This is a genomic window from Kitasatospora sp. NPDC059577 (assembly GCF_042735475.1).
Classification (GTDB): domain Bacteria; phylum Actinomycetota; class Actinomycetes; order Streptomycetales; family Streptomycetaceae; genus Kitasatospora.
Genome location: NZ_JBHWBZ010000008.1, coordinates 87,930 through 145,600, shown reverse-complemented (window position 1 = coordinate 145,600; position 57,671 = coordinate 87,930). Strand labels below are relative to the sequence as shown.

Sequence of the window (57,671 nt, the reverse complement as noted above, 5' to 3'; positions counted from 1 at the left end):
TAGGGCTTGTCTGACGAGCCCTGGGGACCGCCGCCCGCGGGCGGGAGGTCCGGCGACGGACCCCGGCTCCGCGCGCCGGTGGTGCAGAATCGTCCTTGCGGTCCGCCCGCGAGGACGGTTCTGACGTGCGTGACGTGTGTGACGTCCCTGACGTCCGTGCCGTCGACGCGCACCGAACCGTCCGCCCGACCTGTCTGCCCCCGCCCGTACGGAGCCACGCCTTGAACGACGCCGCGCACGACCTGCACGCCCCGCACTTCATCGGCATCGGCGGCGCCGGGATGTCCGGCCTGGCGAAGATCCTCGCAGTGCGCGGTGCCAGCGTCTCCGGCAGCGACTCCAAGGAGTCCGAGACCGTCCTCGCGCTGCGCGCCCTCGGCGCCACCGTGCACGTCGGCCACGCCGCCGAGCACGTGCCGGACGGCACCAGCAGCGTGGTCGTCTCCAGCGCGATCCGCGCCGACAACCCGGAGCTGGCCACCGCCCGCGAGCGCGGCATCCCGGTGGTGCACCGCTCCGACGCGCTGGCCGCGCTGATGGGCGGCCGCCGCGCGCTCGCGGTCGCCGGCACCCACGGCAAGACCACCACCACCAGCATGCTCGCCGTCGCCCTCGGCGAGCTGGGCCTGGACCCGTCCTACGCGATCGGCGGCGACCTCGACGCCCCCGGCTCCAACGCCCACCACGGCACCGGCGAGGTCTTCGTCGCCGAGGCCGACGAGAGCGACCGCAGCTTCCACAAGTACGCGCCCGAGGTGGCGATCGTGCTCAACGTGGAGCTGGACCACCACGCCAACTACGCCTCGATCGACGAGATCTACGAGTCCTTCGAGACCTTCGTCGGCCGGATCGTCCCCGGCGGCACCCTGGTGGTCTCGGCCGACCACGACGGCGCCCGTGAGCTGACCTCCCGGGTGGTCGGCCGCGAGGGCCTGAACGTGGTCACCGTCGGCTCCGCCGAGGACGCCGACGTGCGGGTGCTCTCGGTGGTCGCCCGCGGCATGACCAGCGAGGTCACCGTCGTCCTGGACGGCACCGAGCTGACCTTCACCGTCTCGGTGCCCGGCCGCCACTACGCCCACAACGCGGTCGCCGCGCTGGCCGCCGGCGTCGCGCTGGACGTCCCGGCCGCCGACCTGGCCAAGGCGCTCGGCGCCTACACCGGCGTGCGCCGCCGCCTGCAGCTCAAGGGCGAGGCCGCCGGCGTCCAGGTGATCGACTCCTACGCCCACCACCCGACCGAGATGACCGCCGACCTGGAGGCGATCCGCGAGGGCCTGGAGGGCGAGGGCCGGGTGCTGGTGGTCTTCCAGCCGCACCTGTTCAGCCGCACCCAGCAGCTCGCCGAGGAGATGGGCCGGGCCCTGGCGCTGGCCGACGCCTCGGTGGTGCTGGACATCTACCCGGCCCGGGAGGACCCGATCCCGGGCGTCACCAGCGAGCTGATCATCGACGCCGCCCGCCGGGCCGGCGCCGAGGTCACCGCCGAGCACTCCTTCGCCGCCGCCCCCGCCCTGCTGGCAGGCCTCGCCCGCCCGGGCGACCTGCTGCTCACCATGGGCGCGGGCGACGTCACCAACCTCGGGCCCGAAATTCTCGAACACCTCGCGAACGTTGCCTCCAACGTCTGACGTACGTCCACCGCGACCGGGAGCCGTGATGAGCTACGAGATCGAGAAGTCCGACGCCGAGTGGCGCGCCCAGCTCAGCCCCGAGGAGTACCACGTGCTCCGCGAGGCGGGCACCGAGCGCCCGTTCACCGGCGAGTACACCGACACCAAGACGGTCGGCGTCTACGGCTGCCGGGCCTGCGGCGCGGAGCTGTTCAGCTCCGAGACCAAGTTCGACAGCCACTGCGGCTGGCCGTCGTACTTCGCGCCGCTGGCCGAGGACCGGGTCCAGTACATCGAGGACACCTCGCTCGGCATGCGCCGGGTGGAGGTGCGCTGCGCGCGCTGCGGCGGGCACCTGGGGCACGTCTTCGAGGGCGAGGGCTACGGCACGCCGACCGACCAGCGCTACTGCATCAACAGCATCTCGCTGACGCTCAAGCCGGCCGAGTAGCGGCGGCCGCACCGAGGGCCCGGACACCACCCGCGGTGTCCGGGCCCTCGGGCCGTCCGGGCGCTACCCGGCGACCGGCTCGAAGCGGACCGGGAGGTGCACCAGGGCGCGGTGGAACGGGCCCGGGCGCCAGAGCAGTTCCTCGGCCGGGGCGGCCAGTTCGAGGTCGCTGAGCCGACTGCCGAGCTGCTCGATCGCGGTGATCGAGATCAGCAGGGCCGGGTCCCGGGCCGGGCAGGCGTGCGGGCCGGCCGCCCAGGCCAGGTGGGCGCTCTCGCCGCTGCGCAGCGCGCCGGCGTCGTCGGTGGGCGGCGCCGCCTGGGAGTTGGCGGCCGCGTAGGAGACCAGCAGGAGGGTCCCGGCCTTGATCTCGCGGCCGTGGAAGACGATGTCGTAGCGCGAGTAGTGGGCGGAGAGGTTCGCCAGCGGCGGCTCGTGCCAGAGCACCTCGTCGATCGCCTGGTGGGCGGTCATCGCGCCACCGAACAGCGAACCGGCGTAGCGGGCGTCGGTGAGCAGGCGCAGCAGGGCGTTGCCGATCAGGTTGGTGGTCGGCTCGTGCCCGGCGATCATGGTCAGGGTGATCTGGCGGATCGCCTCGTCGTCGTCCAGTCCGAGCGGGTGGGTGACGAACCAGGAGGCGAGGTCGTGCCGGGGGCGCGCGCGGCGCTCGGCGACCATGGCGGTGACGACCGCGAGCAGCTTCCCGTACGCGGCGCCGGCCTGCGCGGTGGACTCGATCAGCCCGGTGATCGCGGCGACCACCTCGGCGTGCTGCGCCTCGGGCACCCCGAACCAGGTGGTGAGCACGGAGGCGGGCAGCTGGCGGGCGTACTCGGCGATCAGGTCGGCGCGGCCGACCGCGGCGAAGCGGTCGATCAGCCGGTGGGCGGTCTCGGCGACCTGGCGCTGCAGCCGGTGCGGTTCGAACAGCGCGAGGGCGTCGGTGATCACCGCGCGGTAGCGCGCGTGCGTCTCGCCGTCGCTGAACAGGGCCGTCGGACGGTAGCCGAGGACCGGCAGCAGCGGGGAGTCCGGCGGCACGGTCCGCTGCCAGGCGCGGGAGTCCTTGGAGAAGGTGTCGCTGTCGCGCAGCAGGTCCAGGGCGGCCTGGTAGTCGGTGACCAGCAGGGCCTCGACGCCGGGCGCGACCTCCACCGGGGCGACCGGGCCGTGCCGGCGCAGCCGCTCGTAGACCAGTTGGGGGTCGGCGGCGAAGACCGGGCCGTGGATCGGGGTCGGGCGGGTCTCGACGGTCACGGGCGCTCCTGGGTGGCGGTGGAGGCGGCGGCGGGCAGGGCGTCGAGGACGTGCTCGGCCAGGGCGATCAGCGCGTCCAGGCTGGCCTCGCGCTCGCGGGCGTCGCAGAGCAGCAACGGGGTGGCGGGGTGCAGGTCCAGGTGCGCGCGGAGCACCTCGACCGAGTGGACCGGCGCGTCCGGGAAGCAGTTGACGGCGACGGCGTACGGCAGGCCCTGCTCCTCGACCATGTCCATGATCTCGAAGGAGTCGGCCAGCCGGCGGGTGTCGGCGAGCACCAGGGCGCCCAGGGCGCCCCGGGCGATGTCCTGCCAGAGCGGGAAGAACCGGCGCTGGCCGGGGGTGCCGAACATGTAGAGCACGACGTTGCCGGGCAGGGTGAGGCGGCCGAAGTCCACCGCGACGGTGGTGGTGGTCTTCTCGGGCAGGCCGGCGAGGTCGTCCACCGGCCGGCCGGTCTCCGTCATCGCCTCCTCGGTGTGCAGGGTCGCGATCTCGGAGAGGGTGCGGATGAGCGTGGTCTTGCCGACGCCGAACGGGCCGGCCACCACCAGCTTCATCAGGGTCTGGTCCCGGTCGGGCAGGTAGCCCACCCGGTCCGGCTGGTCGGCCGAGCGGTCGGCGGGCCGTCCGACGGGCTGGTCGACCGGGTCGCCGGCCCGGTCACCGGAGCGCACGGAGTCCAACGAGGAGCCTCTCGACGAGGGAACGGTCGGTCTGCTGGGCGGGCGGGATCGGCGCGCGGGCGTGCAGGCAGCCCGCCTCGACCAGATCGGCCGCGAGGAAGACGGTGGCGCTGACCGGCAGGCGCAGGTGCGCGGCGGCCTCCACCACGGTCAGCGCGCCGGGGCGCAGCAGTTCCCAGAGCCGGCGGTGTTCGGGTTCGAGCCCGGTCGGCGGTTCGGCGCGGTCGGCGAACAGGACGGTCAGCCGCTCGAAGCCCTCGGTGCCGGGGCGGCTGCGGCCGCCGGTGGCCAGGTAGGCGGGCACCATCCGCCTGCGGGGGACGGCGGTCATGACCGGGCTGTGTCGTCCTGTCGCCGGGACGGGCTCGCGAGCGCGCGGCCCAGCGCGGCGACCTGCACCTGCATCTGGTAGGACACGTTGCCGAGTTGGGCGTCCGGGGTGGTGAACACGGCGAGCGAGGTGTTCTCCCCGGCCGGGACCACGATGGCGTAGCCGAGGTCGGACTCCACCACGGTCTGGGCCAGCCGGGGCCGCTCGGAGTCGGTGAACGCGGTGGTGAACGCGCGGGCGGAGGCGTGCACGGTGGCGGTCATCGCGGCGACCCGCTCGGCGGAGGCCCGGCCCAGGCCCGCCGAGGCGCCCTCGACCAGGCCGTCCCCGGTGGCGATGACCGCGTGCAGCACCCCCGGCAGCTCCAGCAGCGGGGTCAGCACCCACGAGATCTCGTCGGTGGCGGTCGGGCTGGGCGAGCTGCTCACTGCTCGGCTCCTTCTAAGGTCGTCGGGCCGGTGGCGTGGTCACCGGTGGGGAGGTCGGCGGTGGTGTCGCCGGGGATGGTGGGCGTGCTGGTTCCGGTTCCGGTGCTGCGGGCGGGGCTCGTGCCGGCCCCGGTCGCGGCGCTCCCGCGGGCGGCCTCGGCGACGGCGGCGCGGCCGGAGTCGGTGCCCCGCTGCAGCGCCTGCCAGTGGGCGGCGGCCCGCTCGGGGGTGCGGCCGGGTACCGGGGTGGTGGCGGAGGCGGAGGCGGAGGCGGCGGCGGTGGGCGCACCGGTCTCCTCGGCGGCCAGCGGGCGGCGGCGCCGCCGGGTGGGCAGGCCGGTGCCGTCGTCCGCCGGGGAGTCCGGGAAGTCCGGGGTACCCGAGGCGTCGGGGCCGCCCGAGGAGGCCGGACGGCCCGGGAGGGGCGGGAAGCCCGGTGAGCCCGGTGAGCCCGGTGAGCCCGGGACGCCTGCCGGGCCGGCGGCGTTCGCGGCGTCCGCACCGCCCGCGCCCGGGTCGGGCACCACGTGGATGGCGGGTGCCGGGTGCGGTCCGGGCTGGTTGTGGCGGTCGGCGAGCTGCGGGCCGTCCTGCTCGTCGGTGTCGCGCATCGGCGGTACCGCGGCGACGGCGGGCGCGAGGACGGGCCCGGAACCCGCCCGCAGCGGCAGCGGGGTGAGCACCGACAGCGGCTGCTCGTCGTCGACGACGGTCACCAGCCCGGCCGGGATGCGCAGGATGGTCCGCATGCCGCCGTACGGCGAGGGCTCGATGTGGCAGGCGAAGCCGTACTGGCGGGCGAGCTTGCCGATCACCGCGAAGCCGGTCTTGGGCGGGTTGCCGAGCTCGGTGAGCAGGAGGTCCGGCGGGCCGGCGAGCAGTCGGCGGGCCCGGCGCAGCTGGTCCTCGTCCATGCCGATGCCGCTGTCGTCGACGATCACCAGCGCGCCGCGGCCGCCCTGCTGGACGGTCACCGGGACGTCGGTCTCCGGGTGGGAGTAGGCCGTGGCGTTGGCGAGCAGTTCGGCGATGGTGACGGCGATCGGCTCCGCGGCCCGGGCGACCACGGCGAGCCGCTGCTCGCGCAGGTGGTTGGCGACCTTGATCCGGGCGTAGCCGGGCACCCGGGACAGCGCGCCGACGACGACCTCGGCGAGCGGCGAGTCGGTGCGGGCCAGGCCCGGCCAGGCCTCGCAGAGCACCGCGACGGTCTGGATCCGGCGCAGCGCGACCTCGTTGCGGAAGTCGACCTCCAGCAGCCGGGGGTCGTCGTTGTCGTGCTGGAGCTGCTGGACCAGGCTCTGGATCTGGTAGAGCAGGGTCTGGATCCGGGAGGTGGCGCCGCGCATGGCGGCGCGGGCGGCGGCGTCGACCCGTTCGCGCTCGTCGGCGAGGGCGGCGGCGGTGGCGTCGAGGACGGACTGCAGCGCCCGGACGGCCTCCGGACCGACGGTCTGCGGGGCCAGCGGGCCGACCAGCGGGGCGTTGGTGTGGGTGAGCCGTACGGCGGTGGCGGCGACCCGTTCCTGGGCGAGGTGGCCGATCTCGGCGAGCAGCGCGGCGGCGCGCGCCTCGGCGGCGGTGAGGCGGTGGTCGGCCTCCTCGGCGCGGGCGGCCGCGGCGGCGCCCTGCCGGCCGGCGTCCCGGACGGCGTCCTGCGCCTCCAGGGCCGCCTCCTGGGCTTCGCGGACGGCGTCCTCGGCGGCGCGGGTGCGGCCCTCGGCCCGCCGGGCCTCGTCGGTGGAGCGCCGCGCGGTCTCCTGCGCCTCGCGCAGCTGCTGCTCGGCGCGGGCGAGGCGGCCCTCGGCGACCCGGGCGCGCTCCTCGCCCCGGGTGAGCGCGGTCTCGGCGGCCGCGGCCCGGGCGATGGCCCCGGCCCGGCCGCGGGCGAGCAGGACCGTGGCCACGGCGGCGACCAGCGCCAGGGCGGTCAGCGCGATCTGCGTCATCGGAGTCCTCGGGGTGCGGGCGGGTCGGGCCGGGCAGGGGTGGTTCCGGGCCGGGGCCCGGGCCGGTTCCGGGGTCGATTCCGGCGGCCGGTTCCGGGCCCGGGGTCAGTTCCGGGCGGTGCGCGGGCGCGGGATCCGGGCGGCGGCGTCCTCGGCCAGCTCCCGGGCGACCAGGGCGACCTGTCCCATGGCGTCCAGCACGCCCGGCGTCGCCGAGCCGTCCAGGTGCCGGTACTCGGCCGCGACGGTGAGCACCAGCCGCTCGGGCAGGCCGAGTTCGGGGTGGCGCTGCTCGGCGATCACCCGCCGGGCGGCGTCCAGGGCGGGTATCCCGGCGGCGTGCAGGGAGTGGGCGCGGTCGCGGACGTACGTCAGGTAGCCGATGTGCTCGCGGACGCCCGCGCGGTCGAGCACCGGGCCGTGGCCGGGGACGAAGATCTCCGCGCCGGTGGCCAGGGCCTGCTCGCAGGCGCCGATGACGTTCTCCAGCGGGCCGGCCCAGTGCGAGGGGTGGTCGCCGGGCTGCTCGGGCGTCGAGGAGAAGATCACGTCGCCGGTGAACACCGCGCGCTGGTGCGGGAGGTGGACCATCAGGTCGCCGCCGGTGTGGGCGGCGGGCAGGCTGGTGATCTGCACGGGGTAGCGGCCGATCCGCAGCTCCAGCTCGCCGGTGAAGACGGTGTCCGGGTGGACCGGGTCGGTGGCGGACCAGTCGAAGCGCCCGAAGTGCTCCTTGAGGTAGCCGCCGAGCGGGGAGTCGGGGTCGCTGTCGGCGACCAGCGCGTGCTGCTGCTGCGGGGTGGGCTCCCAGTGAATGTGCTCCAGCGCCTCGCGGGTGGCGATCACCTCGGCGTCCGGCACCACCCCGGCGCCCCACAGGTGGTCGCCGTTGGCGTGGGTGACGACCACCCGGTCGACCTCGACCCCGGCGGGCATCAGCCGGCGGCTCGCGGCGAGGAACTCCCCGGCCATCGAGGGGTCGTAGGGGGTGTCGATCCAGAGCGCGGTCGTCTCGGAGACCAGCAGGCCGCAGTTGGCCAGGCCCCAGCCCCGCTTCGGGGGGAGCCACACGTACAGGTCCTCGGCAATCGCGCTCACGTTCGCGCGGTTGATCGTCATGTGCGCGATTATGCCCATGATGTGTCAAGAGCGGGGCAAAACCTGTACGACCGACAGGAGTTCGTGACCCGGTCTCTCCCGTGCTGTCCTGATTCGCACCACGTGGTCGAGACCAATTGTCTCACTGCTCGGGACGACTGGCGGACACCTCGCCCCGGAAGCCCGACGGGACGTCGGCCCGGGGCGCGGGCAGGGCGCGGCAGACCTCGACCGTGACGTCCACGGTGTCCAGCCCGATCACCCGGCCCTCGACCGCGACGAATCCTTTCTCCCCCGAGCGGAAGAGCGCCGCCAGCGGCGAGTTCCGGTTCGCCGTGGTCAGCGCCTCCACCGCCATCGCGGAGCCGAAGGCGAACACCCCGCAGAGCACGACACAGGGCGCGTGCCGCGGGGTGCGGGTCACGAAGACGAAGCCGTGGTCGCGGATCAGCTCCCCGGCCGGGTTGAACAGCGCCTCGAAGGTCATTCCGCCCCAGCGGGCGCGGGCCTCCTCCGGGTACTCGATCGCGAAGTCCGGGAAGACCGCGTCCAGCACGCCGGCGGAGTACGCGTTGACGCTCGGGCCGCCGATCGAGAAGGTCGGCATCCGCGGGTCCTGCGCGCCCGCCACCACCAGCTCGATCGTCGCCTTCCGGTTGACCTTGCGCAGCAGGTCGGTGAGTTCGGCTATCGCCCTGGCCTCGGCCATCGGCATGAACAGCACGTTCTTCGGCCCGCGGCTGGTCAGCTGGCAACCGTCCGAGGTGAAGGCGAACTCCGCGACCTCGATGCTCGGCGTGATGATCTGCACCCGGCCGTACGGCGCCAGCAGCGCCCGGAGGAAGCCGTAGCGCAGGAGCAGCCTGGTCCGGGCGAGGGAGCGGGCCGCGAGGAAGCCGATCACGGCCGGAACCGATGCGATCAGCACCTGGAGCAGGATGTCCATATCATCCCCCCGGAGGAAGACTCGACCACGAACGGTACGCCCTGGTTAAGTCCCCTCCCGTGGCCGGAAATACCCCCCTCGCGGCGATTCTGCACGTCAGAATCACCGTCCCGAGGGTCACTTCGGGCGCTTGCTCCCCTTGCGCTCCCCCGCACAGCGCTCGTACCCCAGCCACGCGTCGATCGCGATCGACGGATCGTCAAAGAGGTCATCGATCCCGACGCCGGACGGGTCCTGGCCGCAGCCGTTCCAGCCCCCTCGCCGCCTCCGAATTCCGCCTCGGCGGGGCGTTCTTCCGGCGGGGACGTCCGCCGCCCGGGGCCGGGGTCCCGCAGCACCGTGACGGCAAGCTCAAATAATGCTCTGAGAAGACCGGTTGAGGCTTGGCAGCCACCCCGCCCGGGGACATCCTCAGCAACACGGCCGCGTGGTCCTGGCGACGACGCCCGCACCACCCGACGGCCCTTCCCACCCCAGCCCTCCGAAGGGGGCGAACCGATGACTTCCCCTGCCCTGGACCTGCCCGCACGGGCCGCCTCCGGCGACACCGCCCCCACCCGCCTGGGCGTCGGCCTCGGCTGGCGCCCCGAGATCGACACCGTCGTCGAACGCCAGCCCGGCCTGGACTGGGTCGAGGTGGTCGCCGAGAACGTCTGCGCCGGCCACCTGCCCGACTCACTGGCGGTGCTGCGCGAACGCGGCGTCACCGTCGTCCCGCACGGCGTCGGCCTCGGCCTCGGCGGCGCCGACCTGCCCGACCCCGGCCGTCTCGCCCGGCTCGCCGACACCGCGCTGGCGCTCGGCTCCCCGCTGGTCACCGAGCACCTGGCCTTCGTCCGGGCCGGCGGCCTGGAGGCCGGCCACCTGCTGCCCGTCCCCCGGACCCGGGACTCGCTGCGGGTGATCGCCGAGAACGTCCGGATCGCCCAGGACCAGCTCCCGGTGCCGCTCGCCCTGGAGAACGTCGCCGCCCAGCTCGCCTGGCCGGACGACGAGTTCACCGAGGGGGAGTTCCTCGCCGAGCTGGTCGGGCGCACCGGTGTCCGGCTGCTGATCGACGTCGCCAACCTGCACACCAACCGGGTCAACCTCGGCGTCGACCCGGCCGCCGAACTCGACCGCCTGCCGCTGGAGGCGCTCGCCTACGTCCACGTCGCGGGCGGCACCCTGGTCGACGGGACCTGGCACGACACGCACGCCCACCCCGTCACCGAACCGGTGCTGGAGGTGCTGGCCGAGCTCTGCGCCCGGGTGGCGCCCCCCGGCGTCCTGCTGGAACGGGACGCGAACTTCCCGCCGCCCAGCGAGCTGGCCGGTGAACTGGACGCCATCCGCCGGGTGCTGGAGGGGAGCACCCGGCGATGAGCGACCCCACCACGGACCGGGAGCACCCCGGCGACCGGGACACCGCCGCCGCCCGGGAACGCCTGGCCCGCCGCCAGGCGGAGCTGCTGGCCGCCCTGGTCGCCGGCGGGCCCGTCCCGCCCGGCTTCGACCCGGCCCGGGTCCGCGCCCAGTCCACCGGCCTCGCCGCCAAGCGGCGGGACACCACCGCCAAGGTCGCCCCGGACCTGCCCCGCCTCCTCGGCGAGCGGTACGGTCCGCTCTTCCTCGGCTACGCCCGCACCCACCCGCAGACCGGCGGCTACCGCGCCGACGCCCGGGCCTTCGCCCAGTGGGTGCTCACCGACGGCGGCCCGCTCGCCGCCGACCACCGCCGGGCCCTGGAGCAGTGGCTCCACCCGGCACCCGTACGGCCGACCGGCCCGCTGGCGCGTCTGCGCCGGGCCCTGCGCGGCTAGCGACCCATCGTCACCCCGGGGGAACCGCCCATGTGGCACAACAGCTACTTCATCGTCCCGGCCGTCCTGCTGGCGGCCGCCACCCTGTACGCCGTCCGGGCCCGGCAGCGCATCGGCCACGTCCCGCACGCCAAGGGCCTGCCCGGCCGCGGTCTGCCGCTGCTCGACGCCGCGTTCCTGGCCGGCGGACCGGGCCGGGTGTTCGACACCGCGCTGGTCCGGATGCACATGAGCGAGCAGGTCGTGATCAGCCGCTCCGGCCTCGTCACGCTCGTCGGTGCCAAGCCGTACGACGCCGTCGACCAGGCGATCCAGGAGGCCGCCGGGCCCACCGGCAGCCGCGAGATCGCCCCGCTGCGCCGGATGGTGATGCGCTCCGCCGCCGTCCAGCGGGTCGGCGACCGGCTCGCCGACCGCGGCCTGCTGCGCCGCCCCGAGCGGATGCGGCGGGCCCGGACCGCCCGCCGGCTGCTCTGGCAGGCGATGCTCGTCGTCGTGGCCTTCGCCGTGGCCTCCGAACTGCTCGACGACGGTGCCCCCGGCCACGACCGCCCCAACCTGTGGATCCCCGGCTTCCTGCTGTTCGCCGGCGCCGTCGCGCTGCTCGCCACGCCGCTGGTCAAGGGCCGGATCACGCCGGCCGGGGCGCGTCAGCTGACCCTGATGGACGGCTCGCCGTGGACGCCGCACTCCGGCGTGTCGCCCAGGCTGGCGGGCGGCGCGCTGCTGGGCGCGCTCGCCCTCGGCGGACTGGCCGCCGCCGGGCTGGACGACCAGGAGCTGGAAGCCGCGATGCTGGCAGCCACGGCCGAGGAGGAGGCGATGCGGCAGGCCGCCGCGAACTCGTCCTCGTTCATGTCCTCCTCGTCGTCGTCCTCGTCCTCGTCGTCCTCCTCCTGCGCGTCGAGTTCCTGCGGCGGCTCCGCCTCCTGGTGCGGCTCCTCCGACTCCGGGTCCTCCGGCAGCAGCTGCGGCTCGTCGAGCTGCGGGTCCTCGTCCAGCAGCTGCGGATCCTCGTCCTCCAGCTGCGGCTCGTCCTCTTCCAGCTGCAGCTCGTCCTCCTCCAGCTGCGGGTCCTCGTCCAGCTGCAGCTCGTCCTCCAGCTGCGGGTCGAGCTGCGGCGGCGGCGGTTGCGGCTCCTGACAGCCGCCCCGCACGGGTGCTGGGCGGCCCCCGCGGCCGCGGCCCGTCCCCGGGCCGACGTCACAGTTCGGTATCGCGGACCGGGAAGTCGTTCCCCGCACCGGCGGGCCAGGCATACAACAAGGCCATGTGGTTGCTGTTCCTCATACCGGCCTGTGTCGCGGCGGTGCTCTCCTGCCTCCGGCTGGTCCGGATGACCGCCACCGCCGACGCCCTCGCCGAACAGGACGGGCTGCGCCCGCCGGAAGCCGTCGGCATCGGCCTGTACGAGACCGCCTACCTGGCCGGCGGCCCGGACCGGGTGGTCGAACTGGCCCTCGTCCTGATGGCCGGCCGGGGCCGGCTGCACCTGGCGCACACCGGCTGGACCACCGTCGTCGACCCCCGGGGCCGCAGCCGGCTGGAACGGGCGGTCATCGCCACCGTCGGCCCCGAGGGCCAGTGCCGCACGGACGAGCTGCGCCGCGCGATGGCCGAGCACCCCACCGTGCTGGAGATCGGCGCCCGGCTCTCACTGGCCGGCCTCGCCACCCCGGCACTGGTGCAGCGCAGCACCGTCGTGGTGGTCCGGCAGGTCCGCCACGCGCTGCTGCTCTCCCTGCTCCTGCTGGCCGCCTCGCTGGCCGTCAACGGCTTCACCGGCGGAAACGCCCTCGCCCCGCTCGCCTGGTTCTCGCTGCCGCTGGTGCTCACCTCGGGCACCCTGCTGATGGCCCGGGTCGACGTCTACCCCTACACCCGCTGGGCCTCCCCGATCGGCCAGGAAGTGCTGCGCGAGGTCCGCCCCGCCCGCCAGCGCGGCCTCGCCGACGACGAGGAGCGCGAACTGCTCACCGCCGTCGCCATGAACGGCCCCGCCGTCCTCCCCGACGCCCGGCTGCGCGCCGCCCTGCGCCCGCACCGCACCTGAGCCCGCCCCGGGACGGAAGACCGGCTGCGCCCGCCCCGACGAGCGGGGCACGCTCCCGCACACGGACGAACGCGGCCCCGCCGAGCACCGCGACCCCGGACTCCTGCCGGGTCGGCACCGGCACCGCCGCCGGGCTGCGCGAATTCGCCGGGCCGCTCCGGCAGGGACGCCCGCGGGAACGCCGGGAGGCCGGTCCCCGTGCGTACGGGGCCGGCCTCCAGGGGAACCGCGGTCGCTCAGACCAGACCGTTGAGCAGCTCGATGAGCGGCTTGCGGCGGCCGGTGAAGAACGGCACCTCCTCGCGGACGTGCAGCCGGGCCCGGGACGGGCGCAGGTCGCGCATCAGGTCCACGATCCGGTGCAGCTCGTCCGCCTCGAAGGCGAGCAGCCACTCGTAGTCGCCGAGCGCGAACGAGGCCACCGTGTTGGCCCGCACGTCCGGGTAGCCGCGCGCCATCTTGCCGTGCTCGGCGAGCATCGCGCGCCGCTCCTCGTCCGGCAGCAGGTACCACTCGTAGGAGCGGACGAACGGGTACACGCAGACGTAGTCGCGGGCGCGCTCGTCGGCGAGGAAGGCCGGGATGTGCGACTTGTTGAACTCGGCCGGGCGGTGCAGCGCCATGTTCGACCAGACCGGCTCCAGCCGACGGCCCAGGCCGGTGCGGCGGAAGCGGTTGTACGCCTCCTGCAGGTCGTCCGAGTCCTCGGCGTGCCACCAGACCAGGATGTCGGCGTCCGCGCGCAGACCGGAGACGTCGTACGTGCCGCGCACGATCACGTCCTTGGCGGCCAGCTGCTCGAACAGCCCGTCCACCTCGGCGGCCAGGGCGGCGCGGTCCTCGGGCAGGGCGTCCTTGAGCTTGAACACCGACCACATGGTGTAGCGGATGACCTGGTTCAGGTCGCGCGCCTTCTTCTTCTCGGGCCGCTGCTCCGGCTCCCGCTCAACGCTCTCAGTCATGCGCCCATTGTCCTCTCCGTGGAACCTTCCCCGGTCGCCGGGGTCAACAGTCTGTCGACGGCGGCGGCCGCGGCCGCCGCCGAACCGATGCACGCCGGAATGCCCACCCCGTCGTACGCGGCGCCGCACAGCGCCAGCCCGCCCACCCGCTCGGCCGCCGCCCGGGCCCGGGCCACCTTGTCCGGGTGACCGACCGGGTACTGCGGCAGGCCTGCCGCGAACCGTGAGACGAAGGTGTCGTACGGCCGGGCGGTCAGCCCGATCGCCTCCCCCAGGTCCGCCAGCGAGCGGGCCACCAGCTCCTCGTCCGGCAGGCCCAGCGCCTCCTCCTCGCGGTGCCGGCCCAGCGAGGTGCGCAGCAGGAACGCGTCCGGCGCGGAACGCTCCAGCCAGCCCCACTTGTTGGAGGAGAAGGTCGACGCCTTGATCCGCCGTCCGTCCACCGGCGGCACCAGGAACCCGCTGCCGCTCGGGAGTTCGGCCAGGTCGGAGCGCCGGAACGCCAGCGTCACCAGCGCCATGCCCGCGTACTCGACGGTGTCCAGCTCGGCGGCGGCCGCCGGGGCGTCCGCGCGCAGCAGCCGGGCCGCGGCCGGGGCCGGGACGGCCAGCACCACGGCGTCGGCGCGCAGCACCTCGCCGCCGGTCACCACCCGCCAGCCGTCAGGGGTACGGCGCAGCTCGTCCACCGGGGCGTCCGTCCGCAGGTCCGCGCCCGCCGCGACGCAGGCCGCGGCGACCGCCTGCGGCAGGGTGCCGAGACCGCCGCGCAGGCCGTTGAACACCGGGGTGCCGACCGTCTTCGGCCGGGACGCCAGCTCGTGCACCCCCTCGACCAGCGAACCTCCGCCCCGGGCGATCGCCAGCAGCTGCGGCACGGCGGCCCGCAGCGAGATCTCGTCGGCGCGCCCGGCGTAGACGCCGCCCAGCAGCGGTTCGACCAGCCGGTCCACCACCTCCCGGCCCAGCCGGTCGGCAACGTAGCGGCCGATCGCGACGTCCTCCCCCACCTCGGTGCTCCGCTCGTGCCGGGCCCGTTCCAGGCCCTCGGCGGTGAGCACCCCGGACGCCGCCAGCGCCTCCAGGTCACCCGGCACGCCCATCACCTGCCCGCCCGGCAGCGGCCGCAGCGCCCCGCGCGTCCAGATCGCCGCCTTCGCGGTGGTCGGCGGCTCCAGTTCCCCGCCCAGCCCGACGGCCCGCGCCAGCTCCACCGCCTCCGGCCGCCGGGCCAGCACCGACTCGGCCCCGAGGTCCACCCGGACCCCGCCGACCTCGCCGCCCCACAGCTTCCCGCCGAACCGTCCCGACGCCTCCAGCACCGTCACCCGGGCCCGGGCGGCGCCTCCGGCCGCTCCGCTCAGAAAAGCGGCCGCAGCCAGCCCCGCGATCCCACCACCGACGACGACGACGTGTGCATCCGACATGGTCCGAAGTCTCGCAGGTCCTTACGCCGGAGCCTCAATCCCCTGCACGCCCGCTGCTCGGTACCAGGCCGTCCAGGTCGATCGTGACCGGGAACGGCACCGGGCGTTCGAGCGTGCCCCGGAAGATCCCGGCCGGGGCGTAGGTGCCCGTCGCCCCGTCCAGCTCGTAGACGTGCACGACCGGCCGACCGGCCTCGTCCTCGACGATCCAGTAGTGCGGGATGCCCGCCTCGGCGTACTTGCGGACCTTGACGGTGCGGTCCCGGTGCGCGGACTCCGGCGAGACGACCTCGACGACGAGCAGTACGTCAGCCGGGGCGTACCAGGTGCGGTCGGGGTCGTACTTCGCCGTGGCGACCACCACGTCCGGTTCCGGCCGGTTGCGCCGGTCGAGCTTGATCGTCATCTCACCCTCGGCCAGCACTCCGTCCGGCACCGACCGCTCCAGCGCGTCGGTCAGGCGTCGCACGACCCGGGTGTGCCACGACCGCTGCGGGGACATCATGAAGACCAGGACTCCGTCGATCAGTTCGGTGTGCCGCGGTGCCTGCGGCAGGTGGTCGAGGTCGTCGGCAAACCAACCCTCGGCTCTGGGCGCGTACATCCAGTCCGGCAGCTCGCTCATGACCCCAAGATAGCGAGTTCGAGGGCACGACAGACCGCCGCCTACGCTGTGTGCTATGGAACCGATCGTGGTGAGCGCGTGCCTGGCCGGGATCCCCTGCCGGTACGACGGACGGGCGAGGACCTCAGCGGATGCCGTGCGCCTGGTCGAGGAGGGGCGGGCCGTCGTGGTGTGCCCGGAGGGGGCGGGCGGGCTGCCGACGCCTCGGCCGCCGGCGGAGATCGTGGGCGGGGACGGCGCGGACGTGCTGGACGGGCGGGCGCGGGTGGTGGACGCGACCGGGGCGGACTGCACCGGGGAGTTCCTGGCCGGCGCCCGGGCGGCGCTCGCGGCGGCCGAGGCGGCCGGCGCACGGCGGGCCCTGCTGATGGCGCGCAGCCCGTCCTGCGGCTGCGGGCGGGTCTACGACGGCACGTTCACCGGGGAGTTGCGGCCCGGTGACGGCGTGACGGCGGCGCTGCTGCGCCGGGCGGGGTTCGAGGTGACCGCCGGGTAGGTCGTGCTCGCCCTGCTCCCGAGCCGTGATGGAGTCGCGATCTCCCGGACGGGTCCGTACGGCAGGCTCTTCCGTCCAAGGGGGAGACCCGTCAACGGAGTTGGGGAGGGGCCGGGAATGCGGAGACGGACGAGAGCCGGGGCACTGGGGACGGCGGTGGCCGCGGTGGCGCTGCTGGTCGGGGGGTGCAGCGCGGGCGGCGCGGGGGAATCGGCCAAGGTCGACCCGGCGGTGGCCCCCGCCAGGCAGGGCGGTGCGGACGCGGCGGCGGCCGCGACCGGCACCCAGCCATCCGGCGCCCCCGCTGCGGCCGGGGTGACCCCGGCGGCCGACAGCAGTCGGCTGATCGCGTACACCGCGCAGCTCAGCCTGAGCGCCGGGGACGTCGGCCAGGCGCTGGCCAGGGCGCGGGAGTTGGCCACGACGGCCGGTGGCTACGTGAGCGCCGAGTCGGTCGCCGGCAGTGGCGCGAACCAGGCGGGCCAGCTGACGCTCAAGATCCCCTCGGCCGTCTACCAGCAGACCCTGGACCAGCTCGCCGCCCTCGGCGAGGTGTCCTCCCGCAAGAGCCAGGCGGACGACCTGACCCAGCAGGTCGCCGACGTGGCGAGCCGGGTGCAGACCCAGCAGGCGAGCGTGGACCGGGTGCGGGCGCTGATGGCGCAGGCGAAGTCGCTGAGCGAGGTCACCTCGCTGGAGACGGAACTGAGCCGCCGCGAGGCCGACCTGGAGTCCCTGCAGAAGCAGCAGAAGGAGCTGTCGGCCCGGACCTCGTACTCCACCGTCACCCTGGAGGTCCGCCGCGAGGCCGCCTCCCCGACGCCCGCCCCGGTGCCGAAGGCCGAGGCCGAGGGCTTCGGTGACGCGGTCGGCTCGGCGCTCGGCGGCGGCCTGCACGCCCTGGCGGTCATCGCCCGCGGCCTGTCCGTGGCCTTGGCCGCGGTGGCGCCGTTCCTGCTGGTGCTGGGCGTCCCGGCGGCCCTGGCCTACCGCTACCGGGCGCGCCGCCGCCCGGCGGCTGCCGCACCCGACCCCGCGGAGCCGGACCCGTGGGCGGCGAAGGACCCCGGCGCGGAGGGCTGACCGACGGCGGTGCCGGGCCCTCCGCGATCGGAGTCGCCCGGCACCGCCGTACGTCGGCGCCTCAGCGCGCGCTGGCCTCGTGGACGAAGGCGACCAGACGGCTGAGCGCGTCCGGGTCCATGGACGGCATGACGCCGTGGCCGAGGTTGAAGATGTGGCCGCTGCTGCCGACGGCGCGGGCGGCGTCCAGCACCTCGCGGGCCTTGGCCTCCACGACCCCGGTCGGGGCGAACAGCACGGCGGGGTCGAGGTTGCCCTGCAGGCCCTTGCCCGGGCCGACCCGCTCGGCGGCGACGTCCAGCGGCACCCGCCAGTCGACGCCGACGACGTCCGCACCGGCCTCGCCCATCAGCCCGAGCAGTTCGCCGGTGCCGACGCCGAAGTGGATCCGCGGCACGCCGTACCCGGCGACGGCGTCGAAGACCTTGGTGCTGGCCGGCATCACCGAGCGGCGGTAGTCGGCCGGGGCGAGCGAACCGACCCAGGAGTCGAACAGCTGGACCGCCGAGGCACCGGCCTCGATCTGCACCTTCAGGAAGGCCGAGGTGATGTCCGCGAGCCGGTCCACCAGGGCGGCCCACAGCTCGGGCTGCCCGTACATCATGGCCTTGGTGTTCTCGTGGTTCTTGGACGGCCCGCCCTCGACCAGGTAGCTGGCCAGCGTGTACGGCGCGCCGGCGAAGCCGATCAGCGGGGTCCCGCCGAGTTCGTCGACCAGGAGGCCCACGGCCTCGGTGATGTAGGGGACGTCGTCCGGTTCGAGCGGCCGCAGCCGCTGGAGGTCCTCGAAGGTGCGGATCGGGTCGGCGATGACCGGGCCGACACCGGCCTTGATGTCGACGTCGATGCCGACGGCCTTGAGCGGCACCACGATGTCGCTGAAGAAGATCGCCGCGTCGACCTTGTGCCGGCGCACCGGCTGCAGGGTGATCTCCTTGACCAGCTCGGGCCGCATGCAGGACTCCAGCATGGGGATGCCCTCGCGGACCTTCAGGTACTCGGGCAGCGAGCGGCCGGCCTGGCGCATGAACCACACGGGCGTGTGCGGCACCGGCTCGTTCCGGCAGGCGCGCAGGAACGCGGAGTCGTACGCGGCGCCGCGGCGCGCGGAGGTGGACGGGCCGCCGTGGGTGCCCGCCGTCGTGTCTGCCGTAGTCTCGCTCACGCGTCAAATCTTCGCACGCGTCCCGGGGGCCTCTCCCCGGCCGGTCTCGTCGGTTCCTCCAAGATCTGCCCGGGTTTGCCGTTCCGGCACGCCGCTGGGAGAGAAGTTGCGGCGATAACCCGGGTCTTCGACCTAGTCTTCGAGACATGGCAGCGGTCGGAGGGCACCCCGCGCAGGGTGGCGGAGCAGGTGGCGGAACGGGTCGCGAGGGGGCGCCGAGCGAGTTCCGGGCTGCCGTGGCGGCCCTGGACGGGGCCAGGCTGCGGCCCGAGGTGCAGCTCTCCCCCGCGCCGGCCCCGCGTCGGCTCGCCCCGCACTCCTTCGCGGTGACCGCCGCGGTCGAGGTGGACGGCGAGGAGCTGGCCGACGGCCGGCTGGTGCTGCTCTACGACCCGGCCGGGCAGGAGGCCTGGAACGGCGAGTTCCGCGTGGTCACGATGACCCGGGCCGAGCTGGAGCCGGAGATGGCCGGCGACCCGATGCTCTGCGAGGTCGGCTGGGCCTGGCTGCTGGACTCCCTCCAGACGCACGGCGCCGGGTACGCGGAGCCGTCCGGCACGGTGACCAGGTGCGCGTCCCAGTACTTCGGCGGTCTGGCGGAGCGCCCGTCGTCGACCGAGATCGAGATCCGGGCCTCCTGGACGCCCGCCGACGGCCGCTTCGAGCGGCATCTGGCGGCCTGGGCGGACCTGCTCTGCATCAGCGCCGGCCTGCCGCCGGCCGCGCCGGCGCCGCAGGGCCCCGCCGAGGCCCCGTCACTCGGTGGAGTGGTCCCGATGCCCGCCCGGCGACGCCCCCGGTCGCACTGACGAGTGGTGTCCGGGCCCGACGGCACCGAACGGCCGGACGCCACCCCCAGGGCTGACGGAGTGTGACTTCGGATCCGCTCTGCGTCAATTAGGCGGTCGACACCGACCGATCGGCATCGAATCTGATCGATTTTGTGCGAATACCAGGCATGTCGCATCAATCATTTGCGCGATTTGTCCGTATTGTTACTCACTAGATCGTGATCTTTCGCTAAAGCCGGGCACGGTAGCTGCCGAAGCAGACTGTGACCCTTTCCGAACGCGGAACACTCCGACCGCCCCCATCGGGGTTCCGTCCGCCACTCCCCGCAGGAGGCCTGGTGTCGGTCCTTCTTGAGCACCCCGCAAACGTGGTCGCCTACCGGCCGACCAAGCCCACCGCCATGGTGGTCATCGCCGATCCCCGCGTCCGAAACACCGTCACCCGTCACCTGTGGGCGCTCGGCGTCCGGGACGTGATCGAGGTGTCCTCGATCGCCGAGGCCCGTCCCCGGGTCTCCACCCCACGCGACATCTGCGTCGCCGACGTGCATCTGCCGGACGGTTCCGGACTGACCATCCTCGCCGAGACCCGCGCCGCGGGCTGGCCCAACGGCCTGGCACTGTCCGCCGCCGACGACATCGGCGCGGTCCGCAGCGCACTGGCCGGCGGCGTCAAGGGCTACGTGGTCACCGGCACCCGGACGAACGTCGCGATGCCGGGCCGCCCGGGCCTGCCGATCGGCGCCGCCGGGCTGGCCGGCCGGATGCGCCGCCCCGGGATGCCGGGCATGCCGGGCGCCGCCGGTGCTCCGGGCGCCCCCGGTGCCCCCGGTCAGCCGGGCCCGCAGCAGGCCGCCTACCGCGAGCTGTCCGGCCGCGAGGTCGAGGTGCTGCGCCTGGTCGCCGAGGGCCAGTCGAACAAGGCGATCGGCGTGGCGATGGGGCTGTCGGCCCTCACCGTGAAGAGCCACCTCGCCCGGATCGCCCGCAAGCTGGGCACCGGCGACCGCGCAGGGATGGTCGCCGTCGCACTGCGCACCGGAATCATCCACTGAGCCGAGCGCTCCGGACCGCCGCGGCGGCCGAGGAGGAACGTTTCCTCCTCGGCCGCTGTGGCGCTGTCCGCGCCCGGGACGTCGAGCGCACGCCGAGCCGAAGCGTCGGACCCGGAGCGTCCCGCGGGGGAGCGGGCGAGTGACTGTCTGACCAGTCCGACAACACTCCCGGCCGCGAGGACCGTCGTACCCTTGGGGGGTGACCGACGCCGTAGCAGCCATCCCAGAAGAAGCAGCCCCGGTCCCGCTCCTTGAGCCGAAGGAGGGGATCCCGCCCGTCGTGGCGGACGAGCAGGCGCTGGCCGCCACGATCGCCGCCTTCGCCGCGGGCTCCGGACCGGTCGCCGTCGACGCCGAGCGCGCGTCCGGCTACCGCTACGGGCAGCGGGCCTACCTCATCCAGCTGCGCCGCGCGGGCTCCGGCTCCGCCCTGATCGACCCGATCGCCTGCCCCGACCTGAGCGCGCTCGACGCCGCCATCGGGGACGCCGAATGGGTGGTGCACGCGGCCACCCAGGACCTGCCCTGCCTGGCCGAGGTCGGCATGAGACCCCGGCTTCTGTTCGACACCGAGCTGGCCGGCCGGATCGCGGGTTTCGCCCGGGTCGGCCTCGGGCCGATGACCGAGAACGTGCTCGGTCTGAGCCTGGCCAAGGAGCACTCGGCGGTCGACTGGTCCACCCGCCCCCTGCCCGAGCCGTGGCTGCGCTACGCCGCTCTGGACGTCGAGGTGCTGGTCGAGCTGCGCAACGCACTCGAACAGGAGCTGGATGCCCAGGGCAAGCTCGAATGGGCCCTGGAGGAGTTCGCCGCGATCGCCGCCGCGCCCCGCCCGGCCCCGCGCACCGACCCGTGGCGGCGCACCTCGCAGCTGCACAAGGTCCGCCGGCGCCGCCAGCTGGCCGTGGTGCGCGAGCTGTGGCAGGCCCGCGACCGGATGGCGCAGGAGCGTGACGTCTCCCCGGGCCGGGTGCTCTCGGACGCCGCGATCGTCAACGCCGCGCTGGCCATGCCGCTGAACATCGCCGCGCTGCAGGCCGTGCAGGGCTTCGGGCCGCGGGTGCACCGGCGTCAGCTGGAGCAGTGGCTGGCCGCCGTGCAGCGCGGCCGGGAGATCCCGGAGGGCCAGCTGCCGCCGGCCGCCGCCCCGCACGACGGTCCGCCGCCGCCGCGGGCCTGGGCCGAGAAGGACCCGGTGGCCGCCGCCCGGCTCTCCGGCGCGCGCAGCGCGGTCAGCGAGCTGGCCGAGCGGCACCACTTGCCGGCCGAGAACCTGATCACCCCGGACCTGGTCCGGCGGGTCTCCTGGGAGCCGCCGGCCGACCGCGGCGCGGAGGGCGTGGCCGCCGCGCTGCGCCGGCTCGGTGCCCGGCAGTGGCAGGTGGACCTGGTGGCGCCCGCGATGGCCGCCGCGTTCGCCTCGGCCGTGGCCGAAGGCTGATCCCGGCAGGACCGAAAGGGGATGTCGTCCGTACCGGCGGCATCCCCTTCGTCGTCCCCGGGAACAGCTCTCCTGGTCCGACGTGTTGCGGGACACACCGTCGGATCCGTCCGAGGGGCCTGGGCAGGTTGGTTACCGACCGGTAGCATGGCCGTGATGCGGCGCCGCTCGGGTCTTCGCCGGCGGCAGCCTGCCCACCTCAAATGTTGGTCCCTGGGAGGAGAGCCCCCGTGCCTCGTACCGCGAGGGACGTCGTCTTCGTCGATGGCGTCCGCACCCCGTTCGGCAAGGCCGGCCCGAAGGGCATCTACCACGAGACCCGCGCCGACGACCTCGTCGTCAAGTGCATCCGGGAGCTCGTGCGCCGTAACCCGAACCTGCCCGTCGAGCGCATCGACGAGGTCGCCGTGGCGGCCACCACGCAGATCGGCGACCAGGGTCTGACCATCGGGCGCACCGCCGCCCTGCTGGCGGGCCTGCCGAAGTCCGTGCCCGGCTACTCGATCGACCGCATGTGCGCCGGTGCGCTGACCGCCGTCACCGCGACCGCCGGCGGCATCGCCTTCGGCGCGTACGACGTGGTCGTGGCCGGCGGCGTCGAGCACATGGGCCGCCACCCGATGGGCGAGGGCGTCGACCCGAACCCGCGCTTCGTCTCCGAGAAGCTGGTCGACGAGTCCGCCCTGTTCATGGGTATGACCGCGGAGAACCTGCACGACCGCTTCCCGCACATCACCAAGGAGCGCTGCGACGCCTACGCCGTGCGCTCCCAGGAGAAGGCCGCCAAGGCGTACGCCAACGGCGACATCCAGCCCGACCTGGTGCCGATCTCGATCCGCAACACCAACCCCGAGGTCGGCGAGACCGGCTGGGGCCTGGCCACCGTGGACGAGCCGCTGCGCCCGGGCACCACGATGGAGTCGCTGGCCGGCCTCAAGACCCCGTTCCGCCCGCACGGCAACATCACCGCGGGCAACTCGGCCGGTCTGAACGACGGTGCCACCGCCTCGCTGCTGGCCGCCGAGGACGTCGCCGAGGAGCTCGGCCTCCCGGTCAAGATGCGCCTGGTCTCCTACGCCTTCGCCGGCGTCGAGCCCGAGGTCATGGGCATCGGCCCGGTCCCGGCCACCGAGAAGGCGCTGGCCAAGGCCGGTCTGACCATCGACGACATCGACGCGTTCGAGGTCAACGAGGCCTTCGCCGTCCAGGTGCTGGCGTTCCTCGACCACTACGGCATCGCGGACGACGACGAGCGGGTCAACCCGTTCGGCGGCGCGATCGCCTTCGGCCACCCGCTGGCCTCCTCCGGCGTGCGCCTGATGAACCAGCTGGCCCGCCGCTTCGAGCAGCGCCCGGACGTCCGCTACGGCCTCACCACGATGTGCATCGGCTTCGGCATGGGCGGCACCATCATCTGGGAGAACCCGCACTTCGAGGGTGGTAAGTGACCATGAGCACCACGACTGAGCTGCTCCAGCACGGCGCCGAGCTGTTCCCGGGCGAGGTCGTCACGACCGCCCACGTGCGCCACCTGGACCTGCCGCTGCAGGCCGGCAAGCTGGCCCTGATCACCCTGGACAACGGCTTCGACCACACCAAGCCGACCACCTTCGGCCCGGGCTCGCTGCTCAAGCTGTCCGCCGCGCTGGACCAGGTCGAGGCCGAGGCCGCCGAGGGCAGGATCGTCGGTGCCGCGATCACCGGCAAGCCGTTCATCTTCGCGGTCGGCGCCGACCTCAAGGGCGTCGAGCTCCTCAAGGAGCACGCGGACGCGCTGGCCATCGGCAAGGGCGGCCACGAGGTCTTCAAGCGGATCGCCGCGCTGCCCGTCCCGACCTTCGCCTTCTACAACGGCGCGGCCATGGGCGGCGGCGTCGAGGTCGGTCTGCACGCCACCTACCGCACGGTCAGCTCGGGCGTCCCGGCGTTCTCGCTGCCGGAGGTCTTCCTGGGCCTCGTCCCGGGCTGGGGCGGCTGCAGCATCCTGCCGAACCTGATCGGCCCCTCGAAGGCGATCAAGGTCATCATCGAGAACTCGATGAACCAGAACAAGCAGCTCAAGGGCAAGGACGTGTTCGAGCTGGGGATCGCCGACGCGATCTTCGAGCCGGCCGACTTCCTGGAGCAGTCGCTGCTGTGGGCCGCCAAGGTCCTCAAGGGCGACGTCGTCGTCGAGCGCGAGGAGATCGACCGCGGCAAGGCCTGGGACGACGCCGTCGCCTGGGGCCGCCTGGTCGCCGACGCCAAGGTCCACGGCGCCGCCCCGGCCGCCTACAAGGCGCTGGACATCATCGCCCGGGTCAAGGACGCCGACCTGCAGGCCGGCTTCGACGCCGAGGACGCGGCCCTGGCCGACCTCATCATGAGCGGCGAGCTGCGCAGCGGCATCTACGCCTTCAACCTGGTGCAGCGCCGGGCCAAGCGCCCGGTCGGCGCGCCGGACAAGTCGCTGGCCCGCCCGGTCTCCAAGGTCGGCGTCGTCGGCGCCGGCCTGATGGCCTCGCAGCTCGCGCTGCTGTTCGCCCGCCGTCTGGAGGTGCCGGTGGTCCTCACCGACATCGACCAGGCGCGCGTCGACAAGGGCGTCGGCTACGTCCACGCCGAGATCGACAAGCTGCTCTCCAAGGGCCGCATCGGCAAGGACAAGGCCAACCGCCTCAAGGGCCTGGTCTCCGGCTCGCTCGACAAGGCCGCCGCCTTCGGTGACGCGGACTTCGTCATCGAGGCCGTGTTCGAGGAGATGGGCGTCAAGCAGACCGTCTTCGCCGACCTGGAGAACGTGGTCTCGCCGACCTGCGTGCTGGCGACCAACACGTCCTCGCTGTCGGTCACCGAGATGGCCTCGAAGCTGAAGCACCCCGAGCGGGTCGTCGGCTTCCACTTCTTCAACCCGGTCGCGATCCTGCCGCTGCTGGAGATCGTCCGCGGCGACGAGACCGACGACGCGTCGCTGGCCACCGCCTTCGCCGTGTCGAAGAAGCTGAAGAAGACCTCGGTCCTGTGCAAGGACGCCCCGGCGTTCGTGGTGAACCGGATCCTGACCCGCTTCATGGGCGAGATCCAGGGCATCATCGACGAGGGCACCCCGATCGCCGACGTCGAGAAGGCCGTCGAGCCGCTCGGCCTGCCGATGTCCCCGATCGTGCTGCTGGAGCTGGTCGGCCCGGCCATCGCCCTGCACGTCTCGGAGACCCTGCGCGGAGCGTTCCCGGAGCGGTTCACCGTCTCCGAGAACCTCGGCAAGGTGGTCAAGGCCGGCAAGCGCGGCTTCTACACCTGGGTGGACGGCCAGCAGGTCCTCGACCCCGAGGTGCTGGAGCTGCTGACCTTCGGCGACACGGTGCTCACCGCGGAGCAGGTCCGCGCCCGCGCCCTGGAGGCCGTGGCGCAGGAGATCGGCCTGATGCTGGAGGAGGGTGTCGTCGCCGAGGCGCAGGACATCGACCTCTGCATGATCACCGGCGCCGGCTGGCCCTTCCACCTGGGCGGGATCACCCCGTACCTGGACCGTGAGGGCGTCTCGGAGCGCGTGAACGGCAAGCCGTTCCTGGCCCCGGGCGTGGCCTCGGTGCCCGCCTAAGGCGTAGCGGTACGGAGGAGCCCCGGTGACCTGCTGGTCACCGGGGCTCCTGCGTGTTCCGGGGCTCTTGCGTGTTCCGGGGGTCCCGCGCGGGCCGGTGGTGCGGGCCGCTCAGTGCTTGAGGCGGTAGACCACGGTGTCGGCGAAGACACCGACCATCTCGTAGTGGGTGTCGAGCAGGTTCTCGATCCGCGGCACCATGACCGGCTGGTACGGAGCGATGCCGGAGTCGTCGACCACGACCTCGGGCAGGCCGTTGGCCAGCTCCTTGTCGAAGGTCTGCCAGGCGTTGGAGACGCTGAACTGCTCACCGACGTTGGCGCTGCCGTCCTTGCCGCCGCTGTAGTTCGTGAGGAAGCCGGCGGTCAGGTAGCGGGAGGCGGGCTTGCGGTCGGCCAGCCAGTACAGCTCCGGGTGCATGCCCCAGACCAGCACGGTGTCCTTGGGGGTGGTCTGGGCGGCGACGGCGGTGGCGACCTCGGTGGTGCGGTCGAGCCGCTCCCCGGGCCAGGCCAGTGCCAGGCCCCAGAACACCGTGGCGGCGACCGTGGTGTACACCAGGACCGGCTTCCAGCGGACCGCCGAGGTGGCGACCGCGCCGGTGCCCAGCAGCACCAGCGGCGGGATCAGCTGCAGGTAGTAGTGGCCGAAGAAGTGGAAGCCGACGCTGACCGCGACGACCGAGGAGAGCAGCCAGACCCACAGGTCGGTGGTCGAGCCGTGCTCCTCGCCGGCCACCGGCAGCGGGCGGTGGCGGTGCTTGAGCCAGAGCCGGCGTCCGACCGGGAGCAGGAAGCCCAGGCCGGCCGCGGCCAGGATGGCGGAGTTGCCGAGCGCGCGGCCGACCATCTGCAGCCAGGCGCCGCCGAAGGAGGCGTAGTCGCCGCTGCCGGTGACCACCCAGAAGAGGAAGCCCTTGGGCTTGGTGAGGATCACCGCGACCAGCGCTATCGGCAGGGTGAAGCCGAAGGCGATCTTGAAGAGCGCGGGCGGCCAGCGCACCCCGCGCCGGCGGGTGTCCTGGAACAGCATCCAGAGCACCGGCAGCAGCACGGCGCCGCCGGTCTGCTTGGTCAGCGAGCAGAGCGCCACGGCGATCCCGGCGGCCAGCCAGCGGCGGCGTTCGGCGTAGCGGAAGGCCGCCACCATCGCGGGCAGCATGAAGACCTCGAAGGTCGCCGCCTGGGTGTCCTCCGGGGAGAGCCCGATGGACACCAGCAGGTAGAGCAGTCCGGCGCCGGCGCCGGCCCGGTTGCCCCACCGGCCGCGGGCGATCGAGGCCAGCAGGATCGCGGTGACCAGGTGGGCCACGACCGCCAGGGTGCGCAGCGGCCAGAGCGAGGCGGAGCCGAACACCGCGAAGCAGGCCTGGTAGAGCCAGGGCAGCAGCGGCGGCTTGCGGTCCACCACGGTGTCGTACAGCACTCCGCCGTCGGCCAGCATCCGGGCCTGGGTGGCCAGGAAGCCTTCGTCCGGGCTCCAGACGGGCCGGGCGAAGGAGGGGATGTGGGTGATCAGCGCGACCAGCGCGAGCACCGGCACCAGCCTGGTCCAGTACCCGACGCGGACTCGGGTCAGGACGCTCTCGGGCAGGCGCTCGGCCAGTCCGGCGGGGCGGAGGCGGGTGGGGGTCGGCACGGTTGACAACCTACCGGGCGGGATCGGCGCGGGTGGCGCCGGTCCCGCCTTTCCGTAGGATCATCAGCTTGTTCCGTGACGAACTGTTACGGAGTTACGACAAATGGTCGTCGCCGGAACAGGGGACGGCCCCGCCGACGGCCTCCGGTCAGGCCTTGACCGGCGCCGCGTCCAGCTTGGCGACCAGCGCGGTCACCTTCCGGGCGATGTCCGGGGCGTTCAGGCCGATCTCGGCCAGGATCTCGGCCCGGCTGGCGTGGTCCAGGAACTCCTGCGGGATGCCGAAGTCGCGCACCGGCAGATCCACGTCCGCGTCCCGCAGCGCCTGCGCCACGGCGGCGCCGACACCGCCCACCCGGCCGTTGTCCTCGATGGTGACCACCACCCGGTGCTCGGCGGCCAGACCCGGCAGGGCCGGGTCCACCGGCTTGACCCAGCGCGGGTCCACCACGGTGGCGGTGATGCCCTGGGCGGCCAGCAGGTCGGCGACCTCCAGGCTGGTCGGGGCCATCGCGCCGACCGAGACGATCAGCACGTCGGCGCGGTGGGCGCCGGAGGGCTCCTCGGCGGCGCGCAGCACGTCCATGCCGCCGACCCGGCCGACCGCGGGAACGGCCGGGCCGACCGTGCCCTTGGAGTAGCGGACGACGGTCGGGGCGTCCTCGACCTCGACGGCCTCGCGGAGCTGGGCGCGCAGCTGGTCGGCGTCGCGCGGGGCGGCCAGCCGCAGGGTCGGGATGATCTGCAGCATCGACATGTCCCACATGCCGTTGTGCGAGGCGCCGTCGTCACCGGTGACACCGGCCCGGTCCAGCACGAAGGTGACGCCCAGCTTGTGCAGGGCGACGTCCATCAGGACCTGGTCGAAGGCCCGGTTGAGGAAGGTCGCGTAGACCGCGAACACCGGGTGCAGACCGTTGGTGGCCAGGCCGGCCGCGCTGGTGACGGCGTGCTGCTCGGCGATGCCGACGTCGAAGATGCGCTTCGGGAAGGCCTCGGCGAACGGGGCCAGGCCGACCGGGTGCAGCATCGCGGCGGTGATGCCGACGATGTCCTCGCGCTCGTGGCCGAGCGCCACCATCTCCTCCGCGAAGACCGAGGTCCAGCTCCGCCCGCCACCGCTCTGGATCGGCAGGCCGGTCTCCGGGTGGATCTTGCCGACCGCGTGGAAGCGGTCCTCGTCGTTGTTCTCGGCGGCGTGGTAGCCGCGGCCCTTCTCGGTGAGGCAGTGCACGATCACCGGGCCGCCGAAGCCGCGCGCCTTGGTCAGCGCGGACTCCAGGGCGGTCATGTCGTGGCCGTCGATCGGGCCGATGTACTTGAGGCCGAGGTCCTCGAACATGCCCTGCGGGGCGATGAAGTCCTTGAGGCCCTTCTTGGCGCCGTGCAGCGTCTCGAACAGCTGCTGGCCGACCACCGGGGTGCGCTGCAGCGCGTCCTTGCCCCAGGACAGGAAGCGCTCGTAGCCCTGGGTGGTGCGCAGCGTGGCGAGGTGGTTGGCCAGGCCGCCGATGGTCGGCGAGTACGAGCGCTCGTTGTCGTTGACGACGATGACGACCGGGCGGTCCTTCGCGTCGGCGATGTTGTTGAGCGCCTCCCAGGCCATGCCGCCGGTGAGCGCGCCGTCGCCGATGACGGCGACCACCGGGTCGTTCTTGCCCTTGAGCTGGTTGGCCTTGGCCAGGCCGTCCGCGTACGAGAGCACGGTGGAGGCGTGCGAGTTCTCGATCACGTCGTGCTCGGACTCGGCGCGGGACGGGTAGCCGGACAGGCCGCCCTTCATCCGCAGCTGCGAGAAGTCCTGGCGCCCGGTGAGCAGCTTGTGGACGTAGCTCTGGTGACCGGTGTCGAAGAGGATGCGGTCGCGCGGCGAGTCGAAGACCCGGTGCAGCGCCATGGTGAGCTCGACCACGCCGAGGTTGGGGCCGAGGTGGCCGCCCGTCTTGGAGACCTCGGTCACCAGGAAGGTCCGGATCTCCTGGGCCAGTGCGGCCAGCTGTCCGGGCGTGAGCCGGTCGAGATCGCGCGGTCCCCGAATGCGGGTCAGCAGGGCCACCCGTTCCTCCTCGTTCAGTGTTCGCGGACCGCGGGCGGTCCGACGGGCGTCGCTGCCCGGTCCGGCGGCAGGCCGGCGGTCGCGGCCGGTACCGACCGGTCGAGTCTAATGTCCGCTTGCCGGACACCGAGCGGCGCGCCCGGTGCCACCGTTCGGTTGCGGCCATTCCGGGAGGTCGGCCGGGGTGGACGGGTCACGCCGGGTTGACGCACGGACGTTCGATCGCCTTTATCCCGGCGACCGCGGCGCCGGCCCCGCCGCCGACGGCGTCAGGCGCGGCCCAGTGCCCCGGACTCGCCCATCTCGCTCATCACCAGCGCCAGCGCGCCGAGCACCTCGGCCCGGCCGCCGAGGGTGCCGGGGACCACCGAGAGCTGCCGGGCGGCGCTGGGGATCGCGTAACGGGCCACCGAGTCGCGGATCGGGGCGAGCACCAGCTCACCGGCCTCGGCGAGGTCCCCGCCGAGGATCACCCGGCGCGGGTTGAGCAGGTTGCACAGGGTCGCGACGCCGGTGCCGATCTGCCGGCCGGCGTCGGCGATCACCCGGCGGCAGCCGAGGTCGCCCTGGTGGGCCAGCTCGACCACCCGGGGCAGCGTGAGGTCCGGGCCGAGGGTGGAGCTGAGCAGGGAGAGCAGGTAGCGGGAGCCGACGAAGGTCTCCAGGCAGCCCCGGTTGCCGCAGCGGCAGACCGGCCCGGCCTCGTCCAGCGTGATGTGCCCTATCTCACCCGCCGTACCGCCCGGGCCGCGGTAGATCTGGCCGTTGACCACTAGGCCGGCGCCCACACCGCTGGCGATCTTGATGTACGCGAGGTCGCTCAGTCCGCGGCCGGCGCCCCAGACCAGCTCGCCGAGCGCGCCCAGGTTGGCGTCGTTGTCCACGTGCACCGGCATGCCGAGCCGCTCCCCCAGCTCCCGGCCAGGGGCGATGCCCGTCCAGCCGGGCAGGATCGCGGTGGACCCGAGCGCGCCGGTCTCCACGTCGATCGGGCCGGGCACGCCGAGGCCGACGCCGATCACCTTGTCCGGCCGGAAACCGGCCTGCGTCAACAGCCGCTCGACCATCGCCTCGGCGCGGTCGAAGCCCTGCTGGGCGGAGACGTCCACGTCGATCGGGGCGCTCTCCTCGGCCAGCACCCGGTGCGCCAGGTTGCCGACCGCGACCCGCAGGTGGGTGTGGCCGAAGTCGATGCCGACGACGATGCCCGCGTCACCGCTGAGCGAGACGCTGCGGGCGCGGCGGCCGCCGGAGGAGGTGTCGGCGACCACGACGGTGCCGCTCTCCTTCAGCTCCCGCACGATGTTGGACACGGTGGCCGCGGAGAGACCGGTGCCGCGGGCGATCTCGGCCTGGGTCAACGAGCCGGCCATCCGCACCGCGCGCAGCACCCGCTCCAGGTTCGCCCGGTGCAGGGACGACTGCGAGCCCGGTGTGTCCGTCGACATGATCCACCCTCCCAGGGCGGGGAACCCTCCGCCGGGCGTCCCCTTCAATTCCTGAAGGGTACGGCCCGGGGCCCCGGGCGGGGGCGTCGACGGGGACGGCCGGGTGCGGGAGGAGCCGGGCGGCGCGGGCGGCCCGACGGCGCCGCAGAGGCGGGGGCGGGGCACCGGCCGGGGGCTGCCGGGTGCGGGGGCACCGGCGCTCGGGGCGGGCGCACCGGCGCTCGGGGTGGATGCGGGACAGGTGCGGGACGGGCCCCGGGGTGGATGCGGGACGGGCCCCGGGGCAGGTGCGGGACGGGCCCCGGGGGTTGCTCCGGACGGGTGATGCCCGCCCGGGAGACGGAGGCCGGGCCACCCGGTCCCGGCGCCCCCGGTCACGCGGCGGTGTCGGCGGTGGGGGCCGGGTGATCGGGCAGTGAAGGTGTTGCACGGCCTGGACCTGCGGGGACGGGGTTCGGCGGTCCTGGCGGCGGCCGAAATGCGCGCACCACTAGCATGGTGCCCAATTCTCACCCGTCCCACCGGAACCGAGGACGGTACCGGCAGGGGGCGCTTCCAGACATGACGGGGAATCAGATGGCAGGGGATCACCCTACGCCGGGGGCAGGCGAAGCGCCCGGCAACGGTCCGCAGGACAACCGGGGCGTCTCGTTCGGACGTCCGCCAGCGGGCGGTGTGGATCCGGCCGCGGTCGCGGACCAGATGACGCAGCTCGACGGATCGGCCGTCCCGGGACCGGCCGCCCCCGCCGGGCCGCCGCCCGCACAGCCGCCGGCACCGCCCGCGCAGCCCCCCGCCGGCGCCGACTACGCCGCGTACGCGCCGACCGCGACCGGCTTCCCCACCCAGGCCCCGCCGCCTCCGGGCGCCGCACCCGTCGGCCCGTACGACCCGGCGCCCGGCGCCCCGTACGCCACGGACGGCGGGCAGGGCTACAACACCGGCGGCTACAACTTCCCGCAGCAGCCCGGGTACAGCTACCCCGTCGCCCCCACCCCGCCCAAGCGCAACCCCGTCATGCTGTGGGGCGGCATCATCGGCGGCGTGCTGGCGATCGCGATCGTGATCGCCCTGGTCGTCCTGCTCAAGGACCCCTCCCCCGCGCCGAACCCGGGCCCGGGCCCCGTCAGCACCGACGGCACCAGCGACGGCCCGACGAACGACCCCGCCCCCGGCCCCGCCGCCAAGGGCGCCACCTTCAACGTCGCCTGGACCGCCCCCAAGGGTGCCAACACGGACGGCGCGAACCAGATGCTCGGCGTCTGGGGCACCGACAAGCTCGCCGTCCGTGCCGACAGCACCGGCATCAAGGCCTACAACCTGACGGACGGCAAGGAGGCCTGGACGATCCCCGTCCCGGCCGGCAGCAAGGAGCTGTGCACCGCCTCGTACGCGGCCAACTCCAAGAGCATCGCCGCCGTCTCCTTCAACACCGGTGACAGCGACTGCTCCACCGTCGGCGCCGTCGACCTGACCCAGGGCAAGCTGCTCTGGAGCGTCAAGGTCTCGGCCGACCGGATGTCCTCGCCGACCCTGAGCGTCACCGACAACGTCGTCGCCATCGGCGGCAACATGGTCGGCGCCCTCAACGTCACCACCGGACAGCCCGCCTGGCAGTACCAGCCGCGCGACAAGGACTGCAGCGTGCGCGGCCGCGCCGCCGGCGCCCAGATCGCCGTCAGCGACCGCTGCTACGGCGGCAGCGGCCCGAAGTCCCAGCTGGTCATCGTCAACGCCGAGACGGGCAAGGCGACCAGCACGCCGATCACCCTGACCGGCAGCATCGAGCAGGTCGACCAGGTCGTCCAGGACAAGCCGCTCGTCCTGCTGATGTCCAGCGGCCCGCAGGGCGACTACATCCTGCCGTTCGACAAGGACAACAAGCCGGGCAACCAGATGTCCGTCAAGGAAGCCGGTTCGGACAGCCTGCGCCTGTCCGGCCAGGACGAGGCCCTCAGCCGCAACGTGGTCAGCGGCTCCACGCTGTACGTCCAGGTCAGCGGCACCAAGCCGGGCATCAACGCCTACGACCTGAACACCGGCAAGCGCCTGTGGGCGGCCACCACCTCCTCGGCCACCAACGACATGCGCCTGGTCTCCGGCACCGACAAGGACGGCAAGGTCCGCGCCGTCGTCGAGCAGGGCTACGACAAGCCGGCCCGCCTGGTGACGCTCTCGCCGACCGACGGCTCGATGACCGACATCGGCACCATCGCGATGTCGAACGGCCTGGACATCGGCAGCAGCACCTCCGAGTACGTCATCTCGGACGACGGCCTCGCGGTGTACGCGTTCCGCCGCTACAGCTCCACCGACGGTCCGCTGACCAAGTGGAAGAAGTGACGACGGGAGCGATGACGGGAGTGACGTCGGGAGTGACGTCGAGGTGATGCCGGGGGCGTGACCCCTCGTCGCGGCCGACCGGGCCACGACGGCACACGGGCGGGACCACGACAGCACACGGACAGGTCACGACGGCACACACGGGCGGGGCGGGAACGGGCGAACAGCCGGTTCCCGCCCCGCCCGTGAATTTCCGGCGGGTCCGTTCACCGGACGTGCGAGGATTCGGACCACCAGCCTGACAAAGGAGTGCAGCGAGTGCCCGGCACAAACCTGACCCGCGAGGAGGCCCGCACCCGGGCCGATCTTCTCCGTGTGGACGCGTACGACATCGAGCTCGACCTCGGCTCGGCCCGTGAGGGCGGCACCTTCCGGTCCACCACCGTCGTCCGGTTCACCGCCACCACGCCCGGCGCGGACACCTTCATCGACCTCGTCGCGCCGAGCGTCGAGGAGATCACCCTCAACGGCGCGTCGCTCGACCCGGCGAGCTTCTCCGACAGCCGCATCCCGCTGCCGGGCCTGGCCGCCGAGAACGAGCTGCGGATCGTCGCCGACTGCGCGTACACCAACACCGGTGAGGGCCTGCACCGGTTCGTCGACCCGGTCGACGGCGAGACCTACCTGTACACCCAGTTCGAGGTGCCGGACGCCCGCCGCGTCTTCGCCACCTTCGAACAGCCCGACCTGAAGGCCGCGTTCACGTTCACCGTGACCGCCCCCACGGGCTGGGTCGTGGTCTCCAACTCGCCGACCCCGGAGCCGGCCCCCGCCGGCGACGGCTCCACCCAGGTCTGGAAGTTCGAGCCCACCGGCCGGATCTCCAGCTACATCACCGCGCTGATCGCCGGCCCGTACGTCGGCGTCTTCGACAGCTACGAGAACGGCGAGCAGACGGTGCCGCTCGGCGTCTACTGCCGACCCTCGCTGCGCGAGTTCCTGGACCCGGAGGCCATCTTCGCGGTCACCAAGCAGGGCTTCGACTACTTCCAGGAGAAGTTCGACTTCCCGTACCCGTTCGCGAAGTACGACCAGCTGTTCGTCCCGGAGTTCAACGCCGGCGCGATGGAGAACGCGGGCGCCGTCACCCTGCGCGACCAGTACGTCTTCCGCTCCAAGGTCACCGACGCCGCCTACGAGGCCCGCGCCGCGACGATCCTCCACGAGCTCGCCCACATGTGGTTCGGCGACCTCGTCACCATGGAGTGGTGGAACGACCTCTGGCTGAACGAGTCCTTCGCCACCTTCGCCGAGGCCGTCTGCCAGGCCGAGGCCCCCGGCTCCAAGTGGCCCCACTCCTGGACCACCTTCGCCAACCAGATGAAGACCTGGGCCTACCGGCAGGACCAGCTGCCGTCCACCCACCCGATCATGGCCGACATCAACGACCTGGAAGACGTCCAGGTCAACTTCGACGGCATCACCTACGCCAAGGGCGCCTCGGTGCTCAAGCAGCTGGTGGCCTACGTCGGCCAGGACGCCTTCTTCCAGGGCGTGCAGGCCTACTTCAAGCGCCACGCCTGGGGCAACACCCGGCTCAGCGACCTGCTGGGCGCCCTGGAGGAGGCCAGCGGCCGCGACCTCAAGGCCTGGTCCAAGTCCTGGCTGGAGACCGCCGGCATCAACGTGCTGCGGCCCTCGATGGTGCTGAACACCGACGGCGAGATCGAGTCCTTCGCCGTCCTGCAGGACGCCCCCGCGCTGCCCGCCGGCGCCAAGGGCGAGGCCGTGCTGCGGCCGCACCGCATCGCCATCGGCCTGTACGAACTCGACGGCGACACCCTGGTGCGCACCGACCGCATCGAACTCGACGTCGACGGCCCGCGCACCGAGGTGCCCGAGCTGGTCGGACGCCACCGCCCCGCCGTCGTCCTGCTCAACGACGACGACCTCTCGTACGCCAAGATCCGGCTCGACGAGGACTCGCTGGCCGTCGTCACCGAACACCTCGGCGGCTTCACCGACTCGCTCCCCCGCGCGCTGTGCTGGGCCTCCGCCTGGGACATGACCCGCGACGGCGAACTCGCCGCCCGCGACTACCTGTCGCTCGCGCTGTCCGGCATCGGCCGCGAGTCCGACATCGGCGTGGTGCAGTCCGTGCAGCGCCAGGTCAAGCTCGCCCTCGACGCGTACGCCGACCCGGACTGGCGCGAGGAAGGCCTCACCCGCTGGGCCGCCGCCGCCGAGGAGCACCTGCGCGCCGCCGACCCCGGCAGCGACCACCAGCTCGCCTGGGCCCGCACCCTCGCCTCGGTCGCCCGCACCGACGGTCAGCTCGCGCTGCTCGCCGGACTGCTGGACGGCTCCGTCGAGGTCAAGGGCCTCGCCGTGGACACCGAGCTGCGCTGGACGCTGCTCACCCGCCTCGCGGCCACCGGCCGCGCGGACGAGGCCCGGATCGCCGCCGAGCTGGAGCGCGACAACACCGCGGCCGGCCAGGAGCACGCGGCCACCTGCCGCGCCGCCCGGCCGACCGCCGAGGCCAAGGCGACCGCCTGGGCGTCGGTGGTCGAGTCCGACCAGCTGACCAACTACGTCCAGGAAGCCGTCATCGCTGGCTTCCAGCAGTCCGACCAGCGCGAACTGCTCGCCCCGTACGCGGAGAAGTACTTCGCGGCGGTCAAGGGCATCTGGGAGACCCGCAGCCACGAGATCTCGCAGCAGATCATCATCGGGCTGTACCCCGGACTGCAGGTCACGCAGGAGACGCTGGACGCGACGGACGCCTGGCTGGCCTCCGCGGAGCCGGCGCCGGCGCTGCGGCGGCAGGTCGTCGAGTCGCGGGCCGGCATCGAGCGCGCGCTCAAGGCCCAGGCCGTCGACCGCGCGGTGGGCGGGCGCTGACCGGACCGACGGTCACTGCCGGGGCCCCGCCCGATGTGCCCCGCCCGGTATGCCCTGCCTGGTACCGGGCGGGGCGCCGGGCTGGGCCGACCGGGCCCGGGCGGGCCTGGCGGGGCGCCGGGCGTGCTCTGCTGAGGGCTCTGCCCAGTCGCTGACCGGGTGCTGAAACCGCGAAGGGGCGCCGGACGGGATCGTCCGGCGCCCCTTCGGCGTTCGTGCGGGATCGGGTCCTGACGGACCCCGTACGCGTCCGGGCGGACCGGGCGCGCGATGGTCAGTTCTTCTTCTTGCCCTTGCCCCACGGCATACCGGCCAGGCCGGCGATCACCAGGAAGAGGACGAGCGGGAGAAACACGTACAGGCCGAGGGTCTGGCCGATGCTCAGGCCGGTACCGGGGTCATCGCCGTCGTCCCTGGTGTAGGCCATGGCGGGCGACGACAGCAGCATCATCAGCGTGACCGTTGCGGAGACCGCGCCGGCTCGCAAAGCGTTCCTCTTGTCCACGTTTCCAACTTACCCGCCGCTTATGGGAGGGCGCTCGTCGGGGTCGGCCTGGTGGGTCGGGAGCGCCTCCCCGAGGATCGGGAGCGCCGCTCCCGCTCAGCGGGACGCGGTGCCGGGCCCGGACGGCGGGGCCAGGAGGTGCGCGAGCAGACGGGCCGTGGGGGCGGTGGCGAGGCGGTCGAGGGTGACCGGGTCGCCCGCGCCGTCGGCGACCGGGAGGCGCCAGTTCGGGTACTGGTCCCAGGTGCCCGGCAGGTTCTGCGGGCGTGGGTCCCCGACCAGGTCCGGCAGCCAGACGCCGACCAGCTCCGCCGGCGTCGCCCGCAGGAAGCGGTACAGCACCGGCATCGACAGCGGCTCACCCGGCGTGAGCAGCCCCCGTGCGGCCAGCTCCGCCCGCCAGTCCGCCAGCTCCTCGACCGCCTCCTCCTGCTCCTCCCCCAGCGGCCGGGCCAGCAGGCCCAGCCGGTGACGCAGCTCGACGTGCTCGCCGGAGAGGCGGGCCGCCGTACTCGGCAGGTCGTGGGTGGTGAGGGTGGCCAGACAGCCCGGCCGCCAGCGGTCCGGGGCCAGGATGCCCCCGCCGGCCTGCCAGTCCCGTTCGAACCAGAGGACGGAGGTGCCGAGCACGCCGCGCGCCGCCAGTTCCTCCCGCACGCCCGGCTCCACCGTGCCCAGGTCCTCGCCGATCACCGCCGTCCCGGCCCGGTGCGCCTCCAGCGCCAGCACGCCCAGCATCGCCTCCGCGTCGTAGCGGACGTACGCGCCCTCGGTCGGTGAATGGCCCTGCGGGACCCACCAGAGGCGGAACAGGCCCATCACGTGGTCGATGCGCAGGGCGCCCGCGTGCCGCGTCGCCGCACGCAGCAGCTCGGCGAACGGGGCGTAACCGGCCTCGGCGAGCGCGTCCGGGCGCCAGGGCGGCAGACCCCAGTCCTGGCCGTGCGCGTTGAAGGCGTCCGGCGGGGCGCCGACCGAGATGCCGCCGGCCAGCACGTCCTGCAGCGCCCAGGCGTCCGCGCCGTCCGGGTGGACACCGACCGCCAGGTCGTGGATCAGGCCGAGCGCCATCCCGGCCTCGCGGGCGGCGCGCTGGGCGTCGGCGAGCTGCTGGTCGACCTGCCAGGCCAGCCAGCGGTGGAACTCCACCCGCTCCTGCAGTTCCTTCTCGGCCTGCTCGACCTGTGGGCCGTCCGGGTGACGCAGTCCCTTCGGCCAGTGGTGCCAGTCGGCGCCGTGCACCTCGGCCAGGGCGTTCCACAGCGCGTGCCGGCCCAGCCACTCGCCCTCGCGGCGATGGAACGCCTCGTACGCGGCCTGCCGGCCCGGCCCGCGCGGCACCTCGTGCAGCAGCTCCAGGGCCTCGCGCTTCACCGCCCAGACGGCGTCCCGGTCGATCAGACCGTCATGGCCCAGGACCTCCTCACGGAGGCGGGCGGCCCGGACGGTCAGGTCGTCGGCCCTGCGTCGTTGCTCCGCGGTCAGGTAGGCGTACTCGGGGACCGCCTCGATCCGCAGGTGCACCGGGTCCGCGAAACGGCGCGAGGACGGGCGGTACGGAGACGGGTCGGACGGGGCGCCGGGCAGGCCCTGGTGCAGCGGATTGATCTGCACGAAGCCCGCGCCCAGGCCGGCGCCCGCCCACTGGGCCAGCTCGGCGAGATCCCCGAGGTCGCCCATGCCCCAGGAACGGTCTGACAGGACGGAGTACAGCTGGGCGAGGAAACCCCAGCTGCGGCCCGGGAGTTGGGGCAGACGCTCGGGGGCGACGATCAGCGGCGCCTGGGCCCTCCGCTCACCGGTCTCCGCCCTGAGGGTGTGCCGCCCCAGCGGCAGATCGGCGGGCAGCCAGTGCGAATGCCCACGCGGCAGTTCCCAACTCCCGCCGCCCTCCAGCTCCACGCACAGCCGGGCGTCCGCCGGCACGTCCAGCGCCGTCCGCCGCCCCTGCCGCACCACCACGCACGGCGGCAGCAACCGGGCCCTCTGCTCGGCCCGGTGACGGTCCAACGCCTCACGGGCCTCCCCGGGCGACCCGGCCGCCACCCCCAGCGCGGCCAGCACCGCCACCAGCGTCCGCGCCCCCACCCCCTGCCCACCGGGCCCCGGATACCGGGCATCCACCCCGTACGCCTGCGCCAGCGCCACCAGTTCGGCAGGCGGTGGTGGCGCGTCCTGCGCCGGTACCTGCTCGGCTCCGTCACTGTCGTGGTAAGCGGCCACTCGCGGCTCCTGCGATGTCTCGGCGACTCCCGGGTAGGACAGCCACAGTCCTACCCGGGTAACCGCTCGGCCACGCTGCGCGACACGACGGCGCCAGGTGGATCAGTCGGGCCGGCGCCGCAGGGGCAGCCGGCAATCCAGCGCCGCGGAGCTCGAATCTCCAGATCCGACAAGACACGCGGGGCCCGGCTCGACGGATCGAAACCGCGGCCCCGCGCCCCTTCCGGCATCTCGGACCCCTCTCGGCCAGCCCCACCCGATCCTCCACCTCGCGCTGGGGCGACCCCTTTCGAGTGTTCTCACCGTTGACATGCCGGTAGCCCTCCGTACGCATGTCGAGGCACGATTCGAGATTCATGGAGAACCCTGTGTTCGTCACCGCCGACCTCATGGAACCCAATCACTGTTCGCCACGCGCTTACGCGGTCGCCACACCCCGCATCACCCGACGCCTTCGCCCCTTACGCGAACGAGGACGGCAGTAGCCTCCCGAACAGCGAGGAGGAGGGCGCTCAACGGTGATGGGGTCGGGGCTGATGAAGCGGCCCGTCGTGGGGTCGTACTCGCGTGCTCCGAGGAGGGTGAAGCCGGTGGACTTCTCCTTGATGGAGGTGGTGTTGCCCGCGGCGTCGTAGGTGTAGGAGGTCGCCGCGGTGCCGGCCGGGCTGGTCCGGGTGGACTTCACCAGCGCGTGCGGACCGCCGGTGCCGCCGCCCGTCTTCGGGTCGGTGGACGGGGTGTTGGGGCCGGTGCCGAAGGTCTGGGTGGTGGTGACGTCCTTGATGCCGTCGCTGTCGGTGCCCTTCTGGGCCGGCTTGGTGCCGGGACGGTACGCGGCGCCGTCCCAGACCTCGGCCGCGGACGGCCGTGCCGCCCGCTCCGCTGCCTTCCTGAGTACCGCTCCCCGGTCGAGTGCCCAGGCCCGCTTCGCCAGGCAGCGGGGTGGCCGGGGTGGCTTTGGGGCAGGCCGTGGTGACGGGGGTTCAGGGCCTCCCCGGGATCGTCACGGAATCGTCACGGACCGGACCTGACCAGCGGCGGAGTGGTTCGGGCGGCGGAGTTCCGGGCGCTCGGGGCGGGGCTGTGCGCGGGCCGCGGGGACGGTCCGACATGGGCTCGAACACGGCAAAACGGTCATAGCCGTCAGTGGCGTTGACACCGGGTTGGGTAGCTGGTGGGGTTGCGGCGATGTCGTTGTGCCTGGCGAGGAGGCTCCTGTGCAAGCCCGAGTGTCCGTCGCCGCCGGGCGGCGTCTGAGGTCGCAGTTGGAGCAGAGTCCGGCGTTGCGGGAGGTGCTGCAGCACCCGGCGGCGTTGGTGGCTCGGCGGGCCACGGCGCGGACGTGCCGTCAGTTGGCGCCGCGGACGGCGGACCGGCTGATCGCCGATCTCAAGGGGACGGAGCCGCTGCTGGCGTCGGTGCGCGCGGAGCGGGCGGCGGGGCGGCCGGGCCGACGGGCGATGCAGATCGCGGCCGGGGTGGCGGCGGCTGCGGTGGTCGGCGGGCTGTTGGCGGGGCCGCTGCCGTCGGCGGCGTACGCGGCGACGCCGGGGACGGACGTGGTGAGCACCGCCCCGCAGACCCCGTTGGGGAGCGTGACCGACCCGCAGGTGTTCCCGCGGCCGCAGGAGCAGACGGTGGCGGGCAAGGCGGTCGTGGTGCCGGGCGCCGTGACGCTGGTGGCGTCGCCGAAGGCGGACATCGGCGCGGTGTTGGCGGTCCGCGAGGTGCTGGCGGTGGCCGGGACGACGGACGTGACCTCGCAGGGGGAGGGCGGGACGCCCGCGGCCGGCTCGCTGGTGGTGTACGTCGGCGGGCCCGCCGAGGGTGCCGGCGGCGAGGTGGACCGGGTGCTGCGGCAGTTGACCGCCGCGGCCGGCGGCAAGGAGGGCGCCGCGCCCTCGACCGCGAACCTGCCGTCCGGCGGGTACGTGTTGTCGGCCGGTCAGCTGCCCGCGCAGGGTGGCGGGACGTACGGCGCCGTGGTGCTGGCGGGTGTGGACGCCACCGGGACCTTCTACGCCGCGCAGAGCCTGCGCCAGCTGCTGGCCGCCGTGCCGGCCGGGCAGGGGCAGGCGGCGGGCGCGAACGGGCTCGGCCTGCCGGGGATCACGCTGCGGGACTGGCCGAGCGGCGCGCCGGTGCGCGGCACCGCCGAGGCGTTCTACGGCACCCCGTGGACGGCGCAGCAGCGGCTGGACCAGGTCGACTTCCTCGGCCGGTCCAAGCAGAACTTCTACCTCTACGCGCCCGGTGACGACCCGTACCGGCTCTCCCGTTGGCGCAACGCCTACCCGGCGGCGCAGGCGGACGAGTTGCGCGAGCTGGCGGGCCGGGCGCGCCGCAGCCACGTGACGCTCGGCTACGCGATCGACCCGGGGCAGTCGCTCTGCTTCAGTTCCGGCAAGGACGTGGACGCGCTGGTGGCGAAGCTGGACGGGCTGCGCAAGATCGGCTTCACCGCGTTCCAGCTGCAGTTCCTGGACGTCAGCTACGACGAGTGGCACTGCGACGACGACCGCGACGAGTACGGCACCGGGCCCGCCGCGGCCGCCAAGGCGCAGGCCGAGCTGGTGAAGACGGTGCAGGACCGGCTGATCGCGAAGAACCCGGGCCTGGCACCGCTGTCCGTCGTCCCGACCGAGTACCACCAGCAGGGCGCCACGCCGTACCGCAAGGCGCTGGCCGCGGCGCTGCCGGCGGGCGTGCAGGTGGCCTGGAGCGGGGTCGGGGTGATCCCGGAGAAGATCACCACCGCGCAGGCCTCCGACACCGCCGACCTGTACGGCCACCCGCTGGTCACGATGGACAACTACCCGGTCAACGACGCCAATCCGGACCGGCTCTTCCTCGGCGCCTACACCGGGCGCGACCCGGGCGTGGCCACCCGCTCGGCGGTGATGCTGACCGGCGCGATGCAGCAGCCGGTGGCCTCCCGGATAGCGATCTCCACGGCCGGCGACTTCGCGTGGAACCCGGTCGGCTACAAGTCGGACGAGTCCTGGCAGGCGGCCGTGCGTTCGCTGGCCGGGCCGACCGGCGCCGGTGCGACGCCCGCCGGGACGGCGCTGCCCGCGGTCACCGCGCTCGCCGGCAACAGCACCTCCTCGCCGCTGTCCAAGCAGGAGTCCGGCTACCTCACGCCGCTGCTCGACCGCTTCTGGGCGATCGCCGAGCCGACCTCCGGCGTGGCGCCCGACCTCGCCAAGCTGATAGAGGCCGCCGCCCCGCTGCGGGAGTCCTTCGCCGCGATGGCCACCGCCCAGCAGACCCTGGTCGGCACCCCGGCGACCGCCCAGCTGGCCGGTGAGGCCGCGCCGTGGCTGGGACCGCTGCGCGACTACGGGCTGGCCGGACAGGCCGCGCTGAACATGCTGCTCGCCCAGCACGGCGGCGACGGTGCCGCGGCCTGGAAGGCCCGGGTGGAGCTCAACCAGCTGCGCGAGCAGCTCGACCGCGCCCCGGCCACCATCGGCGCCGGGGTGCTCGGCCCGTTCCTGGAGCGCGCCGTGCGGGCCGCCGACAACTGGGCGGGCGTGGTCAGCGGCGGGGTCACCGCGACCACCACGATGGGCACCGCGCAGGACCACCTGCCCGCGCTGATGACCGACGGCGTCGCGGACACCTTCTACTGGAGCTCCGCTCCGCCGCAGCCCGGCGACGCGGTCGGCCTGGACCTGGGCGCGGGCCGTCCGGTCAGCAACGTGACCGTGCTGATGGGCAGCTGGGGCAACGGCGCGGACGCCCGGACCGCCGTGGACGACTACATCCGCGACGGCGTGCTGGAGTACTCCACCGGCGCGGGCGGCTGGAAGCAGCTCGCCGTCGTCAAGAACCAGAAGACGGTCAGTGCCCAGCTCCCGCCGGGCACCGTCGTCCGGGCGGTGCGGCTGCGGGCCACCGCCGCGCAGAAGACCGCCGTCGCGGTGCGCGAGTTCACCGTCAGCGCCCCGGACGAGTCCCCGGCGAGCGTCACCGGCGGCCCCGACGCGCTGCCGGGCTCCTCCGCCGCCGCCGTGCTGGACGGCAATCCGGACACCGCGTACCGGGCCGCGAAGGCCCCGACCGCGCAGGACGAGCCGCTCACCGTGGAGCTCGGCGCCGCCCGTCCGCTGGACCGGCTCACCGTGCTGACCGACCCGGGCGTGCGCGCCACGGCCACCGTCGCGGTGCGCCGGGCCGACGGCACCTGGGCGGACATCGGCACCGTGCAGCCCGGCTACAACGAGCTGCCGGCGGGCGGGCAGGTCGCCGACGCGTTCCGGATGACCTGGAAGCCCGGCGGCGACCCGCCGGTCGTCAACCAGGTGATCCCCTGGTACGCGGACGCCCCGGCGGCCCGGCTGAGCCTGTCCGACCCGGCCCTGGACGTGGTCACCGGTGCGTCCGCGCCCGCCCAGACCCGGGCCACCGTGGAGGCCGGACGCCCCGAGGGCACCACCGGCGAGCTGCGCACCGACGTGCCTGCCGCCGCCAAGGGCCTGACCGTGACCCCGGCCGGGCCGGTGACCGTGCCGCGCGGCGGCCGGGTGGGCGTGCCGCTGTTGGTCAGTGCCGCGCCGGGCACGCCGTCCGGGACGTACCAGGTGCCGGTGCAGTTCGTGGCCGGGACGACCACCGTCAGGCAGGTGCTCCAGGTGCACGTGGTGCCGCCGACCGGCGGCGCGGACCTGGCCCTCGGCGCGAAGGCCACCTCCTCGGGCGACGAGGCGGCGGGCTTCCCGGCCTCGGCGGTCACCGACGGCGACCCGAAGACCCGCTGGTCCTCGCCCGCCAAGGACGACGCCTGGGTGCGGCTGGAGCTGCCGCAGGCGACCAGGCTGGGCGCGGCGGTGCTGCACTGGCAGGCCGCGTACGCCGCCTCGTACAAGATCCAGGTCTCGGCGGACGGGAACTCCTGGACGGACGCGGCGACGGTGGACAACGGCAAGGGCGGCGACGAGACGGTGCGCTTCGACGCGCCCGGCGTCCGGTTCGTCCGGGTCCAGGGCGTGGCGCGGGCGACCAAGTACGGCTACTCGCTGTGGGGGGTCGAGCTGTACGCGGTGACCCCGCCGGCCCAGCCGCAGCCCCCGGCCGGCCAGCCGGCGCAGCCGCCCGCGCAGCCGGCCGGCGCGCCGGGCACCCCTGCGACGACTCCGCCGGCGGCGCCGCAGAAGCCGTAGCCGGAGGCGGGCCCGGTACGAGAACGGCGGCGGGCCGCCGTGCTCCCCGGTGCGGGGGGCGCGGCGGCCCATGAGGCGCGTGCCGACGGTGTGACGGGCGGGCCCTTTGTGTCGCTTCGGTCAGGCGGAGAGCGGTTCGGGCTGCTCGCCGCGGCGGACGGGAGAGGAGTGGGCGCCGTGCGCCCGGCCGATGGGGACCGAGTGGTTGGCCTCGGTATGGTCGTGGTGCTCGTACTCGCCCCACTGTGGGGCGCGCAGTTGGTCCCCGCCGCCGTAGGGCTCCAGGTAGGGGCGCCAGCGCGGGTCCTTGATGCCGGTGCCGATGATCCGCCAGGCGAGTCCGCTGGGCGGTGCGGGCGGGCGCTTCATCCGCCACCCCAGTTCGGTGAGGTGGCGGTCGGCCTTGGTGTGGTTGCAGCGGCGGCAGGCGGCCACCACGTTGTCCCACCGGTGCTGGCCGCCCCGGCTGCGCGGGATGACGTGGTCGACGCTGGTGGCGGCGGCCCCGCAGTAGACGCAGCGGCCGTGGTCGCGGGCGAACAGCGCCCGGCGGGTGAGCGGGACGGGCCCGCAGAACGGGACCCGGACGAAGCGGGTCAGACGGACGACGGACGGCGCCGGAAGGGCGCTGGTGGCGCTGTGCAGAGTGACTCCCGAGTCCTCCAGGCTGACCGCCTTGTGGTTGAGGACCAGGATGAGTGCGCGGCGCATCGATACGACGCCGAGTGGCTCGTAGGACGCGTTGAGGACCAGGACATGCGGCACGGATGCCTCCTTGGACGCCTGCGGCGCGTGGCTCGCGCCGGGACGAGCGGTTGGATCGCACAACGAGTGCGCGATCTACCCCAGTGTCGCCTTACGCCGTTGTACGGCGCCACCACTCCTGTGTAACGGACCTGACGTGAACTCCGGGTGTGGTCTCTGTCATAACCGGTATGCCCGGGGAAGGTCGGGTTGCACCCGGGTGCCGCCCGGGCACCCTCCGGTGGCCCTCCCGGGGGACGACTCGGCCGGTCGGAGCAGTGCCGGGCCGGGCGGGACGGCCTCCGGGCCGGGGTCCGGGGGGAGCGCACCGGGGCGTTGACGGGGCGTCCGGGCCGTCCTGTACGCCCTCGGGCGGCTTCCCGCAAGGCCGCGGACGGCCTCCGGCGTGTCCGGGCGGGTGTGCGGCGGCGGATAGGCTAAGGCGCACGGTCCCCCGGGCCGCTTGCCGGCGGTGCGGGCCCGACACGCAATCCAGCAAGGAAGGTCCGCACGTGTTCAGCTCCGGCGCCACCGGTCTGTCCGACGCGTCCTCGACGCCCTCCGCCCCGACGCCGGCCCCCAGCCCCACCGGGCAGCTGCCGAATCTGGACCTGCGGATCCCGACCAGCGCGCAGGAGGTCTCGGACACCACCAAGCAGGCCGCCAGCTGGTTCGACACCCACTGGCAGGGCTGGCTGGCCTCGGGCCTGCGGATCGTCTTCATCGTGCTGCTGGCCCTGGTGCTGCGGGCGATGGTGCGCAAGCTGATCACCCAGCTGATAGGGCGGATGGCCCGCTCCCCCGAGCACCAGGAGGAGAGCCGGCTGGGCGGGCTGCTGGCCAACACCGGGGTGGTGAACCCGGAGCGGCGCCAGCAGCGCTCGGAGGCGATCGGCTCGGTGCTGCGCAGCGTGGCCTCCTTCACCATCCTGGGCACGGCGGCGCTGATGGTCCTCTCCGCGCTGGGCGTGAATCTGGCACCGCTGCTGGCGAGCGCCGGTGTGGCCGGTGTGGCGATCGGTTTCGGCGCCCGCAACCTGGTCACCGACTTCCTCTCCGGGGTCTTCATGATCATGGAGGACCAGTACGGCGTCGGCGACGAGATCGACACCGGGGTCGCCACCGGGACGGTGCTGGAGGTCGGCCTGCGGGTGACCAAGCTGCGCGGCGCCAACGGCGAGATCTGGTACATCCGCAACGGCGAGGTGAAGCGGATCGCCAACATGAGCCAGGGCTGGGCGACCGCCTCGGTGGACGTGCAGATCGGCTACAAGGAGGACCTGCTGCGGGTCGAGGACCTGATCCTGCAGACCGCCGAGGAGCTGGCCAAGGAGGCGCCGTACGACGAGCTGGTCTGGGCGCCGGTGTCGATCCTGGGCGTGGAGTCGGTCGCGGCGGACTCGGTGATGGTGCGGGTCGAGGCCCGGACCGCGCCCGGCAAGTCGGCGGCGGTCTCCCGGGCGCTGCGGCAGCGGCTCAAGGTGGCCTTCGACCGGGCCGGGATCAAGGTCAAGGAGGAGGCCCCGGCGGCGGCCGGTACGGCGGGCGCGGCGACCGGAGTGGTGATCGCACCGGCGCCGGCCCCTGCGGCCGAGCAGGCGGCACCGTCCGCGCTCGCCGACCCGAACTCGGCCCGGTTCCGGGCGAGCGAGCCGATCGCGGTGCCGAAGTCCGAGCTGTAGGACTTCCCGGGTGCCGGGCCACCGGCCACCGGTACGGCGGGGCCGCGGGCGGGGGCCGCGTGAACGAGACGATGAGCCCCGCTCCCACGGTCGTGGGGGCGGGGCTCCGTGGTGTCCGGTAACGCTTCGGCATCCTCCGTTCCGCCGACCATTGACACCCCGCTGACGCGGCCCTTACCGTCCTTGCCAAGCGACTGGAAAGTTTCCTAACAGTTCGCCCGGAGCTCGCGCCCGTCCGCACGGAAGCCGTCCGACAGCCACCCGGCGGCATCCCCGACCAGCCGAAAGAGGAGGATTCCGGCATGACGAAGAGCACCGCCAAGGCCCCCCTCGCCGGCACGCCGAGCCTGCTGCGGGCCATCAACGACCGGGCCGCCCTCGAACTCCTGCTGGAGAACGGCCCGCTCTCCCGCACCCAGATCGGTGCCCTGACCGGGCTGTCCAAGCCCACCGCCTCCCAGCTGCTGGCCCGGCTGGAGGCGGCCGGGCTGGTCCTGCCGGTCGGCACCACGGCGGGCGGGCCGGGGCCCAACGCGCAGCTGTACCAGGTGAATCCCGCCGCCGGGTACGTCGCCGGGCTGGACGTCACCAACGGCGGGATCCGGGTCGCGGTCGCCGACATCACCGGCACCACGCTGGCCGAGCACGCCGTCACCACCAAGGGCGTGCCGGCCGCCGAGACCGTCGCCACGGTCGCCGCCGCGGTCGCCGGGGCGGTCCGGACGGCCGGGATCACCGGGACCGGCCTGCGCGCCGTCGCGATCGGTCTGGGCGGCGCCCCCGACCCGGTCACCGGCAAGCTGCGGTACGCCTCCCACCTGCCCGGATGGCACTCACCGCGACTGGTCGAGGAGCTGTCCGAGGCGATCGGCGCACCGGTGTCCATCGAGAACGACGTCAACCTGGCCGCGGTCGCCGAGCAGGCCTCCGGCGCGGCGGCCGGGTTCGAGGACTTCGTCCTGCTCTGGGCCGAGGCGGGCGTCGGCGCCGCGATCGTCATCGCCGGGCGGCTGCACCGCGGCTTCACCGGCGGCGCCGGGGAGGTCGGCTACATGCCGGTGCCCGACTCGCCCGTCGAGTGGGACTCCCGCCGCCGCAACTTCGGCGGCTACCAGGCCCTGGTCGGCGCGCCCGCCGTCCGGGCGCTGGCCCGCGAGCACGGGCTCGGCGCGCCCACCGCGGAGGAGTCGATCGCCCGGGCGCTGGCCACCCCGGGCGCCGGCGACGCCTTCCTCGCCGAACTGGCCGGGCGGCTCGCGGTCGGGCTGACCGTGATCGTCGCCGTCGTCGACCCCCAGCTGGTGGTCCTCTCCGGCGCGGTGCCCAGCGCGGGCGGCGAACGCCTGCGCGCGCTCGTCGAGGACGAACTCGCCAAGCTCTCCATCGCCCGGCCCGAGGTGCGCAGCAGCGCCCTGCCCGACTCGCCGGTGTTGCTCGGCGCCCTGCAGCGCGCCCTGTCGGACGCCCGCGAGGCGGTCTTCTCCACCCACTGACGCCACCCACCGACGCCACTCACCGCCGCCGCCACCGCCCACCGACGTTCCCGCCCGCGGCCGCCCCCGCCGCTCCCACCCACCGACGCTCCCCTGCGCCCACCTCTCCCCAACCCCCGAACGCGGGAACCGAGGCAACGACGCCTGCCCGCGCACTCCCAGGAGGACCTCGAAGTGCACGCCACCACCTCCCGCCGAGGCCGCCGCACGATGGTCGCCGTCGCCGGCAGCGCCGTCCTCGCCCTGCTCGCCACCGCCTGCACCGGTTCCAGCGACTCGGGCGGCAACGACGACTCGGCCAGCGGCAAGGACGTCACCATCACCTTCTGGCACGGCTGGAGCCAGGACAACGAGACCAAGGCGATCGACGACAACATCGCCGCCTTCGAGAAGGCCCACCCCAACATCCACGTCAAGGCCGTCGGCAACATCCCGGACGACAAGGTCAACCAGGCCCTGCGGGCCGGCGGGAACGACGCGCCCGACGTGGTCTCCTCCTTCACCACCAACAACGTCGGCATGTTCTGCTCGACCAAGGCCTTCGTCGACCTCAAGCCCCTGCTGCAGCAGAGCGGCATCGACGCGGCCAAAACCTTCCCGGCCGCGATGCTCAACTACACCCAGTTCCAGGGCAACCAGTGCTCGCTGCCGCTGCTCGGCGACGCGTACGGCCTGTACTACAACAAGACGGCCTTCGCCGCCGCGGGCATCGCCCACCCGCCCAAGACCTTCAGCGAGTTCGCCGCGGACGCCGCCCTGCTGACCGTCCCCGACGGCGACTCGTACAAGCAGCTCGGCTTCATGCCGCTCTACCACGGCTACGAGTCCACCACCGAGCACTACCTCGGCCAGTACGGCGCCACCTACTTCGGTGCCGACGGCAAGTCGAACATCGCCGCCGACCCGAAGGTCGCCGCGATGCTCAAGTGGCAGAAGGGCATGGTCGACCAGCTCGGCGGCTACGCCAAGCTGGAGAAGTACCGCTCGACCTTCGGCGAGGAGTTCAGCGCCAAGAACCCCTTCCACACCGGCCAGCTCGCGATGGCCCTCGACGGCGAGTGGCGCACCGCCTCGCTCGCCGAGAACAAGCCCGGCTTCGAGTGGGCCACCGCCGCGTTCCCCGTCCCGGACGACCAGGCCGACACCTACGGGCGCGGCTACCAGACCGGCACCATCGTCGGCATCGCCAGCACCAGCAAGAAGCAGGCCGCCGCCTGGGAGTTCGTCAAGTACCTGACCACCGACACCGACGCGGTCGTCAGCTTCGCCAACGCGATCCACAACGTGCCCAGCACCTTCGCCGCGCTCGACTCGCCGAAGCTGGTCAGCGACGACAACCTCAAGACCTTCCTGGACATCGCCAAGAACGCCAACTCCGGCACCACCCCGCCGGCCGTCAACGGCAGCGGCTACATCGTCTCCCTGCAGAACCTGGGCTACGACTACGAGTCCGGCAAGCAGACCGACCTCCAGGCCGGTCTGACCGCCACGGCCAAGCAGATCGACACCGACATCGCCCAGGCCAAGTAAGCGCCGCGAACGGCCCACGGAGCTCCCATGTCACTCACGTTCGGCACCCGGAAGGGGAACGGCGGCAAGGCCGGCGCCGGACCGTCCCGCCCGGCGGCGCCCTCCACGCAGCACCTGCTGCGCCGGAAGCGCCGCCGGGAGGCGGCCCGCACCCTCGCCTTCCTCTCCCCCTGGCTGGTCGGGTTCGGCGTCTTCTTCGTCTACCCGCTGGTCTCCACCGCCTACTTCTCCTTCACCTCGTACAACGGCTTCGGCCAGCCCACCTTCAACGGACTGAAGAACTGGGACTACGTCTTCGACCAGCTGCCGACGTTCTGGCAGGGCCTGCGCAACACCCTGTGGCTGGTCGTCGTCATGGTGAGCCTGCGGGTCGCCTTCGGCCTCGGCGTGGGGATGCTCATCACCAGGGTCAAGACCGGCGCCGGCTTCTTCCGCACCGTGTTCTACCTGCCGTACCTGGCCCCGCCGGTGGCCGCGACCGTCGCCTTCGCCTTCCTGTTCAACCCCGGCACCGGCCCGGTCAACCACCTGCTGGGCGAGATCGGTCTGCCGCAGCCCGGCTGGTTCGCCGACCCGGACTGGTCCAAGCCCGCACTCACCCTGCTCGCCATGTGGGGCGTCGGCGACCTGATGGTCATCTTCATGGCCTCGCTGCTGGACGTCCCCAGGGAGCAGTACGAGGCGGCCGAGCTGGACGGCGCCGGCCCGTTCCAGCGGTTCCGGTACGTCACGCTGCCGAACATCTCGCCGATCATCATGTTCGCGGTGGTCACCGGGGTGATCCAGACCATGCAGTACTACACCCAGGCGATCGTCGCCGGGAAGGTCGCCAGCGGCATCGCCGGCAACTCCGGCCAGCAGTTCGAACCGGGCTACCCGGGCGGCTCCACGTGGACCCTGCCGCAGATGGTCTACAACCTGGGCTTCCAGCGCTTCAACTACGGCGCGGCGTGCGTGGTCGCCCTGGTGCTGTTCGCCATCTCGATGGCCGTCACCTCGATCCTGCTCCGCCGCAAGTCCGGCTTCATGGCGAACGACGACTAGCGGGCCAGTGAGGACCTGACCATGACTCCCAGCAACACGCTCACCGAGGCGCCGGCCCCGACCGGCCCCACCCGCCCCGCCACCCGCCCCGGCAGCCCCGCCGCCCGGGCCGCCCGGCGCCGCGCACTGCTCGACTGGGTGGCCGTCCACTCCCTGGCCGTCGCCGCCGCGCTGTTCTTCCTGCTGCCCTTCGTCTTCGTCCTGCTCACCTCGCTGATGGACGACCAGCAGGCGCTCACCACCGACTACTGGCCCACCCACTGGGAATGGGGCAACTACGGCAAGGTCTGGAACACCCCCGGCTTCCTCACCTGGTGGCGCAACACCCTGCTGTACGCGGGCGCCGGCACCCTGCTGACCGTCGTCTCCAGCCTCCCGGTCGCCTACGCGCTCGCCAAGTTCCGCTTCCGGGGCCGCAACCTGGCACTGATGGCGGTCATCGCGATGATGATGCTGCCGCCGCAGGTCACCGTCATCCCGATGTACCTGTTCTGGTCGAAGCAGATGGGTCTGAGCGGCTCGCTCTGGCCGCTGATCATCCCGATGGCGTTCGGCGACGCGTTCTCCATCTTCCTGCTGCGCCAGTTCCTGATGACCATCCCCAAGGAGTACCTCGAGGCCGCCCGGATCGACGGCTGCGGCGACCTGCGCACCCTGCTGCGGGTGGTCCTGCCGATGGCCAGGCCGGCCATCGCCGCGGTCGCGCTGTTCCAGTTCTTCTACTGCTGGAACGACTACTTCGGCCCGCAGATCTACGCCAGCAACAACCGCGAGGCCTGGACCCTGTCGTACGGGCTGGAGTCCTTCAAGGCCGCCCACCACACCAACTGGAACCTCACCATGGCCGCCACCCTGCTGGTGATGGCACCGGTGATCGTCCTCTTCTTCTTCGCTCAGAAGGCCTTCATCGAAGGCGTGACACTGACAGGGGTCAAGGGCTGATGTCCGCACCGAAGACGTCCGGCGCCACCGCGCTCAAGCTGGCCATCGTCGGCGGTGGTTCGACGTACACCCCGGAACTGGTCGACGGCTTCGCCCGGCTGCGCGACAGCCTGCCGATCGGCGAGCTGGTACTGATCGACCCGGCCGCCGAGCGGCTGGAGCTGATCGGCGGGCTCGCCCGGCGGATCTTCGCCAAGCAGGGCCACTCCGCCGCGGTCTCCGTGACGACCGACCTGGCGGCGGGCGTCGCGGACGCCGACGCCGTGCTGCTGCAGCTGCGCGTCGGCGGGCAGGCGGCCCGCGACCAGGACGAGACCTGGCCGCTGGAGTGCGGCTGCGTCGGACAGGAGACCACCGGCGCCGGCGGGCTCGCCAAGGCGCTGCGCACCGTCCCGGTGGTGCTGGACATCGCCGAGCAGGTGCGCCGGGCCAACCCGGACGCCTGGATCGTCGACTTCACCAACCCGGTCGGCATCGTCACCCGGGCGCTGCAGACCGCGGGCCACAAGGCCGTCGGGCTGTGCAACGTCGCGATCGGCTTCCAGCGCAAGTTCGCCGCGCACCTCGGGGTGGCCCCGGAGCTGGTCAGGCTCGACCACGTCGGACTCAACCACCTCACCTGGGAGCGCGGGGTGACCCTGCTGGACGGCCCGGGCGCCTCCGGCGGACGGGAGGTGCTCCCCGAACTGCTGCGGGACTTCGGCAAGGACATCGCGGACGACCTGCACCTGCCGCTGCCCGTCATCGAACGGCTCGGCGTCGTGCCGTCCTACTACCTGCGGTACTTCTACCAGCACGACGCGGTCGTCGCCGAGCTCAAGGAGCAGGGCTCGCGGGCCGCCCGGGTCGCCGAGATCGAGCGGCAGCTGCTGGAGATGTACGCCGACCCGGCCCTGGACACCAAGCCCGAACTGCTCGGCGAGCGCGGCGGCGCCTTCTACTCCGAGGCCGCCGTCCAGCTGATCGCCGCCCTGCTCGGGACCGGCGGCGGCTTCGCACCCCAGAAGATCGGCGGCGCCGCAGCCGTCGCCGGCCTCGCCCCGCTCGTCCGGCAGGCCGCAGCCCAGGCCGGGCACCCGGCCTGGAGCGGCGTGCTCACCAGCCACGTCAGCGCCTGCCTCGCCAACGCCGACCTGCCGGTCGAGGAGCGGGCCCTGCACGACGCCCTCGAATCCCACCCCTGGGGCGTCAGCAACACCGTCGCCAACGACACCTTCGGCCTGCTGCGGGCCGGCACCGACGGCCCGCGCGGCGTCGCGGTCGTCTGCGGCGCCGGGATCAACTGCGTCGGCCTGGTGCCGGACGGGCGCACCGCCCGCTTCCCCGCCCTCGGCGAACTCACCGGCGACTGGGGCGGCGGCTCCGGCCTCGCCATCACCAGCATGTGGCACGCCGTACGGGCGGAGGACGGCCGCGGCGGGCCCACCGCGCTCGCCCCCGCCATCGCCCGGCACTTCGGCCTGGCCAGTGCGGGCGCCGTCGCCGAGGCCGTCCACCTCGGGCACCTGCCGGTCGAGCGGCTGCACGAGATCGCCCGGGTGCTGTTCGCGGTCGCGGAGGGCGGGGACGCCGTCGCGCTGGAGCTGGTCGACCGCCAGGCCGACGAGATCGTCCGGCTCGCCGTGGTCGCGCTGAGGCGCCTGGGCCTGCTGGACTCCCCGACGCCGGTCGTGCTCGGCGGCGGCGTGCTCGCCTCCGAACAGCCGCTGCTGCTGGACAACCTGAAGGACCGTCTCGCGCGGGCCGCGCCGCTGGCCGAGCCCCGGGTCGTCGTCGCGCCGCCGATCCTGGGCGCGGCCCTGCTCGGACTCGACCACCTGCGGGCGGGTGCGGAGGCGCAGACGCGGCTGCGCAAGGCGTACGAGCGGCCGCGGACGGTGGCGGCCTGACGCCGCCTCGAAGACTTCCTCCCCCGCCGGACCCGCACGTCCGGCGGGGGAGGGAACCTACTCTCGGTAGTTGTCGTAGACCTATGTACCGACAACCGACGCCGCCCGGGGAGACTTGTGCCATGGCCGTGCCCCGCAACCTCCTCGCCGTAGCCCTGCTCGCCTGCGGCACCGCAGCCGTCGCCACCGGCTGCACCCCCGCCGAGTCCCGCCCCACGGTGACCGCCGCCTCCGCCGCCGCCGTCGCCGACGAGGCCGCGGACGACTTCCTCGACGAGGACTACCTCCTCGACGACGAGGAGTACGGGGTGGAGGGGGAGGACGGGGAGGAGGCCTACGCACCCGCCGAGGACCCGTCGGCCACCGCCACCGCCACCGCCCCCTCCTCCGACTCCGCTGCCGCCTCCGACTCCGCCGCCGCCTCCGCCACCTGCACGGCACCCGCCGAACGTCCGGGCCACGAGGTCCTCGTCGTCGTTGCCGCGAGCACCGCCGAACTCACCGCCCGCCCCGCCCGCCACGGTTGCGGCCCTGCCCGCTACACGGCCACCGGCAGCGCCGTCCACTACGGCTTCTCGGCGGACGGCGTCACGGCCACCCTGGTCGACCGGTCGCACGGCGACCCGGCCCGGCCCGTGCCGCTGGAGGACCTGGTCGTCCACCTCAACGACTGCCTGGCGGAACGGGATCCGGCGGATCCCTACGGGTGCCACGGCAACGCGTACGACGTGGCGCTGGACCCGCACGGACGGATCACCTCGATCGGCGAGGTCGCGGGTTCCTAGCGGCAGCGGGTCCGCGGTCCACCCGGGCGGTCCCGGTGGCCCGGGTGGACCGGGCGGTCCCGGTGGCTCGGGTGGACCGGGTGGCCGCGCGGGCCCGCCCCGGTGCTCCGCGAACGCGCGGTCCCTACGGGCTGACGAGTCCGAACTCGTAGGCCTGGATGACCAGGTGGACGCGGTCGCGGGCGGCGAGCTTGGTGAAGAGCCGGGCGACGTGGGCCTTGGCGGTGGCCACGCTGATGGTGAGCTCCTCGGCGATCTCGGCGTTGGACAGGCCGCGGCCGACCAGGGTGAGCACCTCGCGCTCGCGCTCGGTGACGGCGCCGACGACGGCCCGCCGGGGCCGGTCCGCGGCGGCGGCGTCCGGACGGGCGGCGAACTCGCCGATCAGGCGGCGGGTGATGCCGGGGGCGATCAGCGCGTCCCCGGCGGCGACGACCCGGACGCCGTCCAGGATGGTCTCCAGGGCGAGGTCCTTGACCAGGAAGCCGCTCGCGCCGGCCCGCAGCGCGCCGTACACGTAGTCGTCGTCGTCGAAGGTGGTGAGGACGAGGACGTGGGTGGGCAGGTCCGGGTCGGCGGTGATCCGGCGGGTGGCCTCGATGCCGTCCACGCCGGGCATCCGGATGTCCATCACGGCGACGTCGGGGCGCAGCCGGGCGACCAGTTCGACGGCCTCGGCGCCGTCGCCGGCCTCGCCGACCACCTCCAGGTCCGGGGCGTCGGCGATGAGCACGCGCAGGCCGGTGCGGATGAGCGGCTGGTCGTCCACCAGAACGACACGGATCACGGTCCCACCTCCACGGGGATCGGCAGTCGGGCGGCGACCCGGAAGCCGCCTTCGGGGCGCGGGCCGGCGCTGAACTCGCCCCGCAGCAGGGCGACCCGCTCGCGCATGCCGGCGATGCCGTAGCCCGTCCCGGGGCCGGCCGCCGCCGGTCCGGCGCCCAGGTCGACGACGGCGACGGCGAGTTCCTCCGGCCGGTAGTCGACGGTGACGTGGCAGTCCCGGGTGCCGGAGTGCTTGACCACGTTGGTCACCGCCTCCTGGACGATCCGGAAGGCCGCGAGGTCGACATCGGCGGGCAGTGCGCGCGGCTCGCCGTCGCGGGTCAGCGCGACCCGGACGCCGGCACCCGCGCTCCGCTCCACCAGCCGGTCCAACTCGGCCAGCCCCGGAGCGACTTCGAGCGGGGCGGACTCCTGCTCGCCGGCCCGCAGGGCGCCGAGCATCCGGCGCAGGCCGGCCAGGGTCTCCCGGCTGGTCGCCTCGATGGCGTTCAGCGCGTTGCGGGTCTCGGCGGGCTGGGTGTCCATGACCCGGCTGCCCATGCCGGCCTGGATCGCGATGATGCCGATGTTGTGCGCGACCATGTCGTGCAACTCGCGGGCGATCCGCAGCCGTTCGGCGGTCACGGCCTGCTCGGTGGCGCGGCCGCGCAGGGCCTCGGTGTGGGCGCGCCCCTGGTGCACGGTGTTGCCGACCAGCCAGGCGATCAGGACCGTCCCGGCCAGGGCCCCGAAGGCCATCGGGTTGACGGGGTACCCGTTCCAGGCGCCCCAGGACAGCATCCCGGCGGCCACCGCGACCGGCATCGCCGCCGCGCACAGCGACACCGCACGGGACCGGGTGGCCGCGGTGTGGCCGACGACCACGTCGGCGATCAGGAACTGCGCCACCGTCGTCTCCGGGACCCTCGTCATCCCCAGGGTGAAGAGGAACCCGGCCAGCGCCACGGCGATCGCGGCCAGCGGCAGCCGGACCAGCAGCGCCGTGACCAGGGTGGTGACCACCGCGGTGACCAGCAACGGCATGGACTCGATGTTGCCGTCGTACTCGAAGAGGAGGCGCAGCTCGTCCTCGCGGGTGAACACCCGGAAGACGATCACGAGCGTCCAGAGCGCCCCCACCCACACCCCGGCGGGCAGGCGCTTGAGCAGCGGCCGACGACCTTCGATGATCATGACGCGATGGTAGCGGCGGCCCGCACGGGGACACATCGGCCCGCGGGCGTAATCCCCGGGGCCAGTGCCACGGCCCGCGGTTGTGGCCCGGCGCCCGATGCCGAGGCGGGGCGCCGACCGGCAGCGTTGTCCCCGTGATCGAGATCGAGCGACTGACCAAGCGGTACGGCGCCACCACGGCCGTCGACCAGGTGACCTTCACCGTCCGGCCGGGCACCGTCACCGGCTTCCTCGGCCCCAACGGGGCCGGCAAGTCCACCACCCTGCGGATGATCCTGGGCCTCAACACCCCCACCGCGGGCACCGTCACCGTGGACGGCGTGCCCTTCGCCGGCCGCCCGCGCGGCCTGCGCCACGTCGGCGCCCTGCTGGACGCGGGCGACGTGCACGGCGGGCGCAGCGCCCGGGCCCATCTGTCGGCGCTGGCCCGCAGCAACCGGATCCCGCTCGGGCGGGTGGACGAGGTGCTGACGGAGGTCGGGCTCGGCAAGGCCGCCGGTCGGCGGATCGGCGGCTACTCGCTGGGCATGAAGCAGCGGCTCGGCATCGCCGGCGCCCTGCTCGGCGACCCGCCGGTGCTGCTGTTCGACGAGCCGCTCAACGGCCTGGACCCGGAGGGTGTCCTGTGGGTGCGCGGACTGTTCCGCCGCCTCGCCGCCGAAGGGCGTACGGTCTTCGTCTCCAGCCACATGATGGCCGAGATGGAACACACCGCCGACCGCCTGGTGGTCATCGGCCGCGGCCGACTGATCGCCGACGAGAGCCTCGCCGAGTTCTCGGCCCGCAACGCGGCCACCTCGGTGACCGTACGGGCCACCGAACTGCCCCTGCTGGCGCAGGCGTTGCGGGCGCAGGGCGCCGACGTGACCGAGGTGGAACCGCAGCTCGGGATCGTCACCGGCCTGTCCGCCGAGCGGATCGGCGAACTGGCCCGCCGGCACGACGTGGTGCTGACCGAGCTCGCCACCCGGACGTCCTCCCTGGAGTCCGCGTTCATGGCCCTGACCGCCGACAGCGTCGAGTACCCGGCTGGAGAGACCCGATGAGCACCACCGCCACACCCCGCTTCGCCGAGCCGGCACCCCGGTTCACCGACCTGCTCGCCGCCGAGTGGATCAAGCTGCGCTCCCTGCGCTCGACGTACTGGGTGCTGGCCCTGGCCTCACTGGTGGCGATCGCGGTCAACCTCAACGCCGTCCACTCCGACCTGCCGTACCTCGACCACCCGCCCACGCCGATGCCCGGGCAGTCGCCGTACACCTACGACCCGCTGTTCCACGGGCTCAGCAGCATCTCCGGCGACCTGATGGCGATCGCGGCCGGCAGCCTCGGCGCGATCACCGTGTTCGGCGAGTACACCACCGGCCTGATCCGCACCACCTTCGCCGCGGTGCCGGACCGGCGCGGGGTGATCGCGGCCAAGGTGGTGCTGATCGGCGGGATCACCACGCTCGCCGGGGCGGTGGTGTCGGTCGGATCCTTCCTCGCCACCAACGCGATGCTCGCCTCCCGGCACGTCGGGCTCTCCCTCACCGACCAGGGCTGCCTGCGGGCCGTCCTCGGCTACGCGGCGATCGTGCCGGCCTGTGCGCTGATCGGCATGGCGCTGGGCGCGCTGCTGCGGCACGCCACCGCGTCGATCGTCTCGCTGGTGATGCTGATGTTCATCCTGCCGATGATGTTCGGCGGCGACCGCTACCGGTGGCTGAAGGAGATCGGCACCCACCTGCCGCTGGCCACCGTGCAGCGGCTCACGATCAGGCCCGGCTCCTCGACGACGATGGGGAAGTACGCGCCGAGCGTGCTGGACTCCTGGATCACCATGGGGGTGTGGGCGGTCGCCGCGGTGGCGGTCACGGTGGTCGTGGTGCGGCGCCGGGACGTGTGAGGGACCGGTCCGGCGTCGGGGCGACCGTGCGGCGGGTAGGCCTGGTAGGCCCGGTAGGGCACGATCGTCCGGTCGTTGCGGTCGGCTCGGTCGGCGCTGTCGTCGCTGTCGTCGCGGATCTCGCGCAGTGCGGTCATCGGCACCCCCGCCCCCGGCGGGGGCCCCGCGGGGCCCGGCGGGGGGCGCGCCGCCCACAACAGCGGGCCGCCCCGCCCCCGCGTCCGGCACCGCGCCCACCCCGCCACGCT

43 protein-coding genes and 2 pseudogenes (1 of these 45 only partly in view) are annotated in these 57,671 nt (G+C 73.7%); 26 read left to right on the top strand and 19 right to left on the bottom strand.

Translation table 11 applies throughout. The annotated features are described in order from the left end of the window. The 3 genes from ACFV0O_RS10375 to msrB all read left to right on the top strand — a co-directional run. Nucleotides 1–3: the final stretch of an indole-3-glycerol phosphate synthase gene (locus ACFV0O_RS10375; protein WP_360255912.1), read on the top strand. Its footprint begins 459 nt before the window's first position; 3 of the gene's 462 nt are visible here — the last part of the coding sequence; the start codon falls outside the window, past its left edge; the stop codon is at nucleotides 1–3. Nucleotides 4–221: 218 nt separating this feature from the next. Beyond that, nucleotides 222–1,631 carry a UDP-N-acetylmuramate--L-alanine ligase gene (gene murC / locus ACFV0O_RS10370; RefSeq protein ID WP_380339029.1) on the top strand — a complete coding sequence of 470 codons (1,410 nt, stop codon included), beginning with the start codon at nucleotides 222–224 and terminating at the stop codon, nucleotides 1,629–1,631. 28 nt (nucleotides 1,632–1,659) lie between these two features. Further along, a complete protein-coding gene (gene msrB / locus ACFV0O_RS10365; RefSeq protein WP_380339026.1) occupies nucleotides 1,660–2,064 on the top strand; it encodes a peptide-methionine (R)-S-oxide reductase MsrB in 405 nt (134 codons plus the stop codon). Nucleotides 2,065–2,127: 63 nt separating this feature from the next. On the opposite strand, the gene ACFV0O_RS10360 is transcribed toward msrB, so the two are convergent. The 7 genes from ACFV0O_RS10360 to ACFV0O_RS10330 all read right to left on the bottom strand — a co-directional run bounded on the left by ACFV0O_RS10360 (nucleotide 2,128) and on the right by ACFV0O_RS10330 (nucleotide 8,762). Then, a complete protein-coding gene (locus ACFV0O_RS10360) occupies nucleotides 2,128–3,324 on the bottom strand; it encodes a cytochrome P450 (protein WP_380339023.1) in 1,197 nt (398 codons plus the stop codon). Continuing rightward, nucleotides 3,321–3,884, bottom strand: coding sequence for an ATP/GTP-binding protein (locus ACFV0O_RS10355; RefSeq protein ID WP_380339139.1), 564 nt, complete (start codon nucleotides 3,882–3,884; stop codon nucleotides 3,321–3,323). The genes ACFV0O_RS10360 and ACFV0O_RS10355 overlap by 4 nt, the downstream gene beginning before the upstream one ends. A 103-nt stretch (nucleotides 3,885–3,987) precedes the next feature. Next, complete coding sequence (locus tag ACFV0O_RS10350; RefSeq protein ID WP_380339021.1) at nucleotides 3,988–4,341, bottom strand: DUF742 domain-containing protein; 354 nt, start codon at nucleotides 4,339–4,341, stop codon at nucleotides 3,988–3,990. Next, on the bottom strand, nucleotides 4,338–4,769 hold the full coding sequence (locus ACFV0O_RS10345) for a roadblock/LC7 domain-containing protein (protein ID WP_360255923.1): 432 nt from the start codon (nucleotides 4,767–4,769) through the stop codon (nucleotides 4,338–4,340). Before ACFV0O_RS10345 ends, ACFV0O_RS10350 begins: the two co-directional genes overlap by 4 nt. After that, nucleotides 4,766–6,718, bottom strand: coding sequence for an ATP-binding protein (locus tag ACFV0O_RS10340; RefSeq protein WP_380339017.1), 1,953 nt, complete (start codon nucleotides 6,716–6,718; stop codon nucleotides 4,766–4,768). Before ACFV0O_RS10340 ends, ACFV0O_RS10345 begins: the two co-directional genes overlap by 4 nt. Before the next feature lie 105 nt (nucleotides 6,719–6,823). Next, nucleotides 6,824–7,837, bottom strand: coding sequence for an MBL fold metallo-hydrolase (locus ACFV0O_RS10335; RefSeq protein WP_380339014.1), 1,014 nt, complete (start codon nucleotides 7,835–7,837; stop codon nucleotides 6,824–6,826). A 121-nt stretch (nucleotides 7,838–7,958) separates the two neighbouring features. Beyond that, a complete protein-coding gene (locus ACFV0O_RS10330; protein ID WP_380339011.1) occupies nucleotides 7,959–8,762 on the bottom strand; it encodes a hypothetical protein in 804 nt (267 codons plus the stop codon). 498 nt (nucleotides 8,763–9,260) lie between these two features. On the opposite strand from ACFV0O_RS10330, the pseudogene ACFV0O_RS10325 reads away from it, so the two are divergent. The 3 genes and pseudogenes from ACFV0O_RS10325 to ACFV0O_RS10315 all read left to right on the top strand — a co-directional run bounded on the left by ACFV0O_RS10325 (nucleotide 9,261) and on the right by ACFV0O_RS10315 (nucleotide 12,617). Beyond that, nucleotides 9,261–10,564: pseudogene (locus ACFV0O_RS10325) on the top strand (DUF692 domain-containing protein). Nucleotides 10,565–10,594: 30 nt separating this feature from the next. Next, on the top strand, nucleotides 10,595–11,707 hold the full coding sequence (locus tag ACFV0O_RS10320; protein WP_380339008.1) for a TIGR04222 domain-containing membrane protein: 1,113 nt from the start codon (nucleotides 10,595–10,597) through the stop codon (nucleotides 11,705–11,707). 127 nt (nucleotides 11,708–11,834) lie between these two features. After that, nucleotides 11,835–12,617 (top strand): TIGR04222 domain-containing membrane protein, encoded by a 783-nt coding sequence (locus tag ACFV0O_RS10315; protein ID WP_380339005.1) that lies wholly within the window; start codon nucleotides 11,835–11,837, stop codon nucleotides 12,615–12,617. A gap of 236 nt (nucleotides 12,618–12,853) precedes the next feature. On the opposite strand, the gene hemQ is transcribed toward ACFV0O_RS10315, so the two are convergent. Genes hemQ through ACFV0O_RS10300 form a run of 3 tightly spaced genes read right to left on the bottom strand, consistent with a single transcriptional unit; the run spans nucleotide 12,854 to nucleotide 15,631 of the window. Next, nucleotides 12,854–13,579, bottom strand: coding sequence for a hydrogen peroxide-dependent heme synthase (gene hemQ, locus ACFV0O_RS10310; RefSeq protein WP_360255937.1), 726 nt, complete (start codon nucleotides 13,577–13,579; stop codon nucleotides 12,854–12,856). After that, the gene (gene hemG, locus ACFV0O_RS10305; protein ID WP_380339002.1) at nucleotides 13,576–15,006 is read right to left on the bottom strand and encodes a protoporphyrinogen oxidase; all 1,431 of its coding nucleotides are present in this window, start codon (nucleotides 15,004–15,006) and stop codon (nucleotides 13,576–13,578) included. The genes hemQ and hemG overlap by 4 nt, the downstream gene beginning before the upstream one ends. 34 nt (nucleotides 15,007–15,040) lie before the next feature. Next, nucleotides 15,041–15,631, bottom strand: coding sequence for a Uma2 family endonuclease (locus ACFV0O_RS10300; protein WP_380339000.1), 591 nt, complete (start codon nucleotides 15,629–15,631; stop codon nucleotides 15,041–15,043). Nucleotides 15,632–15,686: 55 nt separating this feature from the next. On the opposite strand from ACFV0O_RS10300, the gene ACFV0O_RS10295 reads away from it, so the two are divergent. Both ACFV0O_RS10295 and ACFV0O_RS10290 read left to right on the top strand, forming a co-directional pair. Further along, complete coding sequence (locus ACFV0O_RS10295; RefSeq protein ID WP_380338998.1) at nucleotides 15,687–16,127, top strand: DUF523 domain-containing protein; 441 nt, start codon at nucleotides 15,687–15,689, stop codon at nucleotides 16,125–16,127. Between the two features lie 117 nt (nucleotides 16,128–16,244). Beyond that, entirely contained in the window at nucleotides 16,245–17,210 is a 966-nt protein-coding gene (locus tag ACFV0O_RS10290; RefSeq protein WP_380338995.1) for a DUF4349 domain-containing protein, read from the top strand. A gap of 61 nt (nucleotides 17,211–17,271) precedes the next feature. Here the strand turns inward: ACFV0O_RS10290 and hemE are convergent, their stop codons facing one another. Continuing rightward, nucleotides 17,272–18,285 (bottom strand): uroporphyrinogen decarboxylase, encoded by a 1,014-nt coding sequence (gene hemE, locus ACFV0O_RS10285; protein WP_380339136.1) that lies wholly within the window; start codon nucleotides 18,283–18,285, stop codon nucleotides 17,272–17,274. 236 nt (nucleotides 18,286–18,521) lie between these two features. Here hemE and ACFV0O_RS10280 point away from each other — a divergent pair, with 236 nt between their 5' ends. The 5 genes from ACFV0O_RS10280 (at nucleotide 18,522) to ACFV0O_RS10260 (ending at nucleotide 25,242) form a co-directional block, all read left to right on the top strand. Continuing rightward, nucleotides 18,522–19,184, top strand: coding sequence for a DUF3000 domain-containing protein (locus tag ACFV0O_RS10280; protein ID WP_380338992.1), 663 nt, complete (start codon nucleotides 18,522–18,524; stop codon nucleotides 19,182–19,184). A 320-nt stretch (nucleotides 19,185–19,504) separates the two neighbouring features. Next, nucleotides 19,505–20,221 (top strand): response regulator transcription factor, encoded by a 717-nt coding sequence (locus ACFV0O_RS10275; RefSeq protein WP_360255951.1) that lies wholly within the window; start codon nucleotides 19,505–19,507, stop codon nucleotides 20,219–20,221. 199 nt (nucleotides 20,222–20,420) lie between these two features. Beyond that, complete coding sequence (locus ACFV0O_RS10270; RefSeq protein ID WP_380338989.1) at nucleotides 20,421–21,662, top strand: HRDC domain-containing protein; 1,242 nt, start codon at nucleotides 20,421–20,423, stop codon at nucleotides 21,660–21,662. 230 nt (nucleotides 21,663–21,892) lie between these two features. Then, entirely contained in the window at nucleotides 21,893–23,110 is a 1,218-nt protein-coding gene (locus tag ACFV0O_RS10265) for an acetyl-CoA C-acyltransferase (protein WP_360255955.1), read from the top strand. A 2-nt stretch (nucleotides 23,111–23,112) separates the two neighbouring features. After that, the gene (locus ACFV0O_RS10260) at nucleotides 23,113–25,242 is read left to right on the top strand and encodes a 3-hydroxyacyl-CoA dehydrogenase NAD-binding domain-containing protein (RefSeq protein WP_380338986.1); all 2,130 of its coding nucleotides are present in this window, start codon (nucleotides 23,113–23,115) and stop codon (nucleotides 25,240–25,242) included. Nucleotides 25,243–25,353: 111 nt separating this feature from the next. On the opposite strand, the gene ACFV0O_RS10255 is transcribed toward ACFV0O_RS10260, so the two are convergent. From ACFV0O_RS10255 to ACFV0O_RS10245, 3 genes are all read right to left on the bottom strand, one after another. Further along, entirely contained in the window at nucleotides 25,354–26,880 is a 1,527-nt protein-coding gene (locus ACFV0O_RS10255) for an ArnT family glycosyltransferase (protein WP_380338983.1), read from the bottom strand. Nucleotides 26,881–27,028: 148 nt separating this feature from the next. Beyond that, a complete protein-coding gene (dxs, locus tag ACFV0O_RS10250) occupies nucleotides 27,029–28,936 on the bottom strand; it encodes a 1-deoxy-D-xylulose-5-phosphate synthase (RefSeq protein ID WP_380338981.1) in 1,908 nt (635 codons plus the stop codon). 269 nt (nucleotides 28,937–29,205) lie between these two features. After that, nucleotides 29,206–30,384 carry an ROK family protein gene (locus ACFV0O_RS10245; RefSeq protein WP_380338978.1) on the bottom strand — a complete coding sequence of 393 codons (1,179 nt, stop codon included), beginning with the start codon at nucleotides 30,382–30,384 and terminating at the stop codon, nucleotides 29,206–29,208. Between the two features lie 702 nt (nucleotides 30,385–31,086). On the opposite strand from ACFV0O_RS10245, the gene ACFV0O_RS10240 reads away from it, so the two are divergent. Both ACFV0O_RS10240 and pepN read left to right on the top strand, forming a co-directional pair. Next, on the top strand, nucleotides 31,087–32,727 hold the full coding sequence (locus ACFV0O_RS10240; RefSeq protein WP_380338975.1) for a PQQ-binding-like beta-propeller repeat protein: 1,641 nt from the start codon (nucleotides 31,087–31,089) through the stop codon (nucleotides 32,725–32,727). A gap of 258 nt (nucleotides 32,728–32,985) precedes the next feature. Beyond that, nucleotides 32,986–35,571 (top strand): aminopeptidase N, encoded by a 2,586-nt coding sequence (pepN, locus tag ACFV0O_RS10235; protein ID WP_380338972.1) that lies wholly within the window; start codon nucleotides 32,986–32,988, stop codon nucleotides 35,569–35,571. Between the two features lie 274 nt (nucleotides 35,572–35,845). On the opposite strand, the gene ACFV0O_RS10230 is transcribed toward pepN, so the two are convergent. Beyond that, entirely contained in the window at nucleotides 35,846–36,076 is a 231-nt protein-coding gene (locus ACFV0O_RS10230; RefSeq protein ID WP_360255970.1) for a hypothetical protein, read from the bottom strand. A 96-nt stretch (nucleotides 36,077–36,172) separates the two neighbouring features. Continuing rightward, nucleotides 36,173–38,299, bottom strand: coding sequence for a 4-alpha-glucanotransferase (malQ, locus tag ACFV0O_RS10225; protein WP_380338968.1), 2,127 nt, complete (start codon nucleotides 38,297–38,299; stop codon nucleotides 36,173–36,175). A gap of 1,217 nt (nucleotides 38,300–39,516) precedes the next feature. On the opposite strand from malQ, the gene ACFV0O_RS10220 reads away from it, so the two are divergent. Continuing rightward, entirely contained in the window at nucleotides 39,517–43,464 is a 3,948-nt protein-coding gene (locus ACFV0O_RS10220; protein ID WP_380338966.1) for a beta-N-acetylglucosaminidase domain-containing protein, read from the top strand. 120 nt (nucleotides 43,465–43,584) lie between these two features. Here ACFV0O_RS10220 and ACFV0O_RS10215 read toward each other — a convergent pair whose 3' ends face one another. Continuing rightward, a complete protein-coding gene (locus ACFV0O_RS10215) occupies nucleotides 43,585–44,229 on the bottom strand; it encodes an HNH endonuclease (protein ID WP_380338963.1) in 645 nt (214 codons plus the stop codon). Nucleotides 44,230–44,720: 491 nt separating this feature from the next. Here ACFV0O_RS10215 and ACFV0O_RS10210 point away from each other — a divergent pair, with 491 nt between their 5' ends. The 8 genes and pseudogenes from ACFV0O_RS10210 to ACFV0O_RS10175 all read left to right on the top strand — a co-directional run bounded on the left by ACFV0O_RS10210 (nucleotide 44,721) and on the right by ACFV0O_RS10175 (nucleotide 53,573). Next, a complete protein-coding gene (locus ACFV0O_RS10210; RefSeq protein ID WP_380338960.1) occupies nucleotides 44,721–45,890 on the top strand; it encodes a mechanosensitive ion channel family protein in 1,170 nt (389 codons plus the stop codon). Nucleotides 45,891–46,192: 302 nt separating this feature from the next. Next, the gene (locus tag ACFV0O_RS10205; protein WP_380338957.1) at nucleotides 46,193–47,383 is read left to right on the top strand and encodes an ROK family protein; all 1,191 of its coding nucleotides are present in this window, start codon (nucleotides 46,193–46,195) and stop codon (nucleotides 47,381–47,383) included. Between the two features lie 210 nt (nucleotides 47,384–47,593). After that, on the top strand, nucleotides 47,594–48,913 hold the full coding sequence (locus ACFV0O_RS10200; protein ID WP_380339133.1) for an ABC transporter substrate-binding protein: 1,320 nt from the start codon (nucleotides 47,594–47,596) through the stop codon (nucleotides 48,911–48,913). A gap of 27 nt (nucleotides 48,914–48,940) precedes the next feature. After that, nucleotides 48,941–49,957 (top strand): carbohydrate ABC transporter permease, encoded by a 1,017-nt coding sequence (locus ACFV0O_RS10195; RefSeq protein ID WP_380338954.1) that lies wholly within the window; start codon nucleotides 48,941–48,943, stop codon nucleotides 49,955–49,957. Between the two features lie 21 nt (nucleotides 49,958–49,978). Beyond that, nucleotides 49,979–50,899, top strand: a complete 921-nt coding sequence (locus ACFV0O_RS10190; RefSeq protein WP_380338952.1) for a carbohydrate ABC transporter permease — start codon at nucleotides 49,979–49,981, stop codon at nucleotides 50,897–50,899. After that, nucleotides 50,899–51,888: pseudogene (locus tag ACFV0O_RS10185) on the top strand (6-phospho-beta-glucosidase); the annotation flags it as partial. The gene ACFV0O_RS10190 and the pseudogene ACFV0O_RS10185, both read left to right, overlap by 1 nt. A 102-nt stretch (nucleotides 51,889–51,990) precedes the next feature. Beyond that, nucleotides 51,991–52,788, top strand: coding sequence for an N-acetylglucosamine kinase (locus tag ACFV0O_RS10180; RefSeq protein ID WP_380339130.1), 798 nt, complete (start codon nucleotides 51,991–51,993; stop codon nucleotides 52,786–52,788). A gap of 122 nt (nucleotides 52,789–52,910) precedes the next feature. Continuing rightward, nucleotides 52,911–53,573 carry a hypothetical protein gene (locus ACFV0O_RS10175; RefSeq protein ID WP_380338949.1) on the top strand — a complete coding sequence of 221 codons (663 nt, stop codon included), beginning with the start codon at nucleotides 52,911–52,913 and terminating at the stop codon, nucleotides 53,571–53,573. A 124-nt stretch (nucleotides 53,574–53,697) separates the two neighbouring features. On the opposite strand, the gene ACFV0O_RS10170 is transcribed toward ACFV0O_RS10175, so the two are convergent. Both ACFV0O_RS10170 and ACFV0O_RS10165 read right to left on the bottom strand, forming a co-directional pair. Next, nucleotides 53,698–54,360 (bottom strand): response regulator, encoded by a 663-nt coding sequence (locus ACFV0O_RS10170; RefSeq protein ID WP_380338946.1) that lies wholly within the window; start codon nucleotides 54,358–54,360, stop codon nucleotides 53,698–53,700. Beyond that, nucleotides 54,357–55,535, bottom strand: coding sequence for a sensor histidine kinase (locus ACFV0O_RS10165; RefSeq protein WP_380338943.1), 1,179 nt, complete (start codon nucleotides 55,533–55,535; stop codon nucleotides 54,357–54,359). Before ACFV0O_RS10165 ends, ACFV0O_RS10170 begins: the two co-directional genes overlap by 4 nt. 134 nt (nucleotides 55,536–55,669) lie before the next feature. On the opposite strand from ACFV0O_RS10165, the gene ACFV0O_RS10160 reads away from it, so the two are divergent. Further along, a complete protein-coding gene (locus tag ACFV0O_RS10160; protein ID WP_380338940.1) occupies nucleotides 55,670–56,581 on the top strand; it encodes an ABC transporter ATP-binding protein in 912 nt (303 codons plus the stop codon). Continuing rightward, on the top strand, nucleotides 56,578–57,423 hold the full coding sequence (locus ACFV0O_RS10155) for an ABC transporter permease (protein ID WP_380338937.1): 846 nt from the start codon (nucleotides 56,578–56,580) through the stop codon (nucleotides 57,421–57,423). Before ACFV0O_RS10160 ends, ACFV0O_RS10155 begins: the two co-directional genes overlap by 4 nt. The last annotated feature ends 248 nt before the right edge of the window (nucleotides 57,424–57,671 follow it).

What these genes read in the sequence shown, in the direction of transcription:
- msrB (WP_380339026.1), top strand. Translation starts at nt 1,660, where the DNA reads ATGAGCTACGAGATCGAGAAGTCCGACGCCGAGTGGCGCGCCCAGCTC.
- ACFV0O_RS10355 (WP_380339139.1), bottom strand. Translation starts at nt 3,884, where the DNA reads ATGAAGCTGGTGGTGGCCGGCCCGTTCGGCGTCGGCAAGACCACGCTC.
- ACFV0O_RS10350 (WP_380339021.1), bottom strand. Translation starts at nt 4,341, where the DNA reads ATGACCGCCGTCCCCCGCAGGCGGATGGTGCCCGCCTACCTGGCCACC.
- ACFV0O_RS10340 (WP_380339017.1), bottom strand. Translation starts at nt 6,718, where the DNA reads ATGACGCAGATCGCGCTGACCGCCCTGGCGCTGGTCGCCGCCGTGGCC.
- ACFV0O_RS10335 (WP_380339014.1), bottom strand. Translation starts at nt 7,837, where the DNA reads ATGACGATCAACCGCGCGAACGTGAGCGCGATTGCCGAGGACCTGTAC.
- ACFV0O_RS10330 (WP_380339011.1), bottom strand. Translation starts at nt 8,762, where the DNA reads ATGGACATCCTGCTCCAGGTGCTGATCGCATCGGTTCCGGCCGTGATC.
- ACFV0O_RS10320 (WP_380339008.1), top strand. Translation starts at nt 10,595, where the DNA reads ATGTGGCACAACAGCTACTTCATCGTCCCGGCCGTCCTGCTGGCGGCC.
- ACFV0O_RS10315 (WP_380339005.1), top strand. Translation starts at nt 11,835, where the DNA reads ATGTGGTTGCTGTTCCTCATACCGGCCTGTGTCGCGGCGGTGCTCTCC.
- hemQ (WP_360255937.1), bottom strand. Translation starts at nt 13,579, where the DNA reads ATGACTGAGAGCGTTGAGCGGGAGCCGGAGCAGCGGCCCGAGAAGAAG.
- hemG (WP_380339002.1), bottom strand. Translation starts at nt 15,006, where the DNA reads ATGTCGGATGCACACGTCGTCGTCGTCGGTGGTGGGATCGCGGGGCTG.
- ACFV0O_RS10300 (WP_380339000.1), bottom strand. Translation starts at nt 15,631, where the DNA reads ATGAGCGAGCTGCCGGACTGGATGTACGCGCCCAGAGCCGAGGGTTGG.
- ACFV0O_RS10295 (WP_380338998.1), top strand. Translation starts at nt 15,687, where the DNA reads ATGGAACCGATCGTGGTGAGCGCGTGCCTGGCCGGGATCCCCTGCCGG.
- ACFV0O_RS10290 (WP_380338995.1), top strand. Translation starts at nt 16,245, where the DNA reads ATGCGGAGACGGACGAGAGCCGGGGCACTGGGGACGGCGGTGGCCGCG.
- ACFV0O_RS10280 (WP_380338992.1), top strand. Translation starts at nt 18,522, where the DNA reads ATGGCAGCGGTCGGAGGGCACCCCGCGCAGGGTGGCGGAGCAGGTGGC.
- ACFV0O_RS10260 (WP_380338986.1), top strand. Translation starts at nt 23,113, where the DNA reads ATGAGCACCACGACTGAGCTGCTCCAGCACGGCGCCGAGCTGTTCCCG.
- ACFV0O_RS10245 (WP_380338978.1), bottom strand. Translation starts at nt 30,384, where the DNA reads ATGTCGACGGACACACCGGGCTCGCAGTCGTCCCTGCACCGGGCGAAC.
- ACFV0O_RS10240 (WP_380338975.1), top strand. Translation starts at nt 31,087, where the DNA reads ATGACGCAGCTCGACGGATCGGCCGTCCCGGGACCGGCCGCCCCCGCC.
- ACFV0O_RS10205 (WP_380338957.1), top strand. Translation starts at nt 46,193, where the DNA reads ATGACGAAGAGCACCGCCAAGGCCCCCCTCGCCGGCACGCCGAGCCTG.
- ACFV0O_RS10200 (WP_380339133.1), top strand. Translation starts at nt 47,594, where the DNA reads ATGGTCGCCGTCGCCGGCAGCGCCGTCCTCGCCCTGCTCGCCACCGCC.
- ACFV0O_RS10195 (WP_380338954.1), top strand. Translation starts at nt 48,941, where the DNA reads ATGTCACTCACGTTCGGCACCCGGAAGGGGAACGGCGGCAAGGCCGGC.
- ACFV0O_RS10190 (WP_380338952.1), top strand. Translation starts at nt 49,979, where the DNA reads ATGACTCCCAGCAACACGCTCACCGAGGCGCCGGCCCCGACCGGCCCC.
- ACFV0O_RS10175 (WP_380338949.1), top strand. Translation starts at nt 52,911, where the DNA reads ATGGCCGTGCCCCGCAACCTCCTCGCCGTAGCCCTGCTCGCCTGCGGC.
- ACFV0O_RS10165 (WP_380338943.1), bottom strand. Translation starts at nt 55,535, where the DNA reads ATGATCATCGAAGGTCGTCGGCCGCTGCTCAAGCGCCTGCCCGCCGGG.
- ACFV0O_RS10155 (WP_380338937.1), top strand. Translation starts at nt 56,578, where the DNA reads ATGAGCACCACCGCCACACCCCGCTTCGCCGAGCCGGCACCCCGGTTC.